Origin of the sequence: Anoxynatronum buryatiense (genome assembly GCF_900182905.1) — a bacterium.
Classification (GTDB): Bacteria; Bacillota; Clostridia; order Peptostreptococcales; family Tindalliaceae; genus Anoxynatronum; species Anoxynatronum buryatiense.
Genome location: NZ_FXUF01000011.1, coordinates 57,672 through 115,342, shown reverse-complemented (window position 1 = coordinate 115,342; position 57,671 = coordinate 57,672). Strand labels below are relative to the sequence as shown.

58 protein-coding genes and 1 pseudogene (1 of these 59 only partly in view) are annotated in these 57,671 nt (G+C 46.6%); 49 read left to right on the top strand and 10 right to left on the bottom strand.

The window, feature by feature from the left end; all coding sequences use genetic code 11:
* The first annotated feature begins 15 nt into the window (after nt 1-15).
* The 6 genes from QOL74_RS13545 (at nt 16) to QOL74_RS13520 (ending at nt 5,235) form a co-directional block, all read left to right on the top strand.
* Nucleotides 16-585 carry a 3'-5' exonuclease gene (locus tag QOL74_RS13545; protein ID WP_283410028.1) on the top strand — a complete coding sequence of 190 codons (570 nt, stop codon included), beginning with the start codon at nt 16-18 and terminating at the stop codon, nt 583-585.
* Nucleotides 586-914: 329 nt separating this feature from the next.
* A complete protein-coding gene (locus tag QOL74_RS13540) occupies nt 915-1,697 on the top strand; it encodes a potassium channel family protein (protein ID WP_283410027.1) in 783 nt (260 codons plus the stop codon).
* 4 nt (nt 1,698-1,701) lie between these two features.
* Nucleotides 1,702-2,649, top strand: coding sequence for a DUF4236 domain-containing protein (locus QOL74_RS13535; protein WP_283410026.1), 948 nt, complete (start codon nt 1,702-1,704; stop codon nt 2,647-2,649).
* Nucleotides 2,650-2,681: 32 nt separating this feature from the next.
* Nucleotides 2,682-3,383, top strand: coding sequence for a stalk domain-containing protein (locus tag QOL74_RS13530; protein WP_283410025.1), 702 nt, complete (start codon nt 2,682-2,684; stop codon nt 3,381-3,383).
* A 139-nt stretch (nt 3,384-3,522) separates the two neighbouring features.
* On the top strand, nt 3,523-4,284 hold the full coding sequence (locus QOL74_RS13525) for an MBL fold metallo-hydrolase (protein WP_283410024.1): 762 nt from the start codon (nt 3,523-3,525) through the stop codon (nt 4,282-4,284).
* Between the two features lie 33 nt (nt 4,285-4,317).
* On the top strand, nt 4,318-5,235 hold the full coding sequence (locus tag QOL74_RS13520; protein ID WP_283410023.1) for an alpha/beta hydrolase: 918 nt from the start codon (nt 4,318-4,320) through the stop codon (nt 5,233-5,235).
* A gap of 104 nt (nt 5,236-5,339) precedes the next feature.
* Here QOL74_RS13520 and QOL74_RS13515 read toward each other — a convergent pair whose 3' ends face one another.
* The gene (locus tag QOL74_RS13515) at nt 5,340-5,972 is read right to left on the bottom strand and encodes a type 1 glutamine amidotransferase family protein (RefSeq protein WP_283410022.1); all 633 of its coding nucleotides are present in this window, start codon (nt 5,970-5,972) and stop codon (nt 5,340-5,342) included.
* A gap of 123 nt (nt 5,973-6,095) precedes the next feature.
* On the opposite strand from QOL74_RS13515, the gene QOL74_RS13510 reads away from it, so the two are divergent.
* Nucleotides 6,096-7,028: a helix-turn-helix transcriptional regulator gene (locus QOL74_RS13510; RefSeq protein WP_283410021.1), complete on the top strand. Its 933-nt coding sequence runs from the start codon at nt 6,096-6,098 to the stop codon at nt 7,026-7,028.
* A 66-nt stretch (nt 7,029-7,094) separates the two neighbouring features.
* Here the strand turns inward: QOL74_RS13510 and QOL74_RS13505 are convergent, their stop codons facing one another.
* Both QOL74_RS13505 and QOL74_RS13500 read right to left on the bottom strand, forming a co-directional pair.
* Complete coding sequence (locus QOL74_RS13505; protein ID WP_283410020.1) at nt 7,095-7,946, bottom strand: arginase family protein; 852 nt, start codon at nt 7,944-7,946, stop codon at nt 7,095-7,097.
* A gap of 94 nt (nt 7,947-8,040) precedes the next feature.
* Nucleotides 8,041-8,799, bottom strand: a complete 759-nt coding sequence (locus QOL74_RS13500) for an EFR1 family ferrodoxin (RefSeq protein ID WP_283410019.1) — start codon at nt 8,797-8,799, stop codon at nt 8,041-8,043.
* Nucleotides 8,800-9,035: 236 nt separating this feature from the next.
* Here QOL74_RS13500 and QOL74_RS13495 point away from each other — a divergent pair, with 236 nt between their 5' ends.
* From QOL74_RS13495 to QOL74_RS13480, 4 genes are all read left to right on the top strand, one after another.
* Nucleotides 9,036-9,212: a hypothetical protein gene (locus QOL74_RS13495; protein ID WP_283410018.1), complete on the top strand. Its 177-nt coding sequence runs from the start codon at nt 9,036-9,038 to the stop codon at nt 9,210-9,212.
* 117 nt (nt 9,213-9,329) lie between these two features.
* Nucleotides 9,330-9,920 (top strand): hypothetical protein, encoded by a 591-nt coding sequence (locus QOL74_RS13490; RefSeq protein ID WP_283410017.1) that lies wholly within the window; start codon nt 9,330-9,332, stop codon nt 9,918-9,920.
* A 169-nt stretch (nt 9,921-10,089) separates the two neighbouring features.
* Complete coding sequence (locus QOL74_RS13485) at nt 10,090-11,154, top strand: 4Fe-4S dicluster domain-containing protein (RefSeq protein WP_283410016.1); 1,065 nt, start codon at nt 10,090-10,092, stop codon at nt 11,152-11,154.
* Nucleotides 11,155-11,186: 32 nt separating this feature from the next.
* Complete coding sequence (locus QOL74_RS13480) at nt 11,187-11,642, top strand: DUF3795 domain-containing protein (protein WP_283410015.1); 456 nt, start codon at nt 11,187-11,189, stop codon at nt 11,640-11,642.
* A 163-nt stretch (nt 11,643-11,805) separates the two neighbouring features.
* On the opposite strand, the gene QOL74_RS13475 is transcribed toward QOL74_RS13480, so the two are convergent.
* Complete coding sequence (locus tag QOL74_RS13475) at nt 11,806-13,845, bottom strand: methyl-accepting chemotaxis protein (RefSeq protein ID WP_283410014.1); 2,040 nt, start codon at nt 13,843-13,845, stop codon at nt 11,806-11,808.
* 544 nt (nt 13,846-14,389) lie between these two features.
* Here QOL74_RS13475 and QOL74_RS13470 point away from each other — a divergent pair.
* From QOL74_RS13470 to QOL74_RS13360, 23 genes are all read left to right on the top strand, one after another.
* Complete coding sequence (locus QOL74_RS13470) at nt 14,390-15,172, top strand: formylglycine-generating enzyme family protein (protein ID WP_283410013.1); 783 nt, start codon at nt 14,390-14,392, stop codon at nt 15,170-15,172.
* 491 nt (nt 15,173-15,663) lie between these two features.
* Entirely contained in the window at nt 15,664-16,176 is a 513-nt protein-coding gene (locus QOL74_RS13465) for a QueT transporter family protein (protein WP_283410012.1), read from the top strand.
* 32 nt (nt 16,177-16,208) lie between these two features.
* On the top strand, nt 16,209-16,703 hold the full coding sequence (gene queF / locus QOL74_RS13460; RefSeq protein WP_283410011.1) for a preQ(1) synthase: 495 nt from the start codon (nt 16,209-16,211) through the stop codon (nt 16,701-16,703).
* Nucleotides 16,704-17,047: 344 nt separating this feature from the next.
* Nucleotides 17,048-18,172, top strand: a complete 1,125-nt coding sequence (locus QOL74_RS13455) for an S-layer homology domain-containing protein (protein WP_283410010.1) — start codon at nt 17,048-17,050, stop codon at nt 18,170-18,172.
* Between the two features lie 310 nt (nt 18,173-18,482).
* Entirely contained in the window at nt 18,483-19,361 is an 879-nt protein-coding gene (locus tag QOL74_RS13450; RefSeq protein ID WP_283410009.1) for a pirin family protein, read from the top strand.
* 252 nt (nt 19,362-19,613) lie between these two features.
* Nucleotides 19,614-20,093, top strand: a complete 480-nt coding sequence (locus QOL74_RS13445; RefSeq protein ID WP_283410008.1) for a DUF2975 domain-containing protein — start codon at nt 19,614-19,616, stop codon at nt 20,091-20,093.
* A 10-nt stretch (nt 20,094-20,103) separates the two neighbouring features.
* Nucleotides 20,104-20,319 (top strand): helix-turn-helix domain-containing protein, encoded by a 216-nt coding sequence (locus QOL74_RS13440; RefSeq protein ID WP_283410007.1) that lies wholly within the window; start codon nt 20,104-20,106, stop codon nt 20,317-20,319.
* A gap of 54 nt (nt 20,320-20,373) precedes the next feature.
* Complete coding sequence (locus QOL74_RS13435; protein ID WP_283410006.1) at nt 20,374-21,492, top strand: FAD-binding protein; 1,119 nt, start codon at nt 20,374-20,376, stop codon at nt 21,490-21,492.
* A 49-nt stretch (nt 21,493-21,541) separates the two neighbouring features.
* Entirely contained in the window at nt 21,542-22,909 is a 1,368-nt protein-coding gene (locus QOL74_RS13430) for an N-acyl-D-amino-acid deacylase family protein (protein ID WP_283410005.1), read from the top strand.
* Between the two features lie 92 nt (nt 22,910-23,001).
* Nucleotides 23,002-23,766 carry a serine hydrolase gene (locus QOL74_RS13425; RefSeq protein ID WP_283410004.1) on the top strand — a complete coding sequence of 255 codons (765 nt, stop codon included), beginning with the start codon at nt 23,002-23,004 and terminating at the stop codon, nt 23,764-23,766.
* 160 nt (nt 23,767-23,926) lie between these two features.
* Complete coding sequence (locus tag QOL74_RS13420; RefSeq protein WP_283410003.1) at nt 23,927-24,229, top strand: MBL fold metallo-hydrolase; 303 nt, start codon at nt 23,927-23,929, stop codon at nt 24,227-24,229.
* 75 nt (nt 24,230-24,304) lie between these two features.
* A complete protein-coding gene (locus tag QOL74_RS13415) occupies nt 24,305-24,652 on the top strand; it encodes an MBL fold metallo-hydrolase (protein ID WP_283410002.1) in 348 nt (115 codons plus the stop codon).
* A 66-nt stretch (nt 24,653-24,718) separates the two neighbouring features.
* The gene (locus QOL74_RS13410; RefSeq protein WP_283410001.1) at nt 24,719-25,561 is read left to right on the top strand and encodes a DODA-type extradiol aromatic ring-opening family dioxygenase; all 843 of its coding nucleotides are present in this window, start codon (nt 24,719-24,721) and stop codon (nt 25,559-25,561) included.
* Between the two features lie 172 nt (nt 25,562-25,733).
* Nucleotides 25,734-26,198 (top strand): SAM-dependent methyltransferase, encoded by a 465-nt coding sequence (locus QOL74_RS13405; RefSeq protein ID WP_283410000.1) that lies wholly within the window; start codon nt 25,734-25,736, stop codon nt 26,196-26,198.
* A 12-nt stretch (nt 26,199-26,210) separates the two neighbouring features.
* Complete coding sequence (locus tag QOL74_RS13400) at nt 26,211-27,086, top strand: AraC family transcriptional regulator (protein WP_283409999.1); 876 nt, start codon at nt 26,211-26,213, stop codon at nt 27,084-27,086.
* A gap of 388 nt (nt 27,087-27,474) precedes the next feature.
* On the top strand, nt 27,475-28,434 hold the full coding sequence (locus tag QOL74_RS13395) for an NAD(P)/FAD-dependent oxidoreductase (protein ID WP_283409998.1): 960 nt from the start codon (nt 27,475-27,477) through the stop codon (nt 28,432-28,434).
* A gap of 103 nt (nt 28,435-28,537) precedes the next feature.
* Nucleotides 28,538-29,806, top strand: coding sequence for a serpin family protein (locus QOL74_RS13390; RefSeq protein ID WP_283409997.1), 1,269 nt, complete (start codon nt 28,538-28,540; stop codon nt 29,804-29,806).
* Nucleotides 29,807-30,098: 292 nt separating this feature from the next.
* A complete protein-coding gene (locus QOL74_RS13385; RefSeq protein WP_283409996.1) occupies nt 30,099-31,907 on the top strand; it encodes a glycosyl hydrolase family 18 protein in 1,809 nt (602 codons plus the stop codon).
* A 102-nt stretch (nt 31,908-32,009) separates the two neighbouring features.
* Nucleotides 32,010-33,110, top strand: a complete 1,101-nt coding sequence (locus QOL74_RS13380) for a hypothetical protein (protein ID WP_283409995.1) — start codon at nt 32,010-32,012, stop codon at nt 33,108-33,110.
* A gap of 26 nt (nt 33,111-33,136) precedes the next feature.
* Nucleotides 33,137-34,174: a PTS sugar transporter subunit IIC gene (locus QOL74_RS13375; protein WP_346771754.1), complete on the top strand. Its 1,038-nt coding sequence runs from the start codon at nt 33,137-33,139 to the stop codon at nt 34,172-34,174.
* Nucleotides 34,175-34,216: 42 nt separating this feature from the next.
* Complete coding sequence (locus QOL74_RS13370; protein WP_283409994.1) at nt 34,217-34,975, top strand: nitroreductase family protein; 759 nt, start codon at nt 34,217-34,219, stop codon at nt 34,973-34,975.
* 139 nt (nt 34,976-35,114) lie between these two features.
* A complete protein-coding gene (gene bla / locus QOL74_RS13365; protein WP_283409993.1) occupies nt 35,115-35,999 on the top strand; it encodes a subclass B1 metallo-beta-lactamase in 885 nt (294 codons plus the stop codon).
* Between the two features lie 388 nt (nt 36,000-36,387).
* Nucleotides 36,388-37,521, top strand: a complete 1,134-nt coding sequence (locus tag QOL74_RS13360; RefSeq protein ID WP_283409992.1) for a response regulator transcription factor — start codon at nt 36,388-36,390, stop codon at nt 37,519-37,521.
* 114 nt (nt 37,522-37,635) lie between these two features.
* On the opposite strand, the gene lpdA is transcribed toward QOL74_RS13360, so the two are convergent.
* From lpdA to QOL74_RS13335, 5 genes are all read right to left on the bottom strand, one after another.
* Nucleotides 37,636-39,042 (bottom strand): dihydrolipoyl dehydrogenase, encoded by a 1,407-nt coding sequence (lpdA, locus tag QOL74_RS13355; protein WP_283409991.1) that lies wholly within the window; start codon nt 39,040-39,042, stop codon nt 37,636-37,638.
* 139 nt (nt 39,043-39,181) lie between these two features.
* Nucleotides 39,182-39,973: an SDR family NAD(P)-dependent oxidoreductase gene (locus QOL74_RS13350; RefSeq protein WP_283409990.1), complete on the bottom strand. Its 792-nt coding sequence runs from the start codon at nt 39,971-39,973 to the stop codon at nt 39,182-39,184.
* A gap of 32 nt (nt 39,974-40,005) precedes the next feature.
* Nucleotides 40,006-40,983 carry an alpha-ketoacid dehydrogenase subunit beta gene (locus QOL74_RS13345; protein WP_283409989.1) on the bottom strand — a complete coding sequence of 326 codons (978 nt, stop codon included), beginning with the start codon at nt 40,981-40,983 and terminating at the stop codon, nt 40,006-40,008.
* A complete protein-coding gene (locus QOL74_RS13340) occupies nt 40,980-41,960 on the bottom strand; it encodes a thiamine pyrophosphate-dependent dehydrogenase E1 component subunit alpha (protein WP_283409988.1) in 981 nt (326 codons plus the stop codon). The genes QOL74_RS13345 and QOL74_RS13340 overlap by 4 nt, the downstream gene beginning before the upstream one ends.
* A gap of 171 nt (nt 41,961-42,131) precedes the next feature.
* Nucleotides 42,132-43,130, bottom strand: coding sequence for a dihydrolipoamide acetyltransferase family protein (locus tag QOL74_RS13335; protein ID WP_283409987.1), 999 nt, complete (start codon nt 43,128-43,130; stop codon nt 42,132-42,134).
* A gap of 191 nt (nt 43,131-43,321) precedes the next feature.
* Between QOL74_RS13335 and QOL74_RS13330 the strand changes: the two genes are divergently transcribed.
* From QOL74_RS13330 to QOL74_RS13320, 3 genes are all read left to right on the top strand, one after another.
* Nucleotides 43,322-43,846, top strand: coding sequence for a DUF3795 domain-containing protein (locus QOL74_RS13330; RefSeq protein ID WP_283409986.1), 525 nt, complete (start codon nt 43,322-43,324; stop codon nt 43,844-43,846).
* A gap of 86 nt (nt 43,847-43,932) precedes the next feature.
* Nucleotides 43,933-44,130 (top strand): YwbE family protein, encoded by a 198-nt coding sequence (locus tag QOL74_RS13325; RefSeq protein WP_283410052.1) that lies wholly within the window; start codon nt 43,933-43,935, stop codon nt 44,128-44,130.
* Nucleotides 44,131-44,421: 291 nt separating this feature from the next.
* Nucleotides 44,422-45,612, top strand: a complete 1,191-nt coding sequence (locus QOL74_RS13320; protein ID WP_283409985.1) for a pyridoxal phosphate-dependent aminotransferase — start codon at nt 44,422-44,424, stop codon at nt 45,610-45,612.
* A gap of 78 nt (nt 45,613-45,690) precedes the next feature.
* Here QOL74_RS13320 and QOL74_RS13315 read toward each other — a convergent pair whose 3' ends face one another.
* Nucleotides 45,691-46,344, bottom strand: a complete 654-nt coding sequence (locus QOL74_RS13315) for a hypothetical protein (RefSeq protein ID WP_283409984.1) — start codon at nt 46,342-46,344, stop codon at nt 45,691-45,693.
* 517 nt (nt 46,345-46,861) lie between these two features.
* Here QOL74_RS13315 and QOL74_RS13310 point away from each other — a divergent pair.
* The 12 genes and pseudogenes from QOL74_RS13310 to QOL74_RS13260 all read left to right on the top strand — a co-directional run.
* A pseudogene (locus QOL74_RS13310) lies at nt 46,862-47,616 on the top strand (NAD(P)-dependent oxidoreductase); the annotation flags it as partial.
* On the top strand, nt 47,608-48,354 hold the full coding sequence (locus QOL74_RS13305) for a trans-sulfuration enzyme family protein (protein ID WP_283410051.1): 747 nt from the start codon (nt 47,608-47,610) through the stop codon (nt 48,352-48,354). The pseudogene QOL74_RS13310 and the gene QOL74_RS13305, both read left to right, overlap by 9 nt.
* Nucleotides 48,354-48,785 carry a PLP-dependent transferase gene (locus QOL74_RS13300; protein WP_283409983.1) on the top strand — a complete coding sequence of 144 codons (432 nt, stop codon included), beginning with the start codon at nt 48,354-48,356 and terminating at the stop codon, nt 48,783-48,785. The genes QOL74_RS13305 and QOL74_RS13300 overlap by 1 nt, the downstream gene beginning before the upstream one ends.
* Nucleotides 48,786-49,077: 292 nt before the next feature.
* On the top strand, nt 49,078-49,734 hold the full coding sequence (locus QOL74_RS13295; RefSeq protein WP_283409982.1) for a type 1 glutamine amidotransferase family protein: 657 nt from the start codon (nt 49,078-49,080) through the stop codon (nt 49,732-49,734).
* Nucleotides 49,735-49,866: 132 nt separating this feature from the next.
* A complete protein-coding gene (locus QOL74_RS13290) occupies nt 49,867-50,526 on the top strand; it encodes a flavin monoamine oxidase family protein (RefSeq protein ID WP_283409981.1) in 660 nt (219 codons plus the stop codon).
* Nucleotides 50,471-50,608: an FAD-dependent oxidoreductase gene (locus QOL74_RS18475; protein ID WP_430383874.1), complete on the top strand. Its 138-nt coding sequence runs from the start codon at nt 50,471-50,473 to the stop codon at nt 50,606-50,608. Before QOL74_RS13290 ends, QOL74_RS18475 begins: the two co-directional genes overlap by 56 nt.
* Nucleotides 50,609-51,031: 423 nt before the next feature.
* Nucleotides 51,032-51,796: an N-acetyltransferase gene (locus QOL74_RS13285; protein WP_283409980.1), complete on the top strand. Its 765-nt coding sequence runs from the start codon at nt 51,032-51,034 to the stop codon at nt 51,794-51,796.
* A gap of 366 nt (nt 51,797-52,162) precedes the next feature.
* Nucleotides 52,163-52,570 (top strand): YggT family protein, encoded by a 408-nt coding sequence (locus QOL74_RS13280; protein WP_283409979.1) that lies wholly within the window; start codon nt 52,163-52,165, stop codon nt 52,568-52,570.
* Between the two features lie 161 nt (nt 52,571-52,731).
* On the top strand, nt 52,732-54,657 hold the full coding sequence (locus QOL74_RS13275) for an alpha/beta fold hydrolase (protein ID WP_283409978.1): 1,926 nt from the start codon (nt 52,732-52,734) through the stop codon (nt 54,655-54,657).
* 277 nt (nt 54,658-54,934) lie between these two features.
* Nucleotides 54,935-56,350: a sigma-54 interaction domain-containing protein gene (locus tag QOL74_RS13270; RefSeq protein ID WP_283409977.1), complete on the top strand. Its 1,416-nt coding sequence runs from the start codon at nt 54,935-54,937 to the stop codon at nt 56,348-56,350.
* Nucleotides 56,351-56,637: 287 nt separating this feature from the next.
* Entirely contained in the window at nt 56,638-57,018 is a 381-nt protein-coding gene (locus QOL74_RS13265; RefSeq protein ID WP_283409976.1) for an FMN-binding protein, read from the top strand.
* Nucleotides 57,019-57,063: 45 nt separating this feature from the next.
* On the top strand, nt 57,064-57,671 hold the beginning of the coding sequence (locus QOL74_RS13260) for a flavocytochrome c (RefSeq protein ID WP_283409975.1). Its footprint extends 916 nt past the window's final position; the window shows 608 of its 1,524 coding nt (coding positions 1-608); the start codon lies at nt 57,064-57,066; the stop codon falls past the right edge of the window.

Below are 57,671 nucleotides of genomic sequence, written 5' to 3'. Positions count from 1 at the left end.
AGGAGCTGAACCATCATGCCCATCAAGTTCGTCGCCATCGACTTCGAAACAGCCAATAACAGAAGAAACAGCGCCTGCGCCCTTGGCATGGTGATCTATGACAACGGCGAATGCATTCGAAAAAGCTGGCTCATTAAACCGGAACCTCTGGAATTTAATCCCTTTAATATCCAGATCCATGGCATCACACCACAAATGGTGAACAACGCTCCCACTTTTAAAGAATTGTGGCATGAAGTGAGTGACATACTGGAATCAAAAATTGTCGTGGCCCACAACGCCTCTTTTGACATGGGAGTACTTCGTTGCTCCCTGGATCAATACAACCTTAAGTATCCTGCCATCGACTACCTTTGCACTCTAAAGCTGGCACGCAAAGCACTTCCCGAACTGATAAACTACAAGCTTCCCACAGTGGCACATCATATTGGGTTTCGTTTCAAGCATCACGACGCCCTTGAAGACGCCCAGGCGGCGGCTGAGGTGTTGTTATGCCTGATGCATGAACGGCAACAGGATTCCATAGTAGATATGGCCAGAGGCTATGGCGTTGGTTTGGGCAAAATTCGTTCTGATGGGTACTGACCTTGCAGTGGAAGGGCCTGTCCTTGGGCCATGATTCTTGTTTTTTACTCTTGACCATTTCCATCTTCTCCCCGTGGATATGATAGTTGGATTAGCTAAAAGCACAATTTAGTTTACACTCCCAATTAGATCGTATCACTAATCCGATGTGATGATGCCGAGATTCTGTTCTCCGGTACCGTCAGTATTTCACAGCATCATAAGGGAGCGTAAACATGAAAGAGGTCTTGTTCTTTATTTTTGACAATATGACAGATGACGAAATCACCTTTGCCATGCACATGCACTGATCAAAGATTCAGCGAACAAAATTAAGAATCAATAACGAGGTGAGCACCTTGGTATCAAAAAAGCGTTGGGCTAATGTATACGAGTGGTTCATGGTCATACTTGTCGTGGTGGTAGTGATAATGCTATTTATCGAATACCGTTTGGAGTTATCGCCTCAGGCATCAATACTGTTTCAGCGTGTAGATACCAGCATCTTAATCATTTTTGCGTTAGATTATGTCATCCGCTTATTCTGGGCTGAAAAAAAGAAAACGTTTATCCGCAGTAATATTCCTGATCTTGTTGCTATTGTTCCTTTTTCTTCTGTATTTCGTCTTGCCAGATTAGCACGACTAACCCGTTTGATTCGCTTGACTCGAACCATGCGCCTTGTGCGTGTGGCTGTCTGGCTTTCCCGTTTTAAAGATAAATTCAGTGTGTTTATACGCACCAATGGATTGATTTATATGGTGTTTATAACGATGGCGGTTACGCTTATGGGCGCTGTAAGCATCTATCTGCTTGAGGATATGAGTGTGATTGATTCTCTTTGGTGGAGTTTTGTTACCATCACCACGGTTGGATACGGTGATATTTCACCATCGACCAACGGAGGCAAGCTTTTAGCATCGGTGCTAATGTTGGTGGGAATAGGATTTCTGGGCATGGTAACCGGTACAATTGCCACATATTTCCTGGGCGACAAAAAAACAGAAGCAGTATCTTATCGTGACATGACTGTTCAATCAATAAAACTTAAACTAGATGACTTTGACAATCTGTCAGAAGAGGAGATTGACCAGATGTCGGCAGTATTAAAGAGTCTGCTAAAAAAGGAGTGAGATGATGGGTATACGGTTTCGTAGAAGCATCAGTCTTGGGAAGGGGGCAAGACTAAATCTCAGCAAAGGCGGCCTTGGTATTAGTGTTGGTGGAAAAGGTGCTCGAGTAGGATTGGGTCCCCGCGGAGCCTATACATCCGCAGGAATACCAGGAACGGGCCTGTATGCGATTAACTACGCGGGTAAGAGTAAGCAGCGAAAGAACACTCCCGTCAATAAAAGGACGGAAGCGCCTGTAATGAACGCCCAACTCCCAGCCCCTCCGGAAATAAAAACGTCACTTCCGACTATTCTTTTGATCGCATCGATCTTGCTCTTGCCAGTTGGCGGTCTTGGGGCGATTGGTTTGGTGATTTACGCTTTATTATGGTTTAAATCTCCCAAATGGAAGGCCAACAGACATTACAGAGAAGGTAAGAAGTATTATCTGAAAGCTCAGCACAAGGAGGCGTTGGATGAATTGGTGAAGGTACAGGAACTAATGCCGGAAACTTATTCTATTTATCCACTGATGGCAGATAGCGCGTATCACTTGGCAAAACATGATAAGGTAATCCACTATTATGAGGCATATTTGGAAAGAGATCCAAATGATTACATGGTTCGATTTAATTACGGGCTCGCTCTTTCTGAGATCGGCAAATATGAAGAAGCTGTACGTGAGTTGCAACAGATGCCGGAGGAAATGGCGAAAGAGTTGCCTCTCCTGATAGCTTTGGGCAATGCGTTGCTGGAATCTGGAAAGCCGGAACAGGCAGTGGCGGTATTGGAAACTGGCCCAACTCGTAAACAAAACATGGATGGTCTGATGAAGATGTTTAGGTATATACTTGGTTGTGCCTACCAAGGGTCTGGAGACGTGAAAAAAGCAGTGAAACAGTTTCAAAAAGTTGCAGCTTTTGATATTAACTATGAAGATGTCAGTACACGATTGGCGGAGCTGGAAGCTTAGGGAATCAACATATATGAAAAGGAGGATGTTATATGAAAAGGCAATTGTTGATTACCGCAGCACTCATTTTATTGTTCGCAAGCTTTTTTGTGACTCCCGCTTCTGCAGCGCAACACACGAAAGTTACTGTTGACGGACACCTGCTTCAGTTCGATGTGCCACCTGCAATCGTTGAAGGTCGGACATTGGTTCCTCTAAGAGGTATATTTGAAGCGCTTGGTGCTGAAATTCACTGGAATAATGACACTAGAACAGTTACAGGTACAAAAGACGATACCACAGTTGTATTGCAAATTGGGAGTCGTTTCCCCACCGTGAACAATGTCCCTGTAGAAATTGACGTCCCTGGAACGCTGGTTGATGGCAGAACAATGGTTCCGGCTCGTTTCATTGCAGAAAGCCTGAATGCCAATGTAGAATGGATTTCTGAATCAAGAACCGTGGCAATTAACAGCCAAGCTGTGCAGGCTAATGAGGTTGCACCACCACCTGCCGTTACCCCGGCACCTACGGTTAATCAACCAACAATAGTTGCGCCTCAAACTGGCAGCGTTAACATTAACACTGCCGGAATTGAAGAACTCAAAAAAATTATACACATTGACGAAGAGCGTGCAGAGCAGATAATTCGTCTCAGACCCTTTCGTTCCGTTGACGATATGACGCGTATAAATGGCATCGCAGAAAAGCGGCTGGCAGAGATCAAAGCTGAGGGAGTTGCTTATGTAGAATAGTTGGAGTTGTGAGTGGGCCACTTTTTGTTTTGAGAGCGACAGCGTATCAGTTTTTGCAAGCGTTAAACCAATCACCAAATAGAAAAAAGTTGAATGATATGGAACTGTTACAAGTGACGCCAAGGAGAGATAAGCCACAATGAACAAAAGGCGAGTTAGGAAATTGACTGACAGGGTATGGATGATTGTTGGCAGCAACCGGGGAATCCAGCCCAATGTAGGCATTATTAACAATGGAACACAGACAGTGTTGATAGATTGCGGCAATGGTCCTGTCTGGGGAACATTTATACAGGAAGTGCTGGCTTCCATGAAAGCGCCCCCTGTGTCGCATATCATCTATACTCATCACCACTGGGATCATGTTTTTGGTGCCATGTCTTTTGATGCCCCCATTATTGCCCACGAAAAATGCTTGGACTACCTGAAGGTGGAAGCTCAGAAGCCCTGGAGCGCTGAATTTCTAAAGCAGGAAGCAGCCAAATACCCACAGAACAAGACCAGTCATGATGTAAAAATACGAGCGGTTCATAACTGGGACGATTTTCACATTCGGCTTCCACAAACAACTTTTCGGGAACGCATGGTGATAGAGCTGGCAGATGGACGACTGTTGTTGGATAGCACCAATAGCCTACACTCGGAGGATTCCATTTTAATTTATGATGAACATGATCAGGTGATGTTTACGGGGGATGCCTTCTACCCGCCGCCTTACCATGAACGTAAAACGCACCGAGGGGATGTGTCGGCGGTAACGAAAAATGGATTTTCTAAAATAGTGCTCAGTCAAATGCTAACTTATGATTTCAAAACGGTAGTCCATGGCCATGGCATGCCTCTGAGGCGAGATGATGTCATTCGCGAGCTGGGGGATAAGGCAGAAGAACTCAACACATGATCCCATCTGTGACACAATGAAAAGGAGAAAGCTATGTACGAAAAAGATGATACTTGGAAACAGCTTCAAGCTCTTTTGCCTGAAAAAAATCGTTTGAGTGATAAAATAGCGCCAGTTGAAAAATATTTAACAATCAATGATATGGATGTTCATATTGATGAGTATGAGCAGGGTTCAAACACAACGGTAATCGTTTTTCATGGCGTTGGTGGAAATGGACGTATTGTTTCATTTTTTGCAGCACCTCTTGTAGCAGAAGGTTTCAATGTCATTTGCCCAGATCTGCCGGGATATGGATTCACAAAATATCGAAAAAAAATAAGATATAATGACTGGATTGATATTGGGAGCAGAATAGCAGAAGAAGAACTAAAGAAATTGAGAAAAGTATTTGTAATCGGATTGAGTGCAGGGGGGATGCTTGCATACAATGTTGCATGTAGAAACAAAGATTTATCTGGATTAATCTTCACGAACATCCTGGATAGCCGTGAAGAAGAAGTAAGGCTATATTCCGCAAAAAATAAATTTCAGGCAATATTTGGAATAAAACTCTTGAATCTACTACCTGAGTTCTTCAAGAATTTTAGAATACCGATTAAAATGGTGACAAACATGGATGGTCTCGTAAATGATAAGAGCATACTAAAAGTACTGTTAAGAGATAAACGAGGTCCAGGAAGTAAAGTCGATATAAATTTTCTGCTTTCAATGATGAATAGTGCTCCCATGATAGAGCCGGAATACTTTGACAAGATACCTGTTCTCATGGTTCACCCAGGAAATGATTTGTGGACGCCTGTAAAGGTGAGTGACATCTTTTTTAATAGAATCACAGCTATTAAAAAAAGAGTACTCTTGGATAAAGCCGGACATTTTCCGATAGAGGAGCCAGGATTAACCCAAATGGAAAATGAAATCAAAGCTTTTATTAAAGAGTACTCAAAATAGAAATTACTTGCATATTTTTCTTTTCCAGAGCGGACCCTTGGCATCACGCCACAAATAGTGAACAGCGCTCCCACTTTTGAAGAATTGCGTCACATGAATCGGCCTTAATCGTTGGACGACAAAGAATTCATAAGGGCAAAGAAATGCTGGGGCTCACCGGTACTAAAATACTCATACCAGGATTCCAGTGTGCTTGATTGAAAAACACCTGCATGTTCAATGATTTGCTTCGCCCACAACAAAGCTCCGGTGGAACTTGCGGTAATAAGGTTGTGATCCGCCACAGATGGCTTGTCCACATAAAAACGTTGCCCTTGATAACCAGGAGAAACCATTTCAAGAAATCCGGGCCCATTGCTGGTATGGGGACGCTGATCCAACAGCCCAGCGTTGGCAAGTGCGGCGGTAGCACCACAGATGGCACACACGGTGGCGCCCAAAGAGAGAAATTCCCTTGCTTTTTCGATGATAGCGCCATGCTTTGGGTCGTTCCACGTATCTGCGCCCGGTAATAACAACACGCTTGTTTCACTCACGGCAATCTCATCAATTAAGCAATGGGGCACGATGGTTAACCCGCCCATTGTATTGATTGGCTCCTTTGAATAACTGACCGTTTTGAGCGATACCCGCTGCTCTCCCTTTTTGAAAAATCGACCAGAGTTCAGCTCCGAAGTAACATATCCCAGTTCCCAGTCGGCTAAAGTATCAAGAACATAAACATAGATTGTCAACATCAATTCCTCCATTTCCTTTGATTACCTGCTTTTTCATTCTACCATTCGATTGTTGACAACAGTATGGCAACAATCTGGCAGCAATCTGCGACAGTCAAAGAAATACTGAAAGGCGGCTCTCGGATGAAAATTGACAGGCTCGTCAGCATGATTATGATACTCTTGGATCGAGAGCGTATAAGCGCACAGGAGCTGGCAGATATGTTTGAAGTTTCACTTCGCACAATCTACCGCGACATCGACAGCATCAACATGGCAGGCATTCCTGTTCGATCAGTATCGGGAGTAGGCGGCGGCTTTGAAATTCTGCAGGCGTACAAGGTTGATAGAAAGGTTTTTTCGACTGCCGACCTTTCCGCTATCCTGATGGGGCTTTCCAGTCTTTCCAGCATGATCCGGGGTAATGAACTGGTAAACGTCCTTGCAAAAGTGAAGAGCTTTATCCCCGCTGACAGAGCGAGAGACATTGAACTAAAAGCAAGTCAAATACATGTAGATTTAAGTCCCTGGATGGGCAACAGAAACATACAGCCATATTTGCAAATGATCCAAACAGCGTTGCAGGAAAGCAGGCTGCTTTCCTTTGAATATGCAGACCGCTACGGAAATAAAATGGCACGAAAAGCCGAACCGTATCAGCTTGTACTGAAAAATAGCCATTGGTATTGGCAAGGGTTTTGTCATAAAAGAACTGATTTTCGCCTGTTCAAACTATCCCGCACATCAAACCTGCAAATTCAGGAGACGTGTTTTACGCCACGGGAATATCCAAAACCGCAGTTGGACTTTGCCGATGTCTGGGCAACAATGCAAACAAAAATCAAACTTCGGATTCACCAATCAGTCATGGACAGGGTGCTTGATTATTGCACTGATGACAACTTTTCGCCAGAAGGTGATGAGCATTATATTGTTCGCTTTCCTTTCATAGAGAACGAATACCACTACAACATTCTTTTCAGCTTTGGAGATAAGTGCGAGTGTTTAGAGCCGTTGCATATCCGCGCAGAAATGAAGCGCAGAATACATAATATCGCCACTTTATACAATAGATAGAACAGAAGTTTATTCTCATGTTAAAACACTTTACAGCATAGGCCAAGGGTGTGCGATCAGAAAGGCTTATTCTCTAAAGACATCAACAAGCATATTGATTAACGCCTTAGACTGACTTCCGTCGGGATCATAGGGAGGAAAAAATTCGGTTATTTCGACCCCGGCAGTTCTGGAATCGGCAAGAATCTCCCGGAGAAGGCTTGTGGTTTCTGTCATAGAAAGTCCGGCTTCACTGGGAGAATAGACGGCATGCATTTCTGCCTTGGCAATCACATCCAAATCCAAATGCACCATGATTTTTCGGTTTTGTGGGATTTCCTGAAGAACCTTTTGGATTATCTGGCGTATTCCTTTTTCCCGCAGTTCAGACAGCGGGTGCTTCTTAACATCTGTGTTGATTTCTGATTCATGCTGATACCCGACAATGGATACGTTGTCGCCGCTAAATCCCTTCAAGCTGTTAAGAAAATCATTTTCTTCCAGAAGAAACCACAGCCCCATTCCGGCCGCACCCATGCAATGATCGGCGGAAGGCTTGTAAGCGTCTATATGGGCATCAATGACGATTAGATGAATATCGGCTGCGTACCTTCTGTATAAGCTGTGCACCGTACCGGTCTCAATACTGCAGTCTCCGCCAAATAATAATAGTACTTCATCTTCATGAAACCAGTCTTTTGATTGATGACAGATCTCTTCCCACACAACACGGGGGCCGGGCCAGTTTCTAATGGGAGGGACATTGTGTCTGGGTATATAACTGGGAATGTTGACATCCCCCATATCCAGTACGCTGATTCCCTGCTTTTCCAATGCATCAATCAATCCGGCCTCGCGAAGGACTTTAGGGGTCGTTTCAGTTCCGGTATAAAAACCTCCCGAGTTCATGGGGATTCCGGCAACTTTTAATTGCTTCATTTTTATTTCCTCCCTTGGGTTGTATTAACAAAACACTCTTCGTGATGGAGGCAAGACAAAAGCGCCTCTTTTCTTTTTTGATAGAATACCTGGTTTAATTTGGGGCGTCCTTTGTCTTTGAAGATAACATAATGGCATTGGCCGGACAATGGTGCACACATTTAAAGCAGTATTCGCAGTGGGTGTTGTCATAAACCGGTACCAAGGAGCTGGAGCCTCGATGCCAGCATGTAAGGATGCATTGATGGACACATCGGTTGCACTGCACACATAGGGTATCATCAACCGTAAGTTGATGTGTAACCCTTTTACCAAAGTACTGGTTTGGGTAGTTAAGAAGTGCATGTAACCTGAACCGGGGATTTATTTCCACAATCTGGGATGATACAATGCACTTTCGGATATGTTCCAGGTGATTATTCAACTTTTTAACAGTGTTTTTTCCATACCGAAACAGTGGTTTCATGGGCGGTAATAAAAGTGCCGCATCGGTGGCAGGAGCCCGGTAGCCTGCAGTAAAAGATAATACGCAATTTTTCTCCTTCAGCTTTTTTCCTAAATGATACAATGCATTTGCAGGATAAAGTCCGTAGGTGGTAAAGAGAAAAGCTGTTTTTTGAGGTTCAAACGAAGGCATATTTTCGACAAACTGCACCATGGAATGAGGTGCTTCCCCATGGTAAGTTGGAAAACCCAACACAATCAGATCATAATGTCCCAGAATTTCATAGGGAAAAGGTAAGGTTATGGGTATTAGATCTGGTGACAAGTCTTTTAATTTTTCGTGATATATCTCAGCGATGGTTTTGGTACTCCCGGCACCTGAATGATAGATGATTAGTGTCCGTTTCACTGGCATCACATCCTTCACATCCTTCAACCTATTCATTTGGTGGATGATATCAGTGTTTAATCACACTACTTATTCTACTACGAGAAAGAAGCGCCGTTGTTTAACGCGCGCATAGTTTATCTTCATTGGGTGGAGATTAGAAAGGCGTCAGTCTGATCATCCACACACGCAGTGGATCATCAAGCGAGCCACGAGAAAAATAGCCATATAAAACAATACATGAAATGAGGTGCATGATGAAAATGACAGAAATCATCAACCAATTTTTTGCGGCGAAAGTGATCTTTATCGTTGTCTCTTTGTGTGTAGTGGGGCTGTTTATCACAGGCGTTGTTTATGGAGATGTCACCATAATAGCAGGCACCGTGCTTGCTCTGGTCGCCCTGTATAAGTATCGCAGGCAATGGATCTGATCCCCGGAAACCCTTGAAAGGTTATGGCAAGTGAGAATCTGTTGACGCCGGCAGGAGAGGAAGTAATCATAAGGAAAGAAGGCGCATACATCCGTGAAAAAAAAGAGCTGCATAGTAATGGTGTGGGTTATCCTGATAATTGCCATTGGCTGCACACATGATCCAGAACCGCCGCCAGATCATCCTTCGGAAGAAGGACAACAGCCTGAAGTGGAAGCGTCTTTGCAGGAGGAAGCTTCCCAGCAAGGCATTTCAGATGACGGCATTCTTCATTTTTCAGAAGGAAGAGTCGTTTTACTAGCGTATGAAGACGAAATGAACCTGGAAGAAATCTTGGGCACGCCTTTGATGGAAGAAACCGTCATCCTTGAAAATGCCGACACTTTCACCGGAAGTCATAAAAAGACACTGATCTATCAGGATACACGGCTCATTCTCTTTTCACCACCCCAGGGCGGCCGGCGGTTCTACCTCATCAACATCGAAACGGAAAACCAGCGTGTCACAACCAACCGAGGAATCGGCCTGGGTCACACGCTGGACGACCTGATGCTGGCATACCCAGAAGTGACCCGCAGCATGGACGGTACCTCCGGGACCAACGGCCGCTATGAGTTCATGTTCGAAGACAACCCTTACACTTATCTCTTCTTCTATATAGAAGAAGGAAAAGTGGTCAAACTGCAACTCCTTCATGAATTTACCTAAAGAAGATGGGCACATGCTGACTATCAGGTGTGCCATTTGCAAGGCAAAATCGTTTCGAATGTGGCTTCTGCCACAGCATTGTCATAGGGAAAACCTTTCAGACTCATGGAGGGCTGAATGCCAAAGGTGCGAAGATCACTGGCAATTAGTTTAGAACAGGAGAGATGCCATGAAACGATTCGATGAACGGGATATTCTCTTTGCCCGCATGAACTATTCTCCCAGATCTCCCGAATACGATGATTATTACCGGCGCCACCCGGAAATGAAGGAAATTGACAGTGCACTGCGAGGAATGCCACCCCTGGGAGAACCCGGAAGCGCTACCTACCATCCCATCCATTCCCCTTTGGTGGGGTCCGCCTTCCAGTTTTTGTCGGAAATAAAGCACCTGAGTGAAGGGGAACCGGCAAAAGAAAAAACAGGTGTTCCGGAGCCAGAAGAAATGACCCGGCTTCTGAAGGGTTTGGCAGTTTATTATGGTGCAAAGCTCACGGGCGTCTGTGCCATGAAGGATCATCACTATTACTCTCACCGGGGTCGGGAAGCTGCTCATTACGGAGAATCCGTCACTTCCAGCCATCCTTATGGGTTGGTATTTGCGGTGGAAATGGAGAAAGACATGATATTGCGGGCACCGGGAATCCCGGAAAGCCTGGCTGCTGTAAAGGGGTATGTGGATGGCGCTGTTATCGGGATGATTGTTTCTTATTACATTCGTTCCCTGGGGTATGATGCCCGGAACCATATGGATGGGAACTATCTCCTCATAGCTCCTCTGGCAGCACGTGACGCTGGGATGGGAGAAATCGGGCGGCATGGTTTGCTGATCACAAAAGAGTTTGGTCCACGGGTCCGGCTGGGTGTGGTTACCACCGACCTTCCCCTGGTATCAGACAAGCCCTTCGAGTTTGGAATTCAGGAGTTTTGCACACTTTGCAACCGGTGCGCCATATCCTGTCCGGGGAAGGCCATTCCCAGGGGAGATAAGGAACTCATTAACGGTGATATGCGCTGGAAAATTTCTGATACTGACTGTTATCGACGCTGGCGCATGCTGGGAACAGACTGTGGTGTGTGCCTGGCCAGCTGCCCTTTTAGTAATGAGCTGAACCCGCTGATGGTGGAGCAAATGGGCGCCTCCCCTGAGATCATGCACCAAATCCTCCGGGAGTTCAACCAGAAGTACAAGCTCAGGCCCATGGTCAAGGAACCGGTGAACTGGTTTGTTTAGAACACAACGGATACAAAAGGAGTGGAGTCGCCGTGCATGAAAATCTCATCGCTCCCTGTGGCATGAACTGTGGCGTGTGCATCCACTATCTTTTTATGCAGCATGATATAAACAAACAGGGATTTCGCCGGAAGTATTGCCCGGGGTGTATCCCGCGAGGGGAGCACTGCACCCACATGGGCCATTACTGTGAACTGATGGCAGAAGGAAAAGTCCGGTTTTGCTTCGAATGCAAGGAGTTCCCGTGCAAAAGGCTGAAGGCACTGGACCGACGTTACAGGGGAAAATATCACATGAGCATGATTGAAAACCTTAAATACCTTCGTTTTCACGGAATAGAGGCATTTCTGGAAAAAGAAACGGAAAAGTGGCGGTGCAAAGCATGCGGCGGGGTCGTCTGCTGTCACAATGGCCTGTGTCTGGAATGCCAGATCGATACCCTGCACCGCAACAAAAAATATCGGTGGAACAGGGAAGAAAATGAATGAACCACATGCCGTCAACCGAAGAAGGAAAAACGATCAAACGACAACTCCTTCATGAATTCACCTAAAATTGATAAATATCCCCCAATATGAAACCCGGGCCACGGAGGCCCGGGTTGAACTGAACAGGGGTCATAGTGCATGCAGACAACGAATTGGCAGGTCGTTAGATTTTGAACTGCTGTACCAAACGATTCAGTTCTTCAGCAATCTGCGACAATTCTTCGCTGGAATTGGCTATTTCTGCCATTGCAGCCGTTTGTTCCTCAACAGACGCCGATGCTTCTTCCGAACCCGCCGCATTTTCCTGTGAAATCGCCGACAGGTTCTGCAAAATCTGCGTGATTTCATCTTTTTTGTTCTCAATCTCCAGACCAGAAGTGTTAACTTCCCGAATGGCCTGTTTCATGGTTTCGATGGCAGTGCTGATTCCTGCAAATTTTTGGTTGGTTTCTTCCACACTATCCGACTGTGCTTCAATGATTTTGGCAACCTCTTCCATGGTTTTCACAGCATTACCGGTCTGTCCGGTCAGCTCTGCCATAATGGTGCTGATTTCTCCTGTGAACCGGTTGGATTCCTCGGCCAGCTTTCTGATTTCATCAGCCACCACCGCAAAACCCCTTCCGGCTTCTCCGGCACGAGCCGCTTCAATGGCTGCGTTCAAGGCCAATAAGTTGGTCTGTTCGGCAATGTTTTTGATCATACCGCTGGCCTGGTTGATCCGATCGGCACTGTTGTTTGTGTTTAAAATCACTTCGTGCACCTGGGCTGATCCCTGGCTGCTCTTTTGTGTCTTGACAATCAGCTCTTTCAGGGTGCGAACGCCTTCGTCCTTTAACCGGGTGACAGAATCTGTCGACTGGTTCAAGGCTGATAACGCCTGCTTATCTTTTTCGACAACTTCACCCAGCTCATTGGCTGCCATGGCACCTTTTTCGGTGTCTTTGGCCTGATCACCGGCACCCTTTGCGATCTCTTCGATGGTTCGTGCCACTTCATCAGAGGCGGTTGCAGACTGCTGGCTGGTGGCCGTCAGTTCTTCCGATGAAGCCGCCACCTGTTCAGAAGCTTCAATGACATTGCGAATCATTTTTTTCATGGAATCCTGCATATACCGAATGGCTTCGGCAATTCCGCCAATTTCATCATTCCGCTGACTTAATGCCGCCGGTAAATCCTGGCGGAAATCACCCTCAGCCATGGCACTTGCCTGAGATCCCAACACCCGAAGGGTCTTTATCACACTGTTGGAGGTGGAGTAAAGGATCAACCCCAGCAATAACAGACCAACCAGTCCGCCGCCAATGGCGACTGAAAAATTTCTCGTGATGGCGGCATTAACATCAGCCATTGAAAAACCAATGGCCACGGCTCCCTGTAGCTCACCATTGATGACAGCGGGGAATATAACATCAAAGACCGACTCGCCGTTAAAGTCCCACATCTGGCTGTAAGGAACACCTCGTTGGGCCGCTGAAATACTGCCTTCATCATCAAAAACGATGTTCAGCTCATTCATATCATTGTGTGCGATGGTTTTCAAATCCTGGTCCATCACCAGGGCATAAATGATCTCATCAGACAATGCCATGTTTTCCACCAGAGACTGATAGCTGAACCTGTATGTCAGTGCCTGCACTTCATCTGCGGGAATGCCCACCTGGATGAAATCACCTGAGTTACTGCGCAGGTACCCATACTTAAAATAATTCCCTGATTCGGTGTCCATGCGGATGTCTTCCATAAGACTTTCTTCGCCGCTGATCATAAATTGATGTACGGGATGCCCCGGATCAGGCTGCCAGCCTATGTACTCAGGCACTGTGGAATAGATTATGGAACCCCCGCTGTCATACCAGTAAAGATCTGAGATGCCAAAGTCTGCCACCAAGCTTAGAAGAAACGCATCACTCATTGCTACTTCGTTGCGGACAGCCATCCTTGCAGCCGTTAATATTTTCTCTTCCAGTAAACCATTCAAGGCTTCCAGTGAATCCGCGTTGTCTTCCACTCTGCTTATGAACTGACGGGCAGTGTAGTATCCGTTTTCTTCCATCTGATTTAACAGGCTCTCTCTGCTAAACCAGGAACTGGCAGCACTAATGGCCGACACCACAATGATGACCACCAGCAAAGGCACCAACACCAACCTGGTTTTAATAGTACCGCTTCTCCCGTTACGTTGAGTCTTTTTCAGCTCCATCTGATTCATCCTTCCATTCCATCTCCTCGGACTGACATGCAGCGCACAAACGTGTGTATAATCACGATTAATATGTATTCCCGTTCATTCTACAAGAGCTTTCAAGCCATTGTCAATGATTATCTTTTCTCTCGATAAATAGTTATCAATCTTTTTTTTCCGAACCAACATCACCCTGCAATCCTCATCTTGCCGGCGGTTTTTTCCATGCTAACAGTAAGGTGCCCATTGCTGATGGGAAAATATAGTTTTTCGCTTCCTGGTTCAAGAGATTTTTAGAAGGTGAATGAAGTCGGAAAGGTCACGAATGTGATATTCTATAAGGTAGAGAATGGCTGCCAGCCAGAACCGAAATCAGTGGCAGAATAGCGGCTGAATCTCTCTCCGGTGAACGGGAGTGAAGTGATGAAACGATTCGATGAATGTGAGACGCTTATTGCCCGTGTGCGGTACTTGTTATCCCATTCACGCTAGGATCGAGTTCGTTGCCATTGACTTTAAAACAGTCAATGAAAAAGGATGTGTCTTTCTTAGGAGTGAACCAATGAAAAGTCAATTAACGGTATATCTAAACCATTTTATGCGACCGATTCCTGGCGGTGTGGAAACAGTGAGGGACTATCGGGATGAACAGAAATGGATTAGTTCAGATTCTAAAATGAGCATGCCCGGCCAAAAGGGAAAACTGACAGAAATTGAAAAGTGGGTTGAGATCAAGGCTTTTCTATTGGCTAAATATCCGGTGACAGAAGGCTTGTATGAAGCAATCCTTCGCAGTACGGGAGAGTCAACGAAAAGTTTATTGAAAGATGGTGAAGTGGCTAACAACAGGCCGGTGGTGAATGTATCTTGGTGTGAAGCTGTTTCATTCTGTAATCTGCTGTCAAAAAAATGCGGATTACAAGAATGCTATACCATAGATAAAAACAGCGGCAATGTGGGATTTGAACCGCAGGCAAATGGATACAGGTTACCGACGGATGCTGAGTGGCAGTACGCCTGTAAAGCCACATCAGAAGGGTATCGATATGGAGAGATCACAGACATCGCCTGGTATGAAGATAACTCAGAAGAGCGGGTTCATGAAGTGGGGAAAAAACAACCCAATCAATGGGGCTTGTATGACATGCTGGGAAATGTGTGGGAATGGTGTTGGGATTTGTATGACGAAAAAACCTATGGGGAGTATCGGGTTTTTCGTGGTGGAAGCTGGGCAGAAGAAGCCAGAGGATGCGGCGCCACTTCCAGAAGGCGGGGACATCCCACCTTTAAAATTGATGACCTTGGTTTTCGTTTGGCCAGATCATGCGAATGGGTCAGATCATAAGAATATGAAGAAAAGGAGCCAGGAAACAGGTTAACAGGGCAGAAGGCAGGAGAAAATGGGGAGATATATGAAGCAGATGCAGTTTATGCAGTGAGGCCGAACGGCCATGGAAGACGGCATGAACCAGGTACTCCTCGCGTCTCATGATTATTCCAGCCGGGATCATATAAAACCTTTGGTTGACTACGTAAGACGGGGCACGTGATAGGCGGTATTGATAAAGATAAACATAGCAGCAGGGATGGTCATGAAGTGGAAAATGTGGTAGGATAGACAAAAATAAGCTTGTCATATAGAAGACAGTTCGAAACCATCCTGTCTATAAACAAAACTAGGGCCAGCCGTTGCTTGCGACACGGCATTTTTTGTCATGGTACCTTGGTGTGCCTTTTTTTTATGTCTTTAAAACAGTTCATTATAACGGTTTGCAGACAGGCGGTTTTAGCAGGAGGATGCGCTGTTCTTCCATATGTTCAGGGAAGGAGCAGAAAATGAAAGATCAAACAGTCAAAAAAGGCAATGGACTCGCCGATGCGCGCAGTCTAACCTTTTCGGCCATTGTGATGGCGCTGTATGTTGTCATCATGTTTTTCACCCAAAGTTTTGCTTTTGGCCAGTATCAGGTGAGGATCGCCACCAGTCTGTATGCTCTGGCGGCTATCAATCCGGTTTTAATCATTCCACTGGGTGCAGCCAATTTTCTCAGCAATACCATCATGGGCGGTTTGGGGCCCATGGACATGATGGGTGGGTTTGTGGTAGGTATTTTGACAGCTGCCGGATGCAGGCATGCCAGAAAAGGGCATCTTTTACTGGTGGCGCTGCCCATTATGGTGATTCCAACGTTGGTGGTGCCTCTTTGGCTTTCGCCGCTGATCAGCGTTCCTTATGGAATTCTTGCGGTGAGTATCGGGGTCGGGCAGGTAATACCGGGCATTGTGGGTGTTATGTTGGTGAAATACTTGGAAGGGCCGCTGTCAGATAGATGGCTGTCAGAAAGATAATGGAAGAAAGCCAGGGGAGGCATTGAATAATCATGTTAAAAGCACCTGACCATATTGAAGGACTGTCGCTTTTAGGGAATCAGCAGACTGTCTATGAAGACCAGTACAAGCCTGAAGTACTGGAAACATTTGAAAACAGGCATCAGGAGAATGATTATTTTGTCAAGTTTAACTGTCCTGAGTTTACGAGTCTCTGCCCCATCACCGGGCAGCCGGATTTTGCCGCTATTTACATCGCCTATGTCCCTGATGTGCGGATGGTGGAGAGCAAATCCCTGAAGCTTTACCTGTTCAGTTTTCGTAACCACGGTGGCTTTCATGAAGATTGTGTGAATACGATTATGAAAGACCTGATCAAACTCATGGACCCTAAATACATTGAAGTATGGGGCAAGTTTACACCCAGAGGTGGGATCTCCATTGATCCTTACTGCAATTACGGCAAAGAAGGCACCCGATGGCATGAAGTGGCGTGGCAAAGACTGCAGCAGCATGATTTATATCCGGAGTCAATTGATAATCGATAGAGAGTATAGGAGGCCTGCCGGTGACCGGCGGGCTTTTTCCATGCCAACAGTAAGGTGCCCATTGCAGATGGTGAAAAACAGTTTTCGCTTCCTGATTCGAGAGATTTTTAGAAAGCGAAAGAAGGCAGAAGGGTTACGAATGTGATATTCTATAAGCTAGAGAAGAGATGAAACCAGGTGTCCACGGTGGCACGGCATACTGGGTTTGATTTTAAGCACCCGGGGTTTTCGTGGTGGAAGCTGGGCGAAGGAGGATGGCGTTGGTTTTCGTTTGGCCAGGTCATGCGGATAGGGAAAAGTGAACAGAGAAACAGGCTAAATGAGCTTTAAACAGGGGGAATATCATGATGAGAAAAGCGGCAGCAGGGAGAAAGTCGGAAAACCAAAGCAAAAGGCAGTCGTCAGTGAACAAGAATCATCGAAAGAGAACAACGAAATATGCATGTATGGTGACAATGTGCATGTTCATGTTCACTCAGCCGGCCCTTGCTGAGATAACCAACTTTCCGGATCTGGTAGATGCCTGGTCAAAAGAGGCTGTCTCTTGGGCAGTGGAAAGGAACATTGTCGGCGGCTATCCTGACGGCACCTTTAAACCTCATGCCGATGTACTGGAAGCTGAATGGACAGCCATGCTGTTCAAGTATTTGGAACCCGGCAGGAAACTTGATTCACCCGGAAGTGGTCATCACTGGTCAGAAAACATTTACACCCATATGGCGCACTATCAACTGCCGGTCCGCGGGCATCAACACGTCACTGCCCGAAACCTTCCCTTGAAGCGGGTGGAAATTGCGAAAATCACCTCAGCCCTCTACGGGTTTAACCTGTCAGACGCTCAAGCCGTAGAATTCATGTACGACAACGATTTTTCCTCCGGCATGGGCGGCGGCCGTTACTATCACACCTACGGAGTTGATCAGAATCTTCAACGCCAGCAAGCGGTCATGTTCCTGATGAAAGTGGACAACCAGGTGAAAGCCACTGGTGGGGTCACCTTTCGCGGTGAGTTCTACCCGCGGGCAGAGGGTCCAACCGGTATCCCTGACGGTGGTTTGAATTTCGCCAATACCACGGTGGATGAGATTGACTGGTCGCGGTTCAACCCTGTCAGTCAGGCTACAACCGCACTGACGCAGGAAGATGTGGCTCGCCTGCGGGAGCTTCGTGACAACGGCAAGTTTTACCGCGGCGCCTGGTTTAAAGATTTTGACGAAGTGCCTGAAAGTGAAAAGGTAGATACGATCCAATGGATCACCAAAGAGTATGCCCATCATTTTGAAGGATACAAGGCCATCCTGCACCTGGATACGATTTACATATCCCACGAAGGGATGTACATTGCATTGGGAATCACCCAGAAAACTGAAAATGGGAAGACATATGAAGCAGATGCAGTTTATGCGGTGCGGCCAGGCTTGCCCGGGGGATCCTTGTCGCTCTTGTCTGAATGGCGTGAAGTGCAGTAATTGTTAAAGTGCCGGAAACATATCCAACCGTTGATTGACTGCGTAAGCCAATTGAGTACGTAAACGGGTTCGCACCGGATCGGCCATGGGTCACTTTGGAGATAAACAACCGTTGGTTTTAAAGTCATAATCGGCTATCAGTTTAAGAAGCTATAAAAGGTGAAAAATCAAATAAAGGGGTATGAAGGGAAATGGAGAGCGTTTGGAGGCACCCGACGCCTGCCGGAACCCTGATGACTAAGGTGACTGGGATGGCTGCGTTAATGGAAGGGTTGAAAAGTGAATGAAAACAATGTGAAGGAGTGATCACATGTCGAAGCAGCGACCGATTGAAGAAAAATTTGTGATCGAGAAGGAACACTGGGTGGGAAACGGTTTTCGGGTCAGAAATTATTTCCCCGGCGGGAAAAATCTGCTGGACAGATTCTCACCCTTTGCCCTGCTGGATTACAATGTGCCCAGGGAGTTTTCACCCGCCACCACCTCCCGGGGTATCGGGCCCCATCCTCACCGGGGCATCGAAACCGTCACCTTCGCCTTTGAAGGTGCTGTGGAGCACCACGACAACGCCGGGAACCACGGCATTATTTACCCTGGGGATGTACAGTGGATGACCGCCGGTGGTGCCATTATGCATAAAGAATACCATGAAAAGGCATTTTTGAACCGGGGCGGTGTCTTTCATATGATTCAGCTCTGGGTGAATTTGCCGAAAAAAGATAAATGGGTACCGGGGCGGTACCAGGATCTCCCCAACAGCAAACTGGGGAAAATGGAACTCGCCAATGGAGCAGGCGAGGTCACTGTTGTGGCAGGCGAGTTTAAGGGTGTGAAAGGCCCGGCCATGACCTATTCACCCATGAACATCTATTTGATGGATGTGCAGGGGGGCGGCAGTGTCACCTTTGAAGAGCCGGGCAAGTATAATACGGGCCTTCTCCTGACGGAAGGACATGCCCACATCAATGACACATCCTGTATCCATAAAGATTTCATCCTTTTTGAAAACAGGGCAGGGGAAATCACCCTGAAAGCGGGCGAAGAAGGTGTGAAACTCATTGTCTTCAGCGGAGAACCCTTAAATGAACCTGCCGTTGCAGGGGGACCCTTTGTGATGAATACCAAGGAAGAACTGGACCAGGCGTTCCAGGATTATCGTGACGGCAAGTTTGGAACTGAAGATTTTTAGCCTCTTTGTTTAAACGCTTTACTAAGTTTAAGCGCTTTACTAAGAAGCATATTCTTTACGATGAAGCGCGCATCGTGCTGGCCTCTGGCAATCCACAAGGAATGGATTGAACGGGGGCTTCTTTTTGTGGGTAATCGGATGGGTGAACAGTCTTGAAAACAACAAAAATAAAATGCTAATCAATACATATTTATTGCAAAACAATAAATAGTATGCTAGGATGAAGCATAACATAGTTGCGAGGTGATGATGATGAAAAGGGAAACACTCTTTCTAAAAACAGCTGTCATTTTCATTGGCCTTCCCATTCTGGCCGTGTGCGTGATTGTGCTGCCCATGATCGCCAGGGAAGCAGCAGTAAGCAGCTCACATATGGCAGCAGTCTTGTATGGAATCGTCGCGGGGATGTACCTGTCAGCCATTCCATTCTTCATGGCACTGTACCAGGCCTTTACGCTGCTGAACCTGATAGATCGGAATGATGCTTTTTCAGATTTGGCAGTGAAAGCCCTGAAGAAGATCACATATGCTGCGGCAACCATCAGCATTCTATACATTGCACTGATGCCTCTTTTTTATACGGTGGGAGAGGTGGAAGACGCCCCGGGGGTGGTTCTCATCGGGATGCTCTTTGCATTTGCACCCATGGTGGTCGCCGTGTTTGCCGCCGTTCTGCAAAAGCTGCTGCAAAATGCCATCGAAATAAAAAGCGACAATGAATTGACGATTTGAGGTGATTTTAATGGCAATTATCATTAACCTTGATGTGATGCTGGCCAGAAGGAAAATGAGTGTCACAGAGTTGTCGGAAAGGGTCGGCATCACCATGGCCAATATTTCCATTTTAAAAAACGGCAAGGCCAAGGCCATACGATTCTCCACCCTGGAAGAAATATGCAAAGTGCTGGAATGTCAGCCTGGGGATATTTTGGAATACCGGGAAGACAGTGGGGACTGATCACGGTCACAAAAATGAATCACAGCAGCGATTAACAACAGACGAGGTGGAGGCATGTACGACATTGCGATTATTGGTGCCGGTCCGGCAGGAGCAAACCTGGCCCGGCTATTGGGAGAATCATACAAAGTGGTTGTGATTGACAGAAGAGACCTGGAGTCGAAATATTCCGCTGGCCCGGGAAACAAATGTTGTGGCGGTCTTCTGGCACCTGATGCTCAAAAAATGATTGCCAGACTGGGCTTGGGAGTACCAACAGAGGTATTGGTGGATCCTCAGCTTTTTGCGGTGAGAACCATCGATGTGACCAATGGCATCGAAAAGCTGTATCAACGATTTTATTATAATATGGACAGGGAAAAGTTCGACAGGTGGATGGTATCACTGTTGTCTTTAGGGGTGGACAAACGCTTCAACGCTGTGTATAAAGGGTATGAGCCGATGAAAGACGGTTTTACAGTTCATTTTACGCAAAAGGGGAGAAGAGATTCTCTCAAAACCAGAGTGCTCATCGGTGCGGATGGTGCCTGTTCAGGGGTTCGAAAGTCCATCAGTATGGGCCGGGCTGTTCCGGATACTTATATTGCCATTCAGGAATGGTTTGAAAACCAGTTGCCCCAGGCATACTACACTGCCATTTTCGACGAGGAAATCAGTGACTTCTATTCCTGGATCATTCCCAAGAATCAGTACCTTGTGCTGGGGTCGGCGCTTAAAGCCAATGATAAGACCTGGGAGAAATATCACAAATTAAAGGAAAAACTGACTCATTATGGGTTTCTTTTTCATCACAGAGTCAAAAAAGAAGGCGCTTTTATCTATCGGCCAAAGCATGCGAACCAGCTTTGGGCCGGAAAAGAAGGGGTTGCCCTTGTGGGAGAAGCCGCCGGCGCCATCAGCCCCAGTTCGGCGGAAGGAATCAGCTATGCCCTGAAAAGTTCCCTGTTCCTCGCTCAGAGCCTGAATGAAGGCATTGAAGGCTTTCTGGGCAGATATGAAAAACGGCTGACAAAGATCAGGCTTAATGTGATCGCCAAAAATGCAAAAGCCCCTTTCATGTATCGTCCCGGCCTTCGAAAGCTGGTGATGCAATCGGGTCTTCAGAGTATCCGGAGAACAGTGGTGAACCAAACAAGCCAAGATGGAAACATTTTTCCTGAGTCAATCAAATGAAAGATCACACACACAGATAGTATCATTACATCAAAAAGGAGAGATAACCATGCGCACGGTGATCAACAACGGCCACGTCATCGACCCGGGCGGCGGGATCGACGCCCGGTTAAATGTGGGGATCGTCGACAATAAAATCTCAGAAGTAGTGGAGCATACCCTGCGGGGAGATCTTGAAATAGACGCTGCCGGCCTGGTTGTTTCTCCGGGATTCATCGACCTGCACATTCATGAAGATCCGTACACACAAGAGGCAGATCGTTTTGATGTGTCCATTTTTGATGCCCTGCTGCGCATGGGGGTCACCACTGCCATCGGCGGAAACTGCGGCATAGGAACAGAGCGGCCTGACCAGTACCTGGAGGCGGCCCGCCGGTTGGGGCTGCCCCTGAATGTGGGACTGCTGGTACCCCACGAAACTCTGCGGCGGCAGACGGGGCAGTCGGACCCTTACGCCCCGGCTTCCCCTGAAAGTATTGGCCACATGGAGAAGCTGGCAGACCAGTACCTGAAGGCCGGTTGTTTGGGCATTTCCTTCGGCATCCGCTACGTTCCCGGTATAACGGAGGAAGAGTTGAGCTGCATCAGCCGCGCCGCCCAAAAACACCACACCTTCATTGCTGCTCATCTCAGGGATGACGCCCATCAGGTGATGGCGGCGGCGGAAGAATTCATCCGCATCGGTGAGAAGCACCGGCTGCCGGTACAGCTGTCTCATATTGGGTCCATGGCCGGGTTCGGACAGATGGAAGCTTTTTTGGCCCAGATGGATCACCGGGCGGAAACTGGTCTTGACATCAGCGCCGACTGCTACCCTTATACCGCTTTTAGCACCTTTATTGGTGCCGCCACCTATGACGAAGGCTTCCTGGAACGTTATGGCATCACGTATGATGCCATTGAAATTGCTGAAGGGGAATTTCAGGGACAACGCTGCACAGAAGCACTGTTCCACCGGCTGCGAAGGGAAGCTCCCCGCACCCTGACCCTGGCCCATGTGATGAACCAGACAGACATTGATTTGGCGCTGCAGCATCCGCTGGTGATGATCGCCAGCGATGGCCTCATCAACGGCGGTCAGGGCCATCCCCGGGCAGCCGGCACTTTTCCCAGAGTATTGGGTGAGTATGTGCGGGAACGAAAAATACTGACACTGAAGCAGGCCATTGAAAAAATGACGGTGCTTCCTGCCCGCCGGCTGGGCATTGCCAAAGGCACGCTGCAGGTGGGGGCAGATGCGGACATCACCCTTTTTGACCCGGTCACCATTGCAGATCAGGCGGATTTCAACCACCCGATGATGCCCCCCACAGGGATCAAAGGGGTTTTTGTCAATGGCAGGCTGGCACTGCAGGAGGGAAAAATGCGTATCCGCAATGCTGGCACAGCCATGGTCAACAGTGGAGCAAGTTCTTAAAAATAAGCGATGATTGAGATGAATGAGGCAAGAAGTGGTCTGATTAAAGTGGTTTATCTGATGAAAGTGATTTAATGGAGGAGGAAAACCTGATGCTTGACCAGATCAACCGTCTGATGGAAACTGTTCCCGGTACCTTTGGGCTGTATTACCATAACCTGATCACCGGGGAAAAACTTGCCATCAACGCCGACCGGCCTTTTTTGGCCGCCAGTGTGATCAAACTGCCGGTGCTCATGGCAGTGATGCAGGAAATTCATGAGGGGCGCCTGCATCCTACCGATACGCTGGGCCTTGTTCGGGAGGAAAAAGTGCCCAGTTGCGGGGCCCTCTTTTACATGGATGACCCCCAGAAAGTTACCCTGAAAGATCTGTACACCCTGATGATCATCCTCAGCGACAACACCGCCGCCAACCGTCTCATGGGGTTGGTGGGAATGGAGCGAATCAACCAGGTTATTGCAGGGGCCGGCCTCCGCCACACCCGCCTTAACCGGTTTCTTTTTGATGCGGAAGCCCAGCGCCAGGGAAAAGAGAATACCTTCAGCCCCGCCGATGCCGGTCTGTTGCTGGAAGGTGTTTACCAGGGCACCTTTGTCTCGCCTGCCATGAGCCGGGAAGCCAACGAAATACTGCTTCTTCAGCAGTTGAAGAACAAACTGCGGGCCTTGATCCCCCGCAGGGTTCCCATCGCCCACAAAACAGGGGAAGACAGCGACATGACCCATGATGTGGGAATTGTTTACGCCAGGCAGCCTTTTATCCTGTGCCTGGCCAGCAACGATACCGAAGTGATTGCAGCGGAGGAAGCCATTCGCCACATCGCTCTGGTGTGCTATCAGCATGCATTGCGTTAAGAGTCATCACGCGCCTCAAGGGTGGTCACATACATCAAAAGGAGGCCTCTGTTGATCAAAGGGTTTGAGAAGTTACCCTTCGCAATGCATCCGGCATTTTTTCAAGTGTTTTCGGGGATTTATATGGAACTCAGGTGATTCCGGGGAGTGATAAACCACTATGAACAAAAGGCGATTGAGGAAGATCACCGACAGGGTCTGGATGATTGTGGGAAGCAATCGACGTATACAGCCCAATGTGGGCATTATTACCAACAAGACACAGACAGTGCTGGTGGATTGCGGCAACAGCCCCGCCTGGGGGAATTTTATTCAGGAAATGCTGACTTTCATGGGCGCCGCTTCGGTGTCTCACATCATCTACACCCATCATCACTGGGACCACGTTTTCGGGGCCATGGCCTTTGAGGCTCCCATCATTGCCCATGAAAAATGCCTGGATTACCTGAAAGTGGAAGCTTAAAAACCATGGAGTGCTGCATATCTGAAAGAAGATGCAGCCAGAAACCCGAAGAACAGGGTCAGTCATGGGGTTAAAATGAGAATGGTTCAACACTGGGACGATTTTCGCATTCGCCTTCCCCAGACAACTTTTCGGGAGCGCATGGTGCTTCCATTGACAGATGGACGGCTGTTACTGGAAAGCACAGAAAGCAGCCACTCCGAAGACTCGATTTTGATCTATGATGAACAGGATCAGGTATTGTTTGCGGGGGATGCCTTTTACCCGCCGCCTTACCATGAACGGGAAACAGAGACAACAGAAGCGGGATTTTCGGAGAAGGTGTTGAGGCAAATCGTGGCCCATGATGTGAAAACAATCCTTCATGGCCACGGCATGCCCCTCACGCGTCAGGCGGTTATTCGTGAGCTGGGCGGGGCGTGATGAATGGGTTCAATCCTTCCCGGGTATAAGTAACTCGATGATTCGAAGAAAAAAAGGAGGGTTTTTATGAGCAAAGAGCAGATAGCCCGAACTGGTCAGATAATTTATTTTTCCCACGGCGGAGGGCCGCTGCCAATCCTGAACGACCCATCCCATGAGAAAATGATTCATTTTATGGAAAACCTCTCCCCCAAAATTCACCGGCCGGAAGCCATCATTGTGTTCAGTGCCCACTGGGAGGAGGACACAGTGACCATTCAAAGCGGTCGGGAGCCGGAGCTGACGTACGATTACTACGGTTTTCCGGAAGCGGCTTACACCATTCAGTATCCCTCCAAAGGAAACCCCCGGCTGGCAGAAAAAATCGCCGAACTCTTTGACGGGAACGGAATTGAATGGCGTCTTGATGACAAAAGACCCTATGATCATGGTTCGTATATTCCATTGAAGATGATGTATCCACTGGCAGATATTCCTGTGATCCAGATTTCGCTGCACCACAGCCTCAGCCCGCAGACACACCTGGCCATGGGGAAGGCATTAAGACCTTTGTTGGAAGAAAATATCCTGATCATCGGTTCCGGGTTTTCTTTTCACAACATGAGCCGGTTTGACTTTGAGGGAAAAAACATGGAAGATCTACAGAACAATGCGTTTCAGGACCATCTCATTGCCGGTTGTTGCGATGAAATAAATGAGGAAAAAAAGTGGGAGCAGTTCATCAACTGGGAAAGGTTTCCCGGTGCCAGGTACTGTCATCCCAGAGAAGAACATCTTCTGCCGCTGCTGGTGTGCGTGGGACTATCGGGAAACCCGGGCGAAAAGGTTTTCGACGACTATATTCTCGGAAAAAGAGCCGTCGCCTTTTTATGGAGAGATGGCGGTGTCCCGGCATTCGAACTGTCTTAGCGGTCGAAGATGCGTGTTTCAGGTGGAAGAAGTGCTCCGGTGGCCGAAATTTCAGTGGCACTGAACAAATAAGATCAACTGACGAATGATTTCAGACAAAATGAATCAAGAACTTTTACTCATAGTGATCTATCATATAACTGTACCGAATAAAAATAAGGGGGCAGTTATGATGGAACTAAAGTTAATTGGTAAGGTGAAAAGCGACCAGGGGTTTGCCATTGCCATTGAGGATGACTACAAAGAGGCCCTGACGGCCATGGATGGATTCAGTCACCTGATGGTTGTATGGTGGGCCAATCAGGTGGATCAGCCGGATTTGCGTGAGACGAAGGTGCTGGACAAGCCCTATCTGCCAGGCCCGGAGCGCATGGGGGTATTTGCCACCCGATCGCCCATCAGGCCAAATCCAATTTGCATCAGTGTGATTGATGTGAAGCACATTGATTATGAGCGTGGGATCATTGAGACATGGTATATTGATGCAGAAGAGGGGACGCCGGTGCTGGATATTAAGCCCTATTACCCCTGCTCCGATGTGGTGAGGGAGCCAGCGCTGCCCGAGTGGTGTGCAGGACTGCCGGTGTGCATCGAAGACTCAGCTGACTTTGACTGGAGTGTGTTCTTTAACTTTTAAGAGGTGTTGGGAATGAACAACAGAGAGTTGATTTTACAATCCATTCAAATTATTGAGACGAACCTCAGGTCAAAAATATCTGTTTTAGATATCTCCAAAGATCTGGGGTTTTCTTTCTATTACTATTCCAGGTTGTTTAAATCCATCACGGGGCATTCGCCGAAATCATACATTCTGGCCAGAAAAATCACAGAGTCAGCCAGAGAGCTGATGGCGACAGATAAACGCATTATCGACATTGCTCTTGATTATGGCTTTGGAAGTGCTGAGGCGTATAGCCGGGCTTTTTTCAAAATGATGCACCAAAACCCGTCGGATATGCGCAGAGAAGGCGCTGCTGACAGACGACTGCTGTTGCAGCCCATCACCGAGATCACGCTGAAAAAGAATGAACACGTTCTGGACAAAGAACCGGAAATCGTATTTTTGGAGGACATCAAGCTGGTGGGAATCTCTTTCTACTACGATCTGTCACTGAAAAACGATCTTTCGGAACAGTGGTCGATGCTCACCGAAAATCTGGAAACCATTCCCAGTCTGAAGAAACCCCTGGAGTTTTATCAGATGCAGTTTTGGTTCCCAAATCAGGACACAGACAGCCTCTTTTTTTACGTGGCGGTGGCTGTCAGTGAAATGGATCGAATCCCCATTCAAATGACGGCTAAAATCATTCCCGCCCAAATTTATTATAAGTTCAGGCATAAAGGGCTGGCCAATCAGGTGGGGCATACCTACCGGTATATTTATGAAGAATGGCTGCCGGCAACAGATAAGAAACTGCCGGGGCACTTCAACTTCGAATACTATGGCAAAGAGAATTTGGGGCCGTACAATGAGAACTCTATCAGCGAGATATATATTCCCGCCCAAAACACACCAGATATCTAAAATACTGTTATCCGGCAGATCAGGCCGGTCATCATTCGGGCGCATGTGGCATCAGCCAGCATCCGCACCAATGAAAAAGTAGAGAATAGAACAGTTCATCTCCGCAGAATAAAGGCGATACTTTAGAGCGGCATCATCGACAGGGAACAAGAGATCAAGAAATAGATACTGCGTCGGAGAATGAGTGGTGGAAATACGACTGAATTGATATGAAAGGGCTTTGTTGGGTAGAAGAAAAAGACCAGAAGCATCGGGAGTGGTGTCGTGGTGTCTATGGTGTTTTGTGGAACCGGGAACTACATATTCAAGGAATGATAAACATGTCGGCTAAGTGACTGGAAAAAATGGAAGCATAAGGCGATAACGATTCAATAAGGGGGTAACGTTGATGACACCTGAACAACCACTTCCTTTAACATCATTTTCAACCCATAACAGAATGACAGATAATAAAAACGTTGACGTAATCATCGTTGGGGGAAGCTTTGCAGGACTTTCAGCCGCGATGGCATTGGGGCGGGCCTTGCGAAATGTGCTCATCATTGACAGTGGCTTGCCCTGTAACCGTCAAACACCACATTCCCACAATTTCATGACGCAAGACGGCGAAAAGCCAAGTGCCATTTTAAAAAAAGCCAAAGTGCAAGTGTTAAATTACAGCACCGTAAAAATTCGCAATGACGTAGCGATCATTGGTGAGAAAACCCAAAATGGATTTTCAATCCTTACACAAACAGGCGCAGCGTTCACGGCTAAAAAACTCATTTTTGCCACAGGAGTCAGAGACATAATGCCTCCTATAAAAGGCTTTTCAGAATGTTGGGGAATATCGGTGATCCATTGTCCATATTGCCATGGATACGAAGTGAAGAATGAAAAAACGGGCATTTTAGCAAATGGAGATATCGCATTTCATTATGCCCAGCTCCTGAGTAACTGGACAAAAGACCTGACTATTTTCACGAATGGAAAATCCATTTTGACACAAGAGCAAACAGATAAAATCACCCAACATAACATACCAATAGTGGAAAATGAAATCAGTTATCTAAAACACCAAGATGGTTATATTCAGGAAATCGTCTTTGCAGATCAGTCAACCTTTCAACTAAAAGCAATTTATTCACGACCTGACTTTGAACAGCATTGTAAAATTCCAGAAAAGCTTGGATGCGAGTTGACAGAGCTGGGATTTCTCAAAGTGGACATGTTTCAAAAAACAACGGTGGATCATATTTTTGCTTGCGGGGACAATGGCAGTCCATTACGTGCCGTCTCCTATGCGGTGGCGACGGGCAGTATTGCAGGTGCTATGGTCAACAATGGAATGACAGAAGAAGAATTTTAGTAAAAAAAAGCAGCGCATAAAAACGCTCTGCAGTCTGCAAAAGGGAACCTTTCGGTTCTCTTTTCGTCATTAAGTACAAAAGCAGGAATGGGAGGCCAATAAAATGAAATATGGAAAAAGAAGATTGGGTCTGATCATACTGGCTGCTGTACTGTTGTTTTCACTTGCCGGTTGCACAGATGAAGCTGATGGGGCAGGAATGAACATACCTGAACCTGACCAGGAAATACTGGATGCTTTTGATGTGGTGCTTGCGAATACGTCCAATGAATTTGGATTTGAACTTTACCGCAACCTTGTCACGCTGGAGGATAACATCATGATCTCGCCCACCAGCATCTACACGGCTCTTGCCATGACCATCAATGGAGCCGGCGGGGAAACCTTCGAAGCCATGGCAGACATGCTTGGGATGGAATCAGAGGCGTTGGAAAAGTTTAATCGGAACAATCTGGCCCGGCTGTACAAGCTGCAGGAAGCGGATCCGGATGTGATCATCAATATTGCCAACTCCCTGTGGATGAAAGAAGGCGAAGCATTTGACCAGGATTTTGTAGACCGCAACCAAAGGTATTACAACGCTTCTGCCAAAGCCCTGGATTTCGGTGCTGAAGCATCGGTGGATGTGATCAACAGCTGGGTAAATGACAGAACTGACGGACTGATTGAAGACATTGTTGAGTACCCGATTGATCCCAACACAATCCTGTTTCTCATCAATGCAGTTTATTTTCAGGGTGACTGGACCGACCCTTTCAACACGGATCTCACCAGTAATGATTTTTTTAATGGCCCTGAAGGGGAGATCCCGGATGTGCCTTTCATGAACCGAAATGATGAATTTGACTATCTCGAAAAAGAAGGAGCGTTTCAGGCAGTCAGACTGCCTTATGGTGAATCAGAAAGACTCGCCATGGTTGTTTTTCTGCCGGATGAAAACAGTTCGCTTCTGGAACTTGCGGCGGATTTGAACATGGAAAACTGGAACCAGTGGCGCGAAGAGTTTCAAACCTATCAGGGTCATTTGCGGCTGCCGCGGTTTTCCATGGAATACGAAGAAAAACTCAATGATGTACTTAAACTGATGGGTATGAAAGTGGCTTTCGATCCTGCCAAATCAGATTTCTACGGGATGGTCACAAGGAACGAAGGACCGCGTTTATATATCAGTGAAGTAAAGCATAAATCCTTTATCGATGTGGATGAGAAGGGTACAGAAGCAGCCGCTGTCACATCGGTTGAAATCAGGGTTGAATCAGCGATGATAGACTTCTTTGAGATGAATGTGAACCGTCCTTTCTTTTTCATGATCCATGACAGAGAAACAAATGAAGTGCTCTTTACCGGTTCTGTCGTGGACCCCACGCAGTAAGCAGCATACAGATCATGACTAAAGTACAGAACATGGAACGCTGTACTTTTTTTATGCATCGGGAATACAATCCAGATAAAACAATATGATACAATGATTGACAGAAGGATTTTACTTTTTGCAACGGCGGCCAACAGATGGATAAAACGGCATCTGATTACACGAGAGGATGGTGGGTATTATCCTTCTAATGTCACTGGTGGGAAGGGAATCGCCATGGTAGGCAGAGCAGCTTAAGCTGACATGAAATGAAAGTATACTCAACACGACAGAAGCAAGGAAGGGATCAACCATGAAGAAGACATTGCGAGTCATTTTGACAGTTTTACTGGCCCTGGCCCTGGTGGTCACGGCAGTACTGAGTATTCATCTTGAACTGAACCTGCGAATCCGCAGATGGGCGCACCAACTGCCGGTGATCAGTGCCTATGAAGTTGACCAGCAGGCACCCCGGGTAGTGTACCTGGGGGAAGAGGGAGTGCGCGTTGAACCCTACACCGAAGACTTGCTGCACATCAACAGTGAAACGGGCAAAACCCATTTCAATGCCTACTGGCTGCGGGATTCCCTTTACACTCACCATTACGATGCCGTTATGGGGCAAACCAATCTGGTGGGGCCCCAACACTTCATTACCATCTCCGATGCCGGGGAAGTCACCGTCGACGGTGAGCCGGTAAACCGCCAAGTGATTCCCGTTCATTTGGAGGAAGACACCTTTCTTCCATACGAAGACATGGCTGATCTGGACATTGGGGACACGCTGGGCATCCGGCTGCAGATGGGGAACACCAGCGGCCATGTGATCTTTACCAACGATTATCTGCCCTATCAGCAACTGGAGCTGGAATCAGGCCAGCTGATTTTTGAAGATGCCGGACAAATGAATGCTTACCGGGAGAGAATCCTGTCGCTGGAGACGTACATTCGGTGGCGGGCCATTCGTGAACCCATCCGAATTCTGGAGCGGTCTACCGGCGGGCCGGCGGTGGCCTACGTGTCCGGAGAAGATCAGATCACTTTGGTGACAGAACAAGGAGCCATTGGCGTGATTCGGGAAACGGAAAGCCGGCTGGCATCCATGGAAACCATTCAGGCGGCCACACTTCCTGAATGGCAACCGCCCCTGGACGAACCGGTGATGCTGGTATGGGAAGCAGTGTACGGTCGTAACCCCAATGTGGATACCCTGCCTGACATGCCCGGGGTCAACGTGGTATCCCCCACCTGGTACGAACTGACAGATGATGCAGGAAATATTTCATCCAAAGTCTCTGAAGCATATATACGATGGGCGCGGGATAACGGGTTTCAGATCTGGGCGCTGGTGTCCAATGAGTTTAACATCGACCGCACCCACGCATTTCTACAAAAGGCAGACGCCCGGGAGCGGTTCATTGACCGGATGATTCAGGAAGCCCTGACCCATGGGTATGAGGGCATCAACGTTGACTTTGAAAACGTCTATATGGCCGACCGGGACCGGCTCACTCATTTCATCAACGAGTTGGCCTGGTCTATGAAGCAGCACGGGCTGATTTTGTCCATGGACGTCACCATCATGGGTGGCAGTGACAACTGGTCAAAATGCTACGACCACGAATATCTGGGCCGAATTGTCGATTACCTGGTGATCATGACCTATGACGAACACTGGGCATCCAGCCCCGTCAGCGGGCCTGTGGCTTCCTACGGCTGGGTGGAACGAGGCATGACAGAACTGACCAGGGTGGTGGACCCCAACAGGCTGGTGATGGGGTTGCCGCTTTATACCCGGGTTTGGCGGGAGCGGCCATCCACCGAGCGGGCGAATCGAATGACCAACCGGTCTTCGGCCATCGGGATGCAGGCTCAGGCCAATTTCATTGAAAACAATGGGCTTACCCCCTTTTGGGACGAAGAGTCACAGCTCTATTACGCCGCTTTTATTGACGGGGAAGATCTGGTGAAAATCTGGATTGAAAACGCTGAAACCCTGTCCATTCGAGCGGGCTTGGTTCATGAACTGGGCCTGGCAGGTATTGCCTGCTGGCAGCGGACCTTTGCCACCGACGATGTGTGGCCGGCCCTGCGAGACGTGGTGTTCGAAACAGCAGACTAAACCGGAACGATGCCGGTGCCCGGAGTGCCTGTACACAAGTTCAATGAACAGAGGCAACTAATAGGGGAGTGCCGTATGTCAAATTAGTGAAAGGGTGAAAAAATGGAAAAGGCGATCCTGCTGGGTGGCATTCAGGAAATTGGAATCATCAAGGGAAATGTTGCTGAACTGAACAACTGTATTGAGCAGAAGAGAATACTGGAGACGAAAGAAAAGCAAGTGGAGAAAAGCATTTCCCAAAAAGAAAATGCCATAGAAGACGAAATCAAGAAAGTCACACGTCAACGCAAGACACAACTGGAAGCTACTTTTGATGAGCAGATTGACAGTGTTAACGCGAAGCTGAAGAATGTGGAATCGAGCAAAGAAAAAGCAAAAAAGAAGGCGATTATGAAACGAGTTGACATGGAAACAGCTGACTTTCGCAGTGAAGATGAGGAATTGCATCTGGCGGGTAAGTCGGTTTTCAAACAAGAAAAGATCCCGTTCCTGTATAACAATCGACTGTTTTTTGCCCTTTATTTTCCCAGTGGAATAGGCGACGCAGGGATCATTTTGCTGACGCTGGCATTAGCCTTTTTCGCCATCCCCTTTGGCCTCTATTATGCTTTTTTTGAAGGAATGGGGATGCTCTATCTGGCGCTGAGCTACGTATGTGTGATTCTTGTTTTTGGTGGTATTTACCTGGCGGTGGGCAAAACAAAGTATAAGCATTTAGAAGCGCTCAACAGAGTGCGGGCCATGCGCCGAAGCATTCAGGAAAGTAAGAAAAGGCAACGGAAAATAAAGCGCCAGATCATGAAGGATAAAGATGAGAGTCATTATGAATTAGGCGAGTTTGATCAGGAAATAGGGCAGTATACACAAGCAGTCAATGAACTGATGGAGCAAAAGATAAAGGCATTGCGTGATTTTGACAATGTGACAGCTGAAGAAATCAAAAAGCAGATCATCGCGGCCAATGAAGAGGCGTTACAGTCGCTCAAGGCGGAATACCGGGAAGTGTATGATCAGGGCAAAGAAAATCTGGAGAAGCTCAACAGACTCTCTGTGAAAATCTCCACAGAATATGAAGTTATCATTGGCAGGGAGTTTTTGACACTGCCGAAACTGGAACTCATGGAAGAAGCCATCAACGCTGGAAATGCAAGCAATATTGCAGAAGCCATGACTTTTATCACATCAACCAGTCAAACAGAATAAAGAACGATCACTATTGGAGGGAAACCATGACAGCGATGGCTTCACCGAACAAATCAAAGATGGAATTCTTAAAAAGAAAAAACATTGAATTTTCAATGAAACGCTATGGCATTGAGGCGCTTGGGGCCATGGCATTGGGGCTGTTTTCCTCCTTGATTATTGGCTTGATTCTCAATGTGGCGGGTGAACAACTTCAGCTTCCCATACTGCAGCAGTTGGGCCAGCGGGCCATGGCCATGGCAGGCCCAGCCATTGGTGTGGCTGTTGCCTACGGATTAAAGGCACCGCCACTGGTGTTGTTTGCTTCCACGATCACTGGCATGGCGGGCTATGAAGCCGGTGGTCCTGCGGGCTGTTTCGTGGCTGTGGTGGTGGGAGCAGAATGCGGAAAATTGGTTACGGGAGAAACAAAAGTGGATATCATTGCGACTCCCATGGCCACCATTGCAGCCGGTGTGGTAATGGGAATGGTGGCAGGACCTTTCATAGGCGGCTTTATGGCCTGGCTGGGGACTGTCATTATGGCGGTGACCGAAATGCATCCTATTCCCATGGGAGCCTTGATGGCTGTTATTGTGGGCATGGCGCTTACATTGCCCATCTCCAGCGCGGCACTGTGTATCATGCTGGGTCTCGGCGGTACTGCTGCCGGTGCAGCTACTGTGGGATGTTGCTGCCAGATGATTGGCTTTGCTGTCATCAGCTACCGGGAGAACGGCTGGGGCGGTCTGCTCTCTCAGGGGCTGGGCACTTCAATGCTTCAAATTCCCAACATTGTGCGAAATCCACTTATTTGGATACCACCCACGGTGGCAAGTGCCATACTTGGCCCGCTGGCTGCCACTTTACTGCGCATGGAAAACGTGCCCACAGGTGCCGGAATGGGAACCAGCGGACTGGTGGGGCAATTTGGAACCATCAGCGCCATGGGATTCTCTGCCGATGTACTGATGAAAATGGGACTCCTTCATTTCATACTGCCGGCCGTGCTCTCGCTGATTCTGGCAGAAATCATGAGACGAAGGGGATGGATCAAAGCCGGTGACCTAAAGTTAAACGAGTAGATTAATGAAAAAACCAACAAAAAAGCAAAAGGAGAAAAAACCATGAAAACTGTCATGGAGCAACTGCATGAGCGAAAATCTGTGCGGATCTTTGAGAAAAGGGATGTCAGCGATGAAATGCGACATCAGCTGTTTCAGGCAGCTTATCAGGCACCCACTGCCGGCAATATGATGCTTTACACGCTGCTGGAAATCACCGACCAACAACTGAAAGAAGCGCTGGCAGAAAGCTGTGATCACCAGCCCTTTATTGCAGATGCACCGCTGGTACTGGTGTTTCTGGCAGATTATCAACGGTGGCTGGATACTTTTGCCTTTGAAAACCTGAATCCCCGGCCGCCTGGCCCCGGTGACCTGATGCTGGCCTGTGCCGATGCCCTCATTGCCGCCCAGAACATGGTGGTGGCAGCGCAGTCTCTTGGTCTGGGGTCCTGTTACATTGGAGACATTACAGAAAACTGCGAAACAGTTCGATCCCTGTTACATCTGCCTGAATACGTGTTTCCAGCTGCCATGCTGGTGGTGGGACACCCCACCAGGCAACAACTGCAGCGCACAAAACCCAAACGGTTTGATGACCGGTTCATAAGGTTTCAGAACCAGTACCGACGCCTTTCTCCGGAAGAACACCAGGAAATGCACCTGTTTCAGAAAGAAACCCACCAGGAAAGTGCCGGCAACATCCAGGAGAGTTTGGAGACCTTCTTCAAACGCAAATACGACTCCGACTTTGCCCGGGAAATGAACCGTTCTGTGGAAGTCTACTGGCAGGCATACATAAAGAATAACAAGAAGTTGTAAGGCCCAATGTGCCGGCAAGTTCCATGCATGATGCTGATTTTCACCTGCTGATCAAATTTCTTTCGATACGAAGGAACGTATCATAAGCGATACAAGCACGATTTTTTCAATAGTAGAACACAATGAAGGAGGCAACAGGGTGAACAGCAAGATGACATTCATACTCATAGGAGTACTCATGATAACAGGGTTTTCGGGATGTTCTTCGCGGGTTCAGGTACCATCTCAACAAGAAGAGGTGCAGGTAGCCCCGGCTGTCAATGATGCGTTGCTAGCAGGAAACATAGGGAGTGATTTATATGCTGAAAAAATTAAGGAAGGAGCTTACGTTATCAACCACGAATTTCCATGGCCGGCAAATTCAATGGTTGTAGAGATGGGAACAGGAGAGATTGTTTTGGTTGATACGCCATATACCCCTGAAGCAACGCATGAACTGTTAAATTGGATAAATCAAAGCTTCGGGGATCGGAAAATTGTGGCCATCAATACGGGATTCCATTTTGATAATTTGGGGGGAAATCAGGTATTGGTACAAAATGACATTCCCATATATGGCTCATCTTTAACAGTGCAGCTGATTGACGAATTGGGTGAAGCATCCAGAAACCTGATGTTATCTTGGCTGCATAGACCTGAATCTCAGCGTTTTTATAAGGCCTACCAGCAAATTCCATACGTGTCGCCAACAGTCATTTTTGAATTGACTGAATCTGATCTGATGAGATTACCATTTGGTCAGGAAGTGGTAGAAATCTACTATCCTGGAGAAACTCATTCTCCAGATAACGTGGCAGTTTATTTTCCTGAGAATAAAATTCTTTTTGGTGGCTGTATGATTAAAAGTGAAAGTTCGAAGGATTTGGGCAATACTGCCGATGCCAATCTGGAGGAGTGGCCTGTTTCGGTTAACCGTGTATATGAGAAATATAGTGATGCAGCCATTGTGGTTCCTGGGCATGGTCAGTGGGGCAGTACTGATTTGATTCAACATACGCTGCAGCTATGCACGGAGACAAAATGAAACCATTCACATCTAACCAATACTTAACGAAATATTTGCGCTGAAATTACCCTTGCCATCGTCATGTTCATTTGCAAATGGCTTGTTTCAGCGTTGCTTAAATAATCGTTGCGATCAATGTAGGAAAAGGTGTGTGAGAGACAATTTACGTTTAGAAATTGATATGATATGCTATAAATGGCAGCCAAAATGACGCGTATTAGGACGCAAAACAATAGCTAAACCATGGCTTCAGAATAGATATTTGGATTTTGGTTAACGTGGATTAGATCACTTAAAAATGACGCAAACTTAACCTCTTGAATCTGGAAATGAAATTGCCAATGAACTTGAGTGCATGTGATATGGTGCAATTCATAGAGTCCTATTCACAAGGTGGTGATCTCCCATGAATGAACAATTTCTAATAACTGAAGACTATCAAAAAATAATACGGTTTATTAATTCCATTCAGCTTAACAAGGGAGATTGCCGGTATTCGATACTGAAACATCTTTCCAGTATTTTCTCATACCATAATTTAACCTTTTTGCTTGTTGATGAGAATGGAATTCTGACAAACCCACTGGGTTTAAATGTCAGCAGCCAGTTATGTCAAATGTATGCGCAATACTATTACAAAACGGATATATTTCACCCTTTGAATCTTCCAACTCACTTACCCCTTTCCAAAAGAGCTATCAGAACGGCAGATATTATGCCCTACCGCCAATACGAAAACACCGAGTACTATAACGATTTTTTGAAAAAAGACAACTTCTATTATCAAATTTCACTTCCATTAAATATTGACAACAGGCTGATAGGTGGTATCGGAATACTGAGGTCTAAGGAAGAAGGTTGTTTCACTAACAAAGATGTTGAAATATTGGAATGCATGTCAAGTTATATAGCGCATTATCTGCTTCAATTTCAGAACACGGAGTATATCAAGCGTGATAATAAAAATCACGATAATTGTATTGATCACATGCCTGTTGGATTTGTGTGTTTAGATAAAAAACAGTGTGTGGTATGCAATAATGAAACGGCAGCATCAATATGCAAAAGCATTCTTAAAGATCAAAAAAATACGAATCATGTCGAAGCTGTTATCAATGAAGTTCTTTCCAGCCTGGATATAAGTGTTATCACTTCAAGTTCTTGTATCCATATACAGCACGGAGACTATAACTTTAAAGTAGCACTTTCTATCATACCGGATTTTTATCTGGGCATTGAAACATACTACCACATCTTCATTTACAAGGCCGCTGCGGACGGAAAGGTTAATCAAGTCCATAATGTCAATGATTACGGATTATCCCAAAGAGAGTTAGAAATCATTGTGCTTATTGCTGAAGGATTAACCAATAAGAGGATTAGTGAGAAACTTTTCATCAGCGTTAATACTGTCAGAACACATATTGACAACATTTTAAATAAATTGGATGCGAACAGCAGAATAGAAATTCTCTATAAAATGGGATTGATCAAGAATGTAAAATCCAATAGCGCTGGTATGGTCAGAAATAATAACTGACAAACCCTGCTCAAGCAGACACCTGTGAGCAGGGTTTGTCAGTTTGTTAGTGGACATTTTTTCAATGGTGCCCGGAAGAATAGTTCTCCAGTTGGAACCATTCATTCTTATCGCCTATAATACATGAAGATCAAGCCCTGCTGCCATTAAGGCTGTTTCATGCAGTGCCTCAGATAACGTTGGATGTGCATGAACTGTGTTAACAATGTCCATAACAGTCAGTTCATTGTTAATTGCCAGTGTATACGTTGCAATGAGTTCTGTTGCTTTTGTCCCGATGATCGTAACACCTAAAATATGCCCTGAGGTTTTATCATAAATGAGTTTAACAAATCCTTCGGTTTCCAGCTCAATGACAGCTTTTCCATTGCAATAGAACGGATATTTCACTACACCGACCTGTTTGATAAGTTTGCGTGCAGAGGTTTCGGTATGCCCGACGATTGCAATCTCCGGTGACGAAAAGATGCAATGGGGTATAGCTTTGTAGTTAACTTCTCCTGCCATTCCCATGATATGCTGGACGGCTGTGCGTGCTTCGTAATAGGCTATGTGTGCAAGTTGTTCACTCTGAGTAATATCACCAATAGCATAGATTCCTTCTACGTTTGTTTGCATAAACTTATCGGTTCTAACACGCCCATCATCTATTTGAATATTTACCGCAGATAACCCAACATCACTGGTAAGTGCTTGCCGGCCGACGCATACCAATATCTGATCGCAATTGATTAACTCAACATCACCATTGCCGGTGATGACTGTCAGTACCATATCATTCTGGCCAGGATGATCAACATGCTGTACCTGCGTGTCAAGTAAAACGGTAACCCCTTTTCGCATGAGTGCTTTAGTGATTGCCGCTGATAAATCTTCATCTTCAGCTGCAATGAGGCGGTCAGTTAATTCTATCAGTGTAACATCCACACACAGAGAGCTGAAAATAGAGGCGAATTCAACGCCGATAACGCCGCCGCCGATGATAACCAGTTTTGTGGGCAGCTTTTCGGATGAAAGGATCTGGCTACTGTTGAAAATATTGATTCCATCAGTTTCCAGTCCGGGGATAGCGGTTTCTTTAGCACCCGAAGCTATGATAATGCTTTGTGAATGGACCTTGATTATTTCTGCATCTTTTTTGATTGCAACTGTGTGGGTATCAACAACACGCCCTTCGCCTTGGATATACTTGATGCCGCTTGCCTTTATTAACTGTTCCACACCGCCAACTATCTGTGCGACAACCTGATTTTTAAAGTTTATTGCTTTTGCATAATCAAATTTTTTGTGAGTTGATTCGATGCCGTACATTTCTGCTTTTTTGAACAAATGATTAACCTCAGCACATTTTAGCAGAGCTTTCGTGGGGATACAGCCTTCATTTAAACAAGTGCCGCCAAGTTTGTTTTTTTCAATGAGAGTTACTTTCGCACCAAGCTTGGCAGCAGTTAATGCAGCAGAGTACCCGCCCGGCCCTCCCCCGATGATAGTGATGCTTTTATTTGCTGTATGCAGATCCATAAGGCCCTCCTTTAACATGTGAAAACCAGTAAAAAGCTGCAGAGGTATATTCAGAATCCCCTGCAGCGGTTGCGAGACATAGGGCACTGGGCATGTGCCAATCGGTAGTACCGCTATATGACGTGCAGTTGTCATATTACTAAAAAATAGCACTACCACCATCGACATTAATCGTTTGTCCTGTGATGTTTCTCGCCAAATCAGATGCAAGATACACTACCATATTAGCAATGTCTTCAGGCTCTTGCGGTCTTCTAAGTGGAATTTGGCTGCTTGAAAAACTTCTGAAAGCCTCATTTTTAGATTGAGCATCGCCGTTGTTGGTCATTAGTTCCAGCTGTTTTTCCCACATATTTGTTCTGATGATTCCCGGACAGATCGCATTGATGTTGATATTGTTTTCAGCTACTTCCCTTGCCAAAGAATTAGTTAAGGCAATGACACCGGCTTTGCTGGAAGCGTATACAGATGCGTACGGGGCCCCCATTTTAGCCGCAACTGATGATATGTTGATAATGTTACCTTCATTTTGGGGGATCATATGTGCAAGAGCGGCTTTGCATCCGTAAATGACACCTTTCAGGTTAATATCGATCATGTTGTCGATATCCTCCTGTTGCATATCTGTAATCGGTTTCATCGTGCCAATTCCAGCATTGTTAACAAGCAAATCCAGTTTTTCGAATTTCTTTATCGATTCATTGACCATATTGACAACTTCGTTCTGGTTAGAAGTATTGACCTGAAATGCCATCGATGCATTACCCATTTGTGAAATTTCATTAGCCACCACTTCAGCTGCAGCTATATTGATATCAGCAACACATACAGCACACCCTGCCTCTGCCAGTCTCATCGCGATTGCTTTTCCTAAACCACTGGCGGCACCGGTCACAAGCACCGATTTGCCATTTAGATTAATGGGAACCATAGATTAGCCTCCTTTACCCACCATTTTACCAGCTATTTTGGGTTCATTAGTTCTTTGACACATTCAGTGATTAAAACTTTGTTTGGCAAACAATATTGTTCGGGCATGCCGAATGGCAGTGGTATATTTGCAGCGCCTAGTCTCTTAATGGGTGCTTTTAAGTGAGGGAAAAATTCTTCGCTGATAACTGCACTGATCTCTCCGCCGAATCCCCCTCGTTTAGGTGCTTCATGAACAATAATAACCCGACCGGTTTTCTTGACAGACTGCGCCAACGTTTTTTTATCTAATGGGATTAAGGAGCGTGGATCAATAATTTCCACATCAATTCCTTCGTCGGCCAGTTCTGTTGCTGCTTCCAATGCTGGGTAAACCATCGCTTGCAGAGCAATTATGGTTACATCTTTTCCTTCTCTAACAACTGAAGCCTGACCAAGTGGAATGGTGTACTCGCCTTCAGGAACATCACCTTTCATGCCAAGAAGCTGTTTGTGCTCGAGGAACAGTACAGGGTCATTATCTTGAATCGCTGTTTTAAGAAGTCCTTTAGCATCATGTGGATTGGAGGGCATCACAATTTTTAACCCGGGGAAGTTCATAAACCAGGCTTCAACACATTGTGAATGTTGTGCGGCCGCACCAAAGCCCGCGCCTTGAGGAGCTCTAATTGTCATAGGCACACTCAGTTCGCCGCCTGACATATAGCGTTGTTTTGGACCCTGATTTCCAACTGCATCAAAAGCATACACAATGAAATCTGCAAATTGCATCTCGACGATTGGTCTTTTTCCTGCCATTGCAGCGCCAACACCAAAGTTAGCATATCCAGATTCGGCAACTGGCATATTGAATACCCGATTCGGTCCGAAGCGGTCGTAGAGTCCTGCACATTGCCCAAAAGCACTTCCCATCTTTGCGACATCTTCTCCAATGATAAACACATGCTGATCTTTTTCCATTTCTTCCATTTGTGCTTCCAAAACTGCCTGAGAAAAAGTTAGTTGTCTCATAATAGTTCACCTCCCAAATTTGTAGCATATACTTGATCCAAATCAAGTATATCTTCGGGTGTGGGCAGTGGCTCTTTTTCTGCATAATCAAAAGCATCGTCGATGAGCAACTGAACTTTATCAGCTATTTCTGCAAGCTCCTTCGCTGACGCTCCCTGTTCAATTAGCAAGTTTTCCATCCGCTTGATGCAATCGTCTTTCATAGCTGCTTTGTGTTTTTCATCATCTCGATAGAATCCAGGATCACCTTCAAAGTGTCCTCTCCAGCGGTAGGTTTTTGCTTCAACAATATTGGGCTCGCCATTTTTGGCTTTAGCAATAGCCCTTTCAAGTGTTTCCTTTACTTTGATAACATCATTGCCATCGATCGTTTCTCCCGTCATTCCATAAGCAAGTGCACGTGTTGACAGATTTTCAATCTTGGTTTGCTCATCAGTCGGACAAGAGATTGCCCATCCATTGTTCTCGATGTAAAATACGATAGGCACATTTAATAAAGCCGCAATGTTCATTCCTTCATGGACATTACCTTCACTGGCTGTCCCATCACCGAGGACGCAGACAACCACTGAATCCTGATTGTCCTGTTTTAGTGCCCAAGCATATCCGACTGCTTCTGGTATGCCGGCTCCCAGCATGCCATTCACCGGCAGTAATCGATCTTCTTTGCTGGATATGTGAAAAGTGAATGCTTTGCCACGATTATACCCTGAACTTTTGCCGAAGAGTTCAGCTGTTAATTTCTTTATATCCAGCTTATTAACCAAACCTGGATGAAATCGATGGGTAGGAACCAGGTAATCGTTGGGTCCAAGTGCATTGACAACTCCGACTTGCGCAGCTTCCTGTCCAATTCCCAGATGGAAAAACCCTTGCAGTTTACCTTTGCCAAGGAACGTAATAATTTTCTCTTCGTATTTCCGCCCGAGCACGAGCTGCTCATAGAATTTAAGCAACTCATTTTTTGAATATTTCATGTTGACACCTCCGCATGTTTTAATCCATCAATAGAATGAACAGCCTTCTTTCACCTCCTGTAAATAGCAATGGATAGTTCCTTCCTGAAACTTTTTTCCAAACAAGAACCCAACGTGGCATGATCGTTGCCAGTTAGTATTCAGTGTTTGCCTAAGAATCGTTTTTTCTTTTTAATCAATGTACTGATGGACATTGGTCATCATCTCCTTAAGAGAGGCTAAAAAGCTAACAGCCGGCAGTCCATCGATGATTGCGTGGTCTGCGGTTAGAGACAGCGTAGTTAGTGGCAAAATGACAGTTGCATCATTTTCCAACACGACGACTTCCTTGCGAGTGGTTCCAATAGCCAATATCGCAGCTTCGGGAGGATTGATAATTGGTGTTATAACATCAACATCAAACATCCCCAGGTTACTAATTGTAAAAGTGCCTCCAGTCATATGAGCTGAAGTTATCTTTTTATCCATAATTTGCTGTATCAACTGTTTTGATTCAAGCGATATCTCCAGCAAACCTTTTGATGCCACATTTTTAATGACTGGAACGTAAAGTCCTTCTTCAGTGCCTACAGCAATACCAATATTAATGGATTCATAAATGATGAGATCATTCTCTACGATCGTTGAGTTGAGCAGTCTGTGCTTCTCTAGGGCCAATCCTGCGATTTTTACAAAAATATCTGTTAAGCTAACTCTATGACCCTGTTCAGCGTACAATTCTCTTAATCTGATTAATCCGCTCATATCGGCACGCGTAGTCATGGTTCCTTGTGGTGAACGCTGCAAACTCTCTGACATCCGTTCTCCAATGATTTGTCTGAGACTACTTAAGGGTTTTTGCTGTAAAATTGTTTTATCGTGGTGAATTTGATGAATTTTCGGTTCGTCTAAAATTTCAATGAGCTGTTCTTTTATGACTGCAATATCATCGGAAGATTCCGAAATGTAAGCAAGTATAGCACCGATACCAACAACATCCCCCTCTTTAACGATGGGTTTGTTAAGAACTCCATCTGCAGGTGCTTCTATTTCATTGGATATTTTTTCGGATGTAATTTCTGCAATGGGTTCTCCTTTTTTCACGCCGTCACCTTCAGATTTTAACCATTTAACAAGGGTACCTTCCTTCATTGTCATTCCAAGCTTGGGCATATGGATTTCAATTGGCATAAGTCTTCTCCTTTTCGCAAATGTAATTTGGTGATATATTGCAAATTTATCAAAATATTCTTTATATATCTTCCTGTGAATTACGTAATTTGTTTTTCAAATACGCAACTTTACGTATTCAAATGCCAGCAGCGGTAGTACCATTGCTTCCTCTGTTACACCCTTAGATTTCGGGGTAAGTAGATGAACGAATGAAAAATGGCGATGCCATTCCACACAACTGGCCTGAGGGCCAGTTGCATGATGAGAGAAAGGTGAGAAGGATGAAAGAAAGCCTCATTGCTCCCTGTGGCATGAACTGTGGCCTGTGTGTCCACTATCTTTTTATGCAGCATGATATCAACAAACAGGGATTTCACCGAAAATACTGCCCTGGTTGCATCCCGCGGGGGGAACACTGCACTCACATGGGTCATCACTGTGAACGGCTGGAGAAAGGAGAAATCCGGTTCTGCTTTGAATGCAATGAATTCCCGTGTAAGAGACTGAAGGCGTTGGATGGCCGCTATCGGAAAAAATACCATATGAGCATGGTGGAAAACCTGGAGTTCATTCGCCAGCAGGGCATGGAAGCATTTCTGACAAAAGAAGCTGAAAAATGGCAGTGCAGAGAATGCGGCGGGGTTGTTTGCTGTCACAATGGCCTGTGCCTGGAATGCCAGATGGATACCCTGCACCGCAACAGAAAATACCGGTGGCACGAGGAAAATAAGTGAATACAAAGGGCCATGTAAAAGAGCCATGTAAGGGCTATATATGTGAAGAAGTTCAATTGAAAGAAACATGTGAAAGGAACATGAAAATGACAGCAGGGACAAAGCGGAATGAGATAGCGCTTGGAATGACTGTGGGGGTTGTTCAAAAACAAGACCAGCGCAGCGGAAATGTAACAGAAGGGGTTGTCAAAAAAATCTTGACGAATGCAGCTTCTCATCCTCATGGGATTAAGGTGATGCTTGAGAGCGGAATCGTAGGCAGGGTAAAAGAGATCAAGAAATAGATGGAGGCAACAAAAGACGATAACCGTTACTCCGGGATAATCGTTACTAAGGAAGGGATCAACCATGAAAAAAACAGGAGTGTCATTTTGACAGTGTTGCTGGCCTGGTCCAGGAACTGGGACTGGCAGGCATTGCCGGCTGGCAGCGGAGCTTTGCCACAGACGATGTGTGGCCGGCCCTGCGAGATGTGGTATTCGAAGGGGCTGATTAAACCAGCAAGTGATTCATTCATATGCCTGAGAAAATAAAAATGGAAGATGTTTTTATCATGAACACGACAGGGGTGGCTTATGATTAGCAAAAGAATTCAAAACATGATCCCGTCAGCTACATTGGAGCAAGCTGCAAAAATAGCGGAATTAAAGAATCAGGGCATCCAAATAATTGGATTTAATGTTGGCGAGCCTGACTACAACACACCGACAAACATCATTCAAAAGGCAGAAGAGGCTTATCACCTGGGACTGACCAAGTACACGCCTGCAGCTGGCATGGTAGCGCTGAGAGAGGTAATCTGTCAAAAATTCAGGAAGGAGTATGGGTTGGATTATGCACCCAAGGAGGTGCTTGTATCAGCAGGTGCCAAGCAATCCCTGACAAATGCACTCATGGCCATCGTGGATCCCGGTGATGAAGTCATCATACTCACACCTTGCTGGGTAAGCTACCTTGAAATGGTCAAGCTTGCCGAAGGGGTGCCTGTTTTGGTTCCGTTGGAGGAAAATGACGGCTTCAGACTGGATGTGGCGAAGATAAGAAAAAACATCTCAGAAAAAACAAAAGCCATCATCATCAATTCACCCAATAACCCGACCGGAGCGGTATACAGCAAAGAAGATCTGAGGCAGCTGGGCCAGATGGCAGTTGAACATGATTTTTATATCATTTCAGATGAAATATATGAATTTTTAGTCTATGAGGGCGAGAAAAATGTCTGCGTGGCTGCCCTGTCTCCTGAAATAAAGGAAAAAACCATCACCATCAATGGGATGTCCAAGGCCTATGCCATGACAGGCTGGCGAATTGGATATGCCGTGGGGCCCACACAGATCATCAAGGGGATGGCAGATTACCAGGGCAACACGACGACAAGCCCCAACACACCCGCACAATACGCCTCGATAGAAGCACTGGCAAACTCCCAAGAGTCCGTTGAGATGATGAGAGCTGAATTTGACAGAAGAAGACGCTATATCCTCGAAAGAATCAATGCAATGAAAAACATCCATTGCAGTATCCCCAAAGGCGCTTTCTACGTCATGCCCAATGTCAGCTATTTTTATGGCAGAGAGTACAAGGGCCTGACAGTCAACAATTCCTTAGACTTGGCAAATTACCTGTTGGAGGAAGCTAAAATCGCCGTCGTAACGGGAGCTGCATTTGAAGCGCCTGACAATATTCGCATCTCTTATTCCAATTCAATGGAAAACATTGAAAAAGGGATGGACCGGCTGGAAGCGGCATTAAGCAAGCTGAAATAGGCCGAATGAAGGGTAACAGAAAAGCAGGGAGATGTTTAATCTTCGTCCCTGCTTTTCTGTTATAAAAGGTACCTGTTCTTATTTTTTAATAATTTCTTCAGCCATCTCTAAAAGCGCCTCTTTTGTAAGCTTCTCATCGAGACAGTTTAAAGAATAACGAATACCGTCTTCCTCCCACTCGATCATTTGAATGTGCTTGATAAAATCAAAGTCTTCTCCAAAGGAAAAAACGTAAGTGCCATTTGCTTCATCAATCTTATCCTGTTCGGTCATAACATAATCTCCAGGCTTGAATTTATTTAAATAGTCATCGTAAAACACGGTCTGGGCATCTGTCAAGGCAATTTCTTCGCCTTCCAGCGGGGGGAATTCTGTTGAATTCTGGGGCTTTTCCATCACATACAAGTACAACTCTGAATCGCCTTTCATATAGGTGAATTCTGCACTTTTTATCATAGCCACTTGATTTTTCCCTTCATCCTTACCTTCCAACTTACCTACAAAAGCTTCCTCGAATGCGTATCCGTTTTCAAACTGTTCCACATACTTTGGTAAAAATTCAGCCGCCTTTTGCATTTGTTTGTCAGAAGGGTAGGATTCGAATTTATTAAAAGCATATCCCGGAACAGATGTAATTGAAATAATCTGAGATGCCGCAAAGCAAGTCGCTGTTGTCAGTACAGCTAAAATGAAGGCCACCAAGATCTTTTTTGTTCTTTTAGCACTTTTCATATAATGTTCCTCCTTATTTCTGTGTTGGATGCTCCTATGGATTTCTTCAAACATGTTCTCAGAAGGGCTTATTTTTTCAGCCTCCTCCTTCTTGATACATTCTGTTTCAACTTGCTGTGCGTCATGATAATCTGCCATTTCAAATATGTCTTCCACTGGCACAAGGCCTTTTTCTTTTTTGGAGATTTTCCAGGCATTTACCTGATTTCACTGCAGATTGAGTTCGTGTCTATGGCATTGGTTTTCTTACTTTAAATTCTAAAGCGTTGAAAAATGTGATTATTCTTACTATCTTATACGAACAAGCTTTTGATATGATGCCAAAAAAAGAGGGTATCAAAGCATAAGAATTTTAAATGGACATGAAGCTCAGGGATTCACAAAAAAGGTGAGTCGGAATTTTCGGAACAATGATAGAATAAGGATAAAATAGAGATGAATAGGAACAAGTCGTGCAAGAACAGGAAAATCGAAACCTGAACAGGGTGACAACAAAATTGAATGGGGAGTGAAGTCGATGGAGGTACTGTGCACAGCGGAAACCAGTACACAGATCGGAGTGCTGGAAAAGAACCTTCAGATCCATTATGCAGGCTGGACAACGGAGCAGCGGATTTTATCGGAGGATGAAATGGCAGCTCTCATGGCAGCCAATGAACCGGAGATTCTGTTGACCAGCTATGACCCCATTACCCGAAAGGTCATCGACAGCTCTCCCCGGCTGAAACTGGTGGTCTGTACCCGGGCAAATCCGGTGAATGTGGACGACGGCTATCTCCGGGAAAAAGGCATTCCCCTCAGCTACGCCCCGGAACGCAACTCAGATTCAACGGCGGAGTACACCGTTGCCATGATGCTGGCTGTCATGCGCCGTATTCCCAATGCCCACCATGACCTGAAAATGGGCCTGCACACAGCTGAAGAGAGCGCGGTGATACAGGACACCAAGGCGGGGCTTCGCAGAGATGTGACCTGGGCACTGGGCAAAGAAACCCCCTATGTGCATTACAAGGGATTTCAAATGAAGGGAAGAACCCTGGGCATCGTGGGCTACGGCAGTATCGGCCGCCGTGTGGCAGATATTTGCCGGGCTTTTGGGATGAAGATCATGGTGTTCGATCCCTACCTGCCGGAGGCGGAAAAGGATGGCGCGGTTTTTGCCGCCACACTTCTGGAACTGGCGCGGGAGGCGGATGTCCTCACCGTCCACAGCAAGGATACCCAGAGACCTTTCAAATGATTAACCGGGAAGAGCTGCATCAGATGAAACCGGATGCTTTCTTTATTAATACCTCCCGGGGTGCCCTGGTGGATGAGGAGGCCCTGGTGGAGCCGGTGTACCGCACCAGTACCTTTGTGTTTACGGAAGAGCGGCTGGAGAAATGGTTACAGGGTACGGCAGGGGAAGAAGAGATTATCTATACCTACGGTCGCTCCCGGAATCCAACCCAGATCTCCCTGCAGAAAAAAATCGCCGCCCTGGAGCACGGAGAAGCAGCCCTGGTGACTGCGTCTGGCATGGCGGCCATTACGATGGCCATACTGGGTTATTGCAAAAGCGGGGACCACCTAATCTATGCCCAGACCGTTTATGGAGGCACCTACAACCTGATGGCCCATGTGCTGAAGGATCTGGGAATCGACGTCACCTTTGTGCAGGACCTCACAGCAGAAAATCTGAACAGGGCGAAACGTGGCAATACCCGGATGGTTTACTTCGAAACCGTTGCCAATCCCACCCTGGAGATTCCGGAATTTGATGAAATTGCAGCCTGGGCAAAGAAAAGCGGCGTCCACACGGTGGTGGACAACACTTTCACCTCCCCCTACCTCTTTCGGCCACTGGACTGGGGTATTGACACGGTGATTCACAGCGGCACCAAATACATCAACGGCCACGGCGACCTTGTGGCGGGTGTGGTGGTGGGCAGTACAGCCTTTTGCGAAGGGCTGCGAAAAAAAAGCACATGGACATCGGGCCGGTTCTTTCCCCCGATAATTGTTCACTGATGATGCGGGGGCTGAAAACCCTTCACCTGCGGATGGAGCGGCACTGTGAAAACGCCCTGGCCTTTGCCCGGGCTATGGAGAAGCACCCGAAAATCCGAAAAGTGCGTTACCCGGGACTGCCCGACGACCCATTCCACCGGCGGGCCCAAAAATACTTCAATGATTTTGGTGGTATTGTGGGCCTTGAGATTGAGGGTGACCTGAAAAAAGTGCAGGAACTGGTTTTTCAGCTGAAGCTCTGCTACTTTGCTGTCAGCCTGGGGGATTTGGATACCCTGGTGCAAATTCCGGCGCTTATGACCCATGGCAAGGTTCCCCGGGAAGAACGGGAAAAAATGGGGATCATGGACGGTGTGATCCGGGTGTCGGTGGGCGTTGAACATGTGGAAGATATCATCGGCGATTTTGAACAGGCCCTGGAGAAGCTGTGATGAAAGTGATGTCACAGGAGAGATCATCTGCCGGTCACCGCAACAGGAACTGGGACTGACGGGGCTGTACCGAATCCTGTCCAATAGCGAACCGCCTACTTCCCATCAAACCCAGCGCTTTACCCCGAACAGGAAAAACCATGGGGTTTATGTGCAGCAGTTTCAGGTGTTCAAGGAGTTGCAGCGTTCTTTCTTCACCCTTCAAAAAAGCTGATTTCATTGAGAGGGGCAGGCAAGCGTTAGGCGCTATTCGATGTAAGGCAGTCATAGGAAAAAGAATAGGAGGAGTATCATGACAAATGAACTTAGCTGTCAAAAAGGGTATATCTATGTGCTGGATACGTTGGCTGACTGGGAAATTGGTTTCATAACGGCAGAGCTAAATAGTGGCAGGTATTTTGCTGAAAACACAAAATTTGAGCTCATCATGATTGGAAATTCATTGAAGCCAATTAAAACAATGGGTGGCATAACGATTACGCCGGATATGGATATCAATCAAGTTATATTCAAAGAAGGCGATTTACTCGTGCTTCCTGGAGCAGATACCTGGATGGATGAAAAAAATAAAAACATATTGGAAATGGTATCGAATGTAATCAACCAGAAGGTGATCGTTGCGGCAATTTGTGGCGCGACAGCCGCATTAGCTCAAAATGGCTTATTGGATAATAGAAAGCATACAAGTAATGATAAGGATTACCTAAAAATGTCTTGCCCGGGTTATGCTGGAAGTCACCATTATATCAATGCTGCAACCGTAGTAGATGATAATGTCATAACGGCCACAGGGCTTGCTCCATTGGAATTCGCATACGAAGTATTTAAAAAGATAAAGGTGATGAAATCGGATACAGTAGAAGCATGGTATCACCTTTATCAAACGAGGGAATCCAGGTATTTTTACAGTTTGATGGAATCAATGGAATCAACGGAATCAATGGAATAAATTCAACAATAGATGGCACGGGTCTCCGGGATTTCCGGAGACTTTTTTTGTTTTCTGGTGGTGAAGGTCCATTGATTGGGTATGCTTACAGCAAGACAACTGCTGACTCGATCAAACAGGAAGTAATCGGAGATGTACAAGGAAAAGAAAAGCCAGCCAGATGCGGATGTGGTAGTGGTTGGAGCTGGAATTGCAGGACTGACGGCGGCGCGTGAACTGAAAAAGGCCGGGTACAGTGTGATTGTGCTGGAAGCCCGCGACAGGGTGGGCGGCCGAACGGCCGGGCATATGCTGCAAAATGGCGTGGTTGTTGAAATTGGCGGTCAATGGGTGGGGCCACAGAAAACAGAAATATTGAAACTGATTGATCAGCTGGGACTGGAAACATTTCGCACGCATGCAGAAGGCGATACCGTTTTGATTCTCAATGGGGAAAGAATCAGGTTCACAGGCAACAAACCTGCCCTTCCTCAATCATCACGGCGTGAATTGGACCGGCTTCGGGTAGAACTGGATACTTTGGCGGAGTCTCTGTCTGTTATACCACCGTGGAAAAATAAAGAGGCGGTTCAGTATGACCACATGTCTTTCGAAAACTGGCTGAATGATCATGCACAGGATGAGAATGCGCTGAATTTCTACCGCTTCATCTCAAGAAACCTGTATTCGGCAGAATCTTGGGAAATGTCCCTTCTCCAGGTACTCACGGGCCTGGGTTCCACCGAATCAATCGAATATTCCATCTCACCCGACGGCAGCGCCGGTGGACCGCATACACTGGGCTGGGGCTGAGACTGCAGCAGAGTACTCGAACTTTATGGAAGGTGCCGTGCGTTCAGGCATGAGAGCCGCGAAAGCAATCATGGAAGATTGAATCTGATATTCGATAAATGGCACATGAAAAAGCTCCCGGAAAAGTGGGGAGCTTTTTCTGCAGATATAGCAGTTATATAAGAAAACCGGTTGGTCGCCTGTCGATGGACAGGGTTGTCTGATGGCTCTGTGTAGGAAATAAGCTGAAATTTGCTGATATAAGCGGAGGACATTGTGGTTGAACATCAAAATTGATATGATAGAAGTGTTCATCAAAACTAAAAATGATTTGATGGTCAGAGGGTTGTCAGTCTACCTTGCAGCCCGAGCAAGTCGATTCTTTGAAGAAAGAAGGACATCATGAACACACATCCTCTTCAACTCCCCCGTGGGGTTTTCCATCCCCCTGCCTCTGGTTACTATGGAGGAATCCTTGGGTACTCTGGCGGAATAATGTGTCAGAATAAGAAAAAGGAGGCATCTCATGAGCTATATGACCATTGATCAAACCAATATTGATCAGGAGCACATTTGCTGTGCCATTTCGGATAAAAAGTGTGCAAAGGGCTATGAACTGAAAAAGAAATGGCTTCGAAATGAGTTTGAAAAGGGCTTTGTCTTTCGCAGAATCAATGAAAGAGCAAAAGTGTTTATTGAATATGGACCGGCAGAAAAAGCGTGGATACCTGTCACTGCTCCGAAGGATATCATGATCGGTTGTTTTTGGGTTTCAGGGAAATACAAAGGCAATGGACATGGAAAAGCGTTGCTTCAAGAGGTTATAACAGATGCAGAACAACAGGGAAAAGATGGATTGGTAACGGTGGTGGGAACCAAAAAGTATCATTTCATGAGTGATACAAAATGGCTGCTGAAGCAGGGATTTGTAGAATGTGACACCACACCTGCCGGTTTTTCTTTATTGAGCTTACGATTCAATGGAAAAGATTCGATGCCCCATTTTAATGAGCAGGCGAAACGGGGCAAATGTCCGGATGACAAGGGTTATGTGGTCTATTATTCGAACCGCTGTCCTTTTACCGAATATCATGTCAGGGAGTCGCTGGCAGAAACTGTTGAAAAAAGGCAGCTGAATATGAAAGTCATTAAACTGGAAACAATGGAGCAGGCGCAATCTGCCCCAACACCTGCGACGATTTTTTCTTTGTTTTATAATGGGGAATTCATGACAACTGATGTGAGTGTCTGTATGGATAGCAGGTTTGATAAGATTGCTTCGCTTAAATAAAGACAATCACGCGACAATATGTACCTGTGGTTGGTCATCTTAAAGCGACTGACAGCTGCTTTGCAGCCGAGAAGTCGTTTTTTCTTTGCAAGGGACAAAAGTAAAGCGGGCAAAAAGACGTGAGCAGGCGACAAACAGCAGGGTTGACATAACTGAACGCTGAATAAATGTTCGTTCGCGTTGTTTGGATGGTGCGCCCGCGGGTATTAACATAACATCTATCACAGGTTGTTTAATAATAAAAGAGTTGACGTTATGTTACGGTATTCACTCATCTTTTTGATCCTGTTAGTCATATCTTTGATCACTGGAAGAAAATAGAAGCGTCTCATTATCCATCGATCCACCAATTTGGAGGTATTTGTAATGACTCGAAAAAACTGGAATAGGACTTACGGTTCCCAGGGAAGTGGGCGTCAGAAAGTCGCCTATTACGTGGGCATTTTCTTTTATGTTGTCCAAATTCTGCTGGCATTCAGATTCATCTTTAAGCTGTTGGGTGCCAACGCATCCAATCAGTTTATCGCCATGCTTTATTCGATCACGTCACCTTTAACAAGTATTTTTGACGGGATTTTTCCCGAAGTAATGTTAGAAAACTATGAGATGCTGCATATCTTTGAGTCATCCTCAGTGATTGCGTTGGTGGTGACGGCCATCATTGCAGGCCTCATTCGCAGACTGCTCATTGGCCGGGATCCTGATGTTGTTCCAGCAAATAGAGCTGACACCACGGTGGCACAACCCCAAAGAAAGGAAGAAAGGAAACTATAGCCCGCCACCGTTACAGCCTCAGAATTCGGGGTAAATAAACAAAGCAAGTTAATGAAGGAAAGAGGGCGATGGCATGACCTGGGCATGACCTGAGAAAGGTTTCATCCATAGCGAACCTTCACCCTGAATGACTTTTCATACGAAAGGATGAGAGAATAAGAATGAATCGAAAAGTGTTAGCAGTAATCATCGTTTTAGTCATGGTTGCATCCAGCTTTTCAAGTGTTTATGCGCTTTCTTATACCGTGGTCAAAGGAGATACCCTGTGGGACTTGGGGATAAAGTACGGTGTTGAATGGGGCGAGATTGCTGAACTCAACGGCGTTCATGACGCCCGAAAGCTGCAAATCGGCACAGTGCTGGAAATTCCAGTTCCAGGCGAAGTGGCACCGGAGGAACCTGCTCCGGCACCAATGCCGGAACCAGCAGAAGAACCGGCACCTCCCGTTTCTGAAGTCATTATTGAAGAACCTGCCGAGGAAGCCTTCATGGCGTATGATGTGTCCATTCCCAATGGCAGTTACCAGGTGCCCGGTATCGTGACCCTGCCTCTGGGTAACGGTCCCTTCCCCGCTGTGGTGATGCTTCACGGCACCGGTTCTGAGAAAGACGAAGCGGGGGGCGGCTATGCATTAACCGCTCCAGCGCTGGCAGAAGCCGGTATTGCCAGTATTCGCATTGACTTCATCGGCACCGGCGACAGCCAGGTGGACTACATTGAATACAATTTTAGCACTGCTGTTTCCGATGCCAACGCCGCTTTCCAGTACATGGCGAACCTGGAAGCCGTCGATGCCACCCGAATCGGTGTGATGGGCTGGAGCCAGGGCGGCACCATCGCCATGCTGGCTGCCGCTGACAACCGTTCCTTCCAGTCAGTGGTCACCTGGGCCGGCGCTCCTGATATGACCATCGGCGGCTCTGAAGAAGAATACGAAACGGCCAAAGAAGACGGCTTTTTCCTCCGCGAATTTGGATGGCGTTCACCGCTGCGTGTCAGCCTTCAGTGGTTTGAAGATGTGTACAACACCGATGTGCTGGAAGTGTTTGGTGATTCCAACGCGCCAGTGCTGGCCGTCAATGGCAGCGAAGATGATGTGGTCGTTCCTGCCAATGCAGCCCTCATTGTGGAAGCATCTGCCAACCCGGCTTCCCGACAGCTGATACTGGAAGGCGCCGACCATACCTTCAATATCTTCACCGGTGACATGACCGCTTTTGATCAGCTCATCGACGCCACCGTCAACTGGTTTGACGTTACCCTGCAACCGGCATTTACCATTGAAGAAGTCACTGTGATGAATGGCCGGCGGGCAGTTCCCGCCACAGTGGTCATGCCCGTGGGTAACGGCCCCTTCCCCGCCGTGGTGATGAACCATGGGCATGGGGGCAGTCGTCAGGAAAACGGCGGGTTCGGCGGTGTGGCTGAAGCACTGGCCGGCCGAGGTATTGCCACCATCCGCATGGACTTCCCCGGATGCGGTGACAGTACCGAGCCCTTCACCGAAAATTACCTGTCCAACATGATTTCCGACTCCAATGCCAGTCTGGCCTATCTGTTGGAAAACTACCCCATTGACCCCCAGCGTCTGGGCATCATGGGGTACAGCATGGGCGGCAGAATCGCCCTGCACATTGGCAGCGAAGATGATCAACCCTACAAGGCCATGGGCCTGCTGGCACCTTCCGCCGATTGGGGGCAGGAAATGATGGTCAGTTTCCTGGGCGGACAGGAAGCGTTTGACCAACTCTACGAAGAAGCCCAAAGCGAAAAAGGCTACGCTGATTTCACCACCCAGTGGGGACAGGTGCAGCAGCTTAGCCTCAATTGGTTTGACGAAATGATTGCTTCCCGTCCTCTTGAAAACATCGCCGGCTATGACGGTGCCATGCTGGTCATCTTTGGTGACCAGGACAACGTGGTGCGTGCCGGTGTCAACCAGGCGGTAGCCGAAGCCTATGAAGCGGCAACGGTGAGGGTGGTGCCCAATGCCGACCACGGGTATGGGTTCTACAGTGATCAGCCTGATGTAACCGCAGCAGTGGAAGATTCCCTGGCGAACTTCTTTTTTGAAGCACTGAGGTAGAAAAACAACGCCACATACTGTTGACAAACGGGCTCCCCTGTCGTAATCCTGTAAAACGGATTCAGCCAGGGGAGTTTTTTGATGCCATATATCTGGAGTTTAATGATTATTTCATCTGATGTTTTACAAAAGTTAAACACGGCAGCCCGAAAGCAATGCTTAACATTAATCTGCGAAAAGCTTTTGTTTATGCAAAAAATGATTTAAAATGAATGACAAGTATGCGGTGCAAAAGACATGATGTTGCAAATCATGTTCTAAACAGGTGGTGCTCAAAATGACCAAAAAACTGAAGAAGACAGATGGTATCAAGAATGGCGAACAGAGTCAGTTGCGTCATATTCTGCAAAACCTCCCAGACCCTATGTTCGTAACAGACCGGGAGGGAAATGTGCTGCTCTCCAACTCAACCACGGCATTGGTTTTGGATTTGTCATTGTCTCAATTCCTTAACTCCAATGTGAAAGATCTGGTGGCAAAGGGCCATTACACCAAAACCAACGCTATTGAGGCGGTGGAGAAAAGAGCTGCCGTGACCAGTCTGCTGACAACAAAGATGAACCTGACCTATCTGTCCACCAGCACACCGGTTTTTGATCAAAATGGAGAAGTGGAACTGGTGATCACCAGTGCCCGGCCCAAAGCTCTCATTGATCAGTTTATCAGCAGCGAATCCAGTGAAGCTGTTGCTCAGCGAAAAAGAGAAGTTGAGTACTTGCGCAGGTGTCTGTTGGAACAGGAAAATTTCATAGCCTCCAGCCCGAAAATGCAGCAGGCAATCCTGTCAGCCAATGCAGTTGCCTCCACAGACAGCATTGTGCTTCTTCATGGTGAAACCGGAACAGGAAAAGAAGTGCTGGCAAAATACCTGCACCGTCACAGCAAACAGGCAGAAGGTCCTTTTATATCGGTAAACTGTGGGGCACTGCCTGAAAATCTTGTGGAATCCGAGTTGTTCGGTTATGAAAAAGGTGCATTTACCGGTGCTAATCCAGAAGGAAACATCGGGTTGATCGAAGCAGCTGATGGGGGCACCTTGTTCCTGGACGAAATCGCTGAGCTCCCTCTTCACCTGCAGTCCAAGCTTCTGAGGGTTTTGGAAGACAGCGTGGTGCGCCGGGTGGGAAGTCATGCTGGAAGAAAAATCAATTTTCGCCTCATTGCTGCTACCCATAAAAATCTCGATAAAATGAAAGATGAAGGCACTTTCCGCCAGGATCTCTTTTATCGTCTGAATGTATTTCCCATTGCAATCCCCTCGCTTCGCGAACGTCCTGAAGATATTCTCCCGCTGGTGAATCATTATTTGGATGTATTGAATAAAAAGTACGATTTGGATGTCACATTGGATGCAGATACGCTTAATGCCTTTCAGCACCATAGCTGGCCGGGAAATGTGCGTGAGTTGAAAAACGAAGTGGAGCGCCGCGTCATTTGCAGGTTAAGTACCCTCTCCCAAGACCTGTTTGATTTAACCGGAATCGCATCAGCAGCATCATTAGCAGAAGGTCATGAATTTAAACTGCTTGGTCTGGAAGGAACACTCAAAGAAGTGACTGAAACTGTTGAAAAAAAGTACATTCAGTATATGCTGGCAAACTGCGGCGGAAAACTCAATGAGACAGCCGAGAAATTGGGCATTCATCGCACTGCACTTTACAGAAAAATGAAGTCGTATCATCTGCAGAAATAAACGCTGTCAAAAGTCGTCAAAAGTAATGAAAGGTTATCAAGAGTCAAAAACGTTGTCAAATGGCAACGTTTTTTTCGTGCGAAATTGAAGATGTTGCAGAATGGATACATTTACTTAAAGAAAGTGTGAACGATTGTTAGGGCGAAAATGAAAAATTTCACTGCAAATGCATCATGGGGATGAAAAACTGTTTAATATTTAACAAAATTTCCAAGTTGGCATGCTTCATGCTTTATTAAGGGGAAAGAGAGAGATAATGAACGAAAATGAAAGGAGGATGATTGAAAATGATCAAAGCAGATAAAAGCAATAAAAACGCCAGGATGCCGATGCTGATGCTGTTGATTTTGATGTCAATTGCGCTCGGTGGTTGTGGTGGCGCTGGAGCGACGGATGAACCAGTAACAGTTCAGACGGTTACCGGAACCGGACAAGGGTATGCCAGTGAAATAGTTGCAGAAGTGATACTCGAAGGAACCGTGATCACGGCAATCGAAGTGATTGAATCCGGTGATACCCCGGGGCTTTCTGAGGGTGCTTTCAAGGCAGTCATTGATGAAGTACTTCAAAAGCAAACAATCGAAGGCATTGACGCGGTTGCCGGGGCGACAGGTTCCAGCGGTGGCGTTATAACGGCCATAGAAGATGCTTTGTCGAAAGTCGAGTAACCGGAGAGCAGAAACGATACAGTAAAAATTATTGGAGGGATGAACATGAGCCAATCACTTGACAGAAGAAAGTTTTTAAAACAAGCCACAATAGCTGGAGCAGCCCTGGCGGGAGTCAGCCTGCTGCCGGGTTGTGTGAGCCAGCTTGCCGAAGACACTCAATCAGACAAAGACATTGTCTGGAATGAGGAAACAGATGTGCTAGTTGTCGGCAGCGGCTTTGCCGGCTTTGCAGCGGCCATTGAAGCGAAAGAAACGGGCGCCGATGTGATGTTGATTGAAAAAATGCCTTTAATTGGCGGTAACTCCATGATCAATGGCGGTGATTTTTCCTGTGCAGGAACAGCCATGCAGGCAGCAAATGGAATTGAAGATTCCGCAGAAAAAATGGCAGAAGATATGATGCGTTCAGGGTCTTTTCTGAATCATCCGGAAAAAGTCAAAGTGTTGACGGAAAAATCCAATGAGGCCCTGGAATGGACCATGGATCATCTTGGGGTGGAATATATTCGAATCGCCTTTCATGGCGGCCATTCTGTTCCCAGAACACACACCACCAGTAATGGAACCGGATCTGACATTATTCTGGCCATGGCTGCAAAACTTGAATCTCTCGGCGTTTCCTCCATTAATGGCCGCAAGCTCACAGGACT

Bases quoted from the DNA above. Each gene is read 5' to 3' on its own strand.
- QOL74_RS13425 (WP_283410004.1), top strand. From the start codon at position 23,002: ATGCTTGACCAGATCAACCGTCTGATGGAAACTGTTCCCGGTACCTTT.
- QOL74_RS13330 (WP_283409986.1), top strand. From the start codon at position 43,322: ATGAAAAATGGCGATGCCATTCCACACAACTGGCCTGAGGGCCAGTTG.
- QOL74_RS13290 (WP_283409981.1), top strand. From the start codon at position 49,867: ATGTACAAGGAAAAGAAAAGCCAGCCAGATGCGGATGTGGTAGTGGTT.
- QOL74_RS13510 (WP_283410021.1), top strand. From the start codon at position 6,096: ATGAAAATTGACAGGCTCGTCAGCATGATTATGATACTCTTGGATCGA.
- QOL74_RS13530 (WP_283410025.1), top strand. From the start codon at position 2,682: ATGAAAAGGCAATTGTTGATTACCGCAGCACTCATTTTATTGTTCGCA.
- QOL74_RS13475 (WP_283410014.1), bottom strand. From the start codon at position 13,845: ATGGAGCTGAAAAAGACTCAACGTAACGGGAGAAGCGGTACTATTAAA.
- QOL74_RS13295 (WP_283409982.1), top strand. From the start codon at position 49,078: ATGACAAATGAACTTAGCTGTCAAAAAGGGTATATCTATGTGCTGGAT.
- lpdA (WP_283409991.1), bottom strand. From the start codon at position 39,042: ATGGATCTGCATACAGCAAATAAAAGCATCACTATCATCGGGGGAGGG.
- QOL74_RS13300 (WP_283409983.1), top strand. From the start codon at position 48,354: ATGATGCGGGGGCTGAAAACCCTTCACCTGCGGATGGAGCGGCACTGT.
- QOL74_RS13445 (WP_283410008.1), top strand. From the start codon at position 19,614: ATGAAAAGGGAAACACTCTTTCTAAAAACAGCTGTCATTTTCATTGGC.
- QOL74_RS13450 (WP_283410009.1), top strand. From the start codon at position 18,483: ATGTCGAAGCAGCGACCGATTGAAGAAAAATTTGTGATCGAGAAGGAA.
- QOL74_RS13380 (WP_283409995.1), top strand. From the start codon at position 32,010: ATGGAAAAGGCGATCCTGCTGGGTGGCATTCAGGAAATTGGAATCATC.
- QOL74_RS13370 (WP_283409994.1), top strand. From the start codon at position 34,217: ATGAAAACTGTCATGGAGCAACTGCATGAGCGAAAATCTGTGCGGATC.
- QOL74_RS13545 (WP_283410028.1), top strand. From the start codon at position 16: ATGCCCATCAAGTTCGTCGCCATCGACTTCGAAACAGCCAATAACAGA.
- QOL74_RS13375 (WP_346771754.1), top strand. From the start codon at position 33,137: ATGACAGCGATGGCTTCACCGAACAAATCAAAGATGGAATTCTTAAAA.
- QOL74_RS13430 (WP_283410005.1), top strand. From the start codon at position 21,542: ATGCGCACGGTGATCAACAACGGCCACGTCATCGACCCGGGCGGCGGG.
- QOL74_RS13320 (WP_283409985.1), top strand. From the start codon at position 44,422: ATGATTAGCAAAAGAATTCAAAACATGATCCCGTCAGCTACATTGGAG.
- QOL74_RS13410 (WP_283410001.1), top strand. From the start codon at position 24,719: ATGAGCAAAGAGCAGATAGCCCGAACTGGTCAGATAATTTATTTTTCC.
- QOL74_RS13505 (WP_283410020.1), bottom strand. From the start codon at position 7,946: ATGAAGCAATTAAAAGTTGCCGGAATCCCCATGAACTCGGGAGGTTTT.
- QOL74_RS13420 (WP_283410003.1), top strand. From the start codon at position 23,927: ATGAACAAAAGGCGATTGAGGAAGATCACCGACAGGGTCTGGATGATT.
- QOL74_RS13360 (WP_283409992.1), top strand. From the start codon at position 36,388: ATGAATGAACAATTTCTAATAACTGAAGACTATCAAAAAATAATACGG.
- QOL74_RS13325 (WP_283410052.1), top strand. From the start codon at position 43,933: ATGACAGCAGGGACAAAGCGGAATGAGATAGCGCTTGGAATGACTGTG.
- QOL74_RS13265 (WP_283409976.1), top strand. From the start codon at position 56,638: ATGATCAAAGCAGATAAAAGCAATAAAAACGCCAGGATGCCGATGCTG.
- QOL74_RS13435 (WP_283410006.1), top strand. From the start codon at position 20,374: ATGTACGACATTGCGATTATTGGTGCCGGTCCGGCAGGAGCAAACCTG.
- QOL74_RS13470 (WP_283410013.1), top strand. From the start codon at position 14,390: ATGAAAAGTCAATTAACGGTATATCTAAACCATTTTATGCGACCGATT.
- QOL74_RS13535 (WP_283410026.1), top strand. From the start codon at position 1,702: ATGGGTATACGGTTTCGTAGAAGCATCAGTCTTGGGAAGGGGGCAAGA.
- QOL74_RS13515 (WP_283410022.1), bottom strand. From the start codon at position 5,972: ATGTTGACAATCTATGTTTATGTTCTTGATACTTTAGCCGACTGGGAA.
- QOL74_RS13385 (WP_283409996.1), top strand. From the start codon at position 30,099: ATGAAGAAGACATTGCGAGTCATTTTGACAGTTTTACTGGCCCTGGCC.
- QOL74_RS13270 (WP_283409977.1), top strand. From the start codon at position 54,935: ATGACCAAAAAACTGAAGAAGACAGATGGTATCAAGAATGGCGAACAG.
- QOL74_RS13305 (WP_283410051.1), top strand. From the start codon at position 47,608: ATGAAACCGGATGCTTTCTTTATTAATACCTCCCGGGGTGCCCTGGTG.
- QOL74_RS13485 (WP_283410016.1), top strand. From the start codon at position 10,090: ATGAAACGATTCGATGAACGGGATATTCTCTTTGCCCGCATGAACTAT.
- QOL74_RS13315 (WP_283409984.1), bottom strand. From the start codon at position 46,344: ATGAAAAGTGCTAAAAGAACAAAAAAGATCTTGGTGGCCTTCATTTTA.
- QOL74_RS13280 (WP_283409979.1), top strand. From the start codon at position 52,163: ATGACTCGAAAAAACTGGAATAGGACTTACGGTTCCCAGGGAAGTGGG.
- QOL74_RS13405 (WP_283410000.1), top strand. From the start codon at position 25,734: ATGGAACTAAAGTTAATTGGTAAGGTGAAAAGCGACCAGGGGTTTGCC.
- QOL74_RS13495 (WP_283410018.1), top strand. From the start codon at position 9,036: ATGAAAATGACAGAAATCATCAACCAATTTTTTGCGGCGAAAGTGATC.
- QOL74_RS13520 (WP_283410023.1), top strand. From the start codon at position 4,318: ATGTACGAAAAAGATGATACTTGGAAACAGCTTCAAGCTCTTTTGCCT.
- QOL74_RS13400 (WP_283409999.1), top strand. From the start codon at position 26,211: ATGAACAACAGAGAGTTGATTTTACAATCCATTCAAATTATTGAGACG.
- QOL74_RS13350 (WP_283409990.1), bottom strand. From the start codon at position 39,973: ATGGTTCCCATTAATCTAAATGGCAAATCGGTGCTTGTGACCGGTGCC.
- QOL74_RS13285 (WP_283409980.1), top strand. From the start codon at position 51,032: ATGAGCTATATGACCATTGATCAAACCAATATTGATCAGGAGCACATT.
- QOL74_RS13395 (WP_283409998.1), top strand. From the start codon at position 27,475: ATGACACCTGAACAACCACTTCCTTTAACATCATTTTCAACCCATAAC.
- QOL74_RS13340 (WP_283409988.1), bottom strand. From the start codon at position 41,960: ATGAAATATTCAAAAAATGAGTTGCTTAAATTCTATGAGCAGCTCGTG.
- QOL74_RS13440 (WP_283410007.1), top strand. From the start codon at position 20,104: ATGGCAATTATCATTAACCTTGATGTGATGCTGGCCAGAAGGAAAATG.
- QOL74_RS13275 (WP_283409978.1), top strand. From the start codon at position 52,732: ATGAATCGAAAAGTGTTAGCAGTAATCATCGTTTTAGTCATGGTTGCA.
- QOL74_RS13490 (WP_283410017.1), top strand. From the start codon at position 9,330: ATGGTGTGGGTTATCCTGATAATTGCCATTGGCTGCACACATGATCCA.
- QOL74_RS13335 (WP_283409987.1), bottom strand. From the start codon at position 43,130: ATGCCAATTGAAATCCATATGCCCAAGCTTGGAATGACAATGAAGGAA.
- QOL74_RS13415 (WP_283410002.1), top strand. From the start codon at position 24,305: ATGAGAATGGTTCAACACTGGGACGATTTTCGCATTCGCCTTCCCCAG.
- QOL74_RS13455 (WP_283410010.1), top strand. From the start codon at position 17,048: ATGATGAGAAAAGCGGCAGCAGGGAGAAAGTCGGAAAACCAAAGCAAA.
- QOL74_RS13345 (WP_283409989.1), bottom strand. From the start codon at position 40,983: ATGAGACAACTAACTTTTTCTCAGGCAGTTTTGGAAGCACAAATGGAA.
- queF (WP_283410011.1), top strand. From the start codon at position 16,209: ATGTTAAAAGCACCTGACCATATTGAAGGACTGTCGCTTTTAGGGAAT.
- QOL74_RS13465 (WP_283410012.1), top strand. From the start codon at position 15,664: ATGAAAGATCAAACAGTCAAAAAAGGCAATGGACTCGCCGATGCGCGC.
- QOL74_RS13390 (WP_283409997.1), top strand. From the start codon at position 28,538: ATGAAATATGGAAAAAGAAGATTGGGTCTGATCATACTGGCTGCTGTA.
- QOL74_RS13525 (WP_283410024.1), top strand. From the start codon at position 3,523: ATGAACAAAAGGCGAGTTAGGAAATTGACTGACAGGGTATGGATGATT.